At 68.3% G+C, this 54,528-nt stretch carries 57 protein-coding genes and 1 pseudogene (2 of these 58 cut by a window edge); 31 read left to right on the plus strand and 27 right to left on the minus strand.

The window, feature by feature from the left end; all coding sequences use genetic code 11:
- From DDE10_RS06255 to DDE10_RS06275, 6 genes are all read left to right on the plus strand, one after another.
- Window positions 1-618: the end of a spinster family MFS transporter gene (locus DDE10_RS06255; RefSeq protein WP_114951890.1), read on the plus strand. The gene continues 735 nt to the left of window position 1, outside the view; only the last 618 of its 1,353 coding nucleotides appear in the window; its start codon lies off the left edge, out of view; its stop codon occupies window positions 616-618.
- Window positions 619-762: 144 nt separating this feature from the next.
- Window positions 763-1,440, plus strand: a complete 678-nt coding sequence (locus DDE10_RS06260; RefSeq protein WP_284734476.1) for a TetR/AcrR family transcriptional regulator — start codon at window positions 763-765, stop codon at window positions 1,438-1,440.
- Between the two features lie 92 nt (window positions 1,441-1,532).
- Window positions 1,533-2,426, plus strand: coding sequence for an SDR family NAD(P)-dependent oxidoreductase (locus tag DDE10_RS06265; RefSeq protein ID WP_114951892.1), 894 nt, complete (start codon window positions 1,533-1,535; stop codon window positions 2,424-2,426).
- A gap of 183 nt (window positions 2,427-2,609) precedes the next feature.
- Complete coding sequence (locus DDE10_RS06270) at window positions 2,610-3,659, plus strand: DUF3616 domain-containing protein (RefSeq protein WP_114951893.1); 1,050 nt, start codon at window positions 2,610-2,612, stop codon at window positions 3,657-3,659.
- Between the two features lie 67 nt (window positions 3,660-3,726).
- Window positions 3,727-4,287: a DUF484 family protein gene (locus DDE10_RS23725; protein WP_284734477.1), complete on the plus strand. Its 561-nt coding sequence runs from the start codon at window positions 3,727-3,729 to the stop codon at window positions 4,285-4,287.
- A complete protein-coding gene (locus tag DDE10_RS06275) occupies window positions 4,272-5,195 on the plus strand; it encodes a tyrosine recombinase XerC (protein WP_284734478.1) in 924 nt (307 codons plus the stop codon). Before DDE10_RS23725 ends, DDE10_RS06275 begins: the two co-directional genes overlap by 16 nt.
- A 3-nt stretch (window positions 5,196-5,198) precedes the next feature.
- Here DDE10_RS06275 and DDE10_RS06280 read toward each other — a convergent pair whose 3' ends face one another.
- From DDE10_RS06280 to rsmI, 4 genes are all read right to left on the minus strand, one after another.
- Window positions 5,199-5,807: a DedA family protein gene (locus DDE10_RS06280; RefSeq protein ID WP_114951895.1), complete on the minus strand. Its 609-nt coding sequence runs from the start codon at window positions 5,805-5,807 to the stop codon at window positions 5,199-5,201.
- A 61-nt stretch (window positions 5,808-5,868) separates the two neighbouring features.
- Window positions 5,869-6,816, minus strand: a complete 948-nt coding sequence (gene gshB, locus DDE10_RS06285) for a glutathione synthase (RefSeq protein WP_114951896.1) — start codon at window positions 6,814-6,816, stop codon at window positions 5,869-5,871.
- Between the two features lie 202 nt (window positions 6,817-7,018).
- Window positions 7,019-7,372, minus strand: coding sequence for a YraN family protein (locus DDE10_RS06290; protein WP_114951897.1), 354 nt, complete (start codon window positions 7,370-7,372; stop codon window positions 7,019-7,021).
- On the minus strand, window positions 7,369-8,202 hold the full coding sequence (gene rsmI, locus DDE10_RS06295; protein ID WP_114951898.1) for a 16S rRNA (cytidine(1402)-2'-O)-methyltransferase: 834 nt from the start codon (window positions 8,200-8,202) through the stop codon (window positions 7,369-7,371). The genes DDE10_RS06290 and rsmI overlap by 4 nt, the downstream gene beginning before the upstream one ends.
- Window positions 8,203-8,272: 70 nt before the next feature.
- On the opposite strand from rsmI, the gene DDE10_RS06300 reads away from it, so the two are divergent.
- The gene (locus DDE10_RS06300; protein WP_114951899.1) at window positions 8,273-9,424 is read left to right on the plus strand and encodes a penicillin-binding protein activator; all 1,152 of its coding nucleotides are present in this window, start codon (window positions 8,273-8,275) and stop codon (window positions 9,422-9,424) included.
- 9 nt (window positions 9,425-9,433) lie between these two features.
- Here DDE10_RS06300 and hemW read toward each other — a convergent pair whose 3' ends face one another.
- From hemW to rph, 3 genes are all read right to left on the minus strand, one after another.
- Window positions 9,434-10,591 carry a radical SAM family heme chaperone HemW gene (gene hemW, locus DDE10_RS06305; RefSeq protein WP_284734479.1) on the minus strand — a complete coding sequence of 386 codons (1,158 nt, stop codon included), beginning with the start codon at window positions 10,589-10,591 and terminating at the stop codon, window positions 9,434-9,436.
- 89 nt (window positions 10,592-10,680) lie between these two features.
- Window positions 10,681-11,325: an RdgB/HAM1 family non-canonical purine NTP pyrophosphatase gene (gene rdgB, locus DDE10_RS06310; RefSeq protein ID WP_284734480.1), complete on the minus strand. Its 645-nt coding sequence runs from the start codon at window positions 11,323-11,325 to the stop codon at window positions 10,681-10,683.
- Complete coding sequence (rph, locus tag DDE10_RS06315; protein WP_114951902.1) at window positions 11,322-12,038, minus strand: ribonuclease PH; 717 nt, start codon at window positions 12,036-12,038, stop codon at window positions 11,322-11,324. The genes rdgB and rph overlap by 4 nt, the downstream gene beginning before the upstream one ends.
- Before the next feature lie 137 nt (window positions 12,039-12,175).
- On the opposite strand from rph, the gene DDE10_RS06320 reads away from it, so the two are divergent.
- The 4 genes from DDE10_RS06320 to DDE10_RS06335 all read left to right on the plus strand — a co-directional run bounded on the left by DDE10_RS06320 (window position 12,176) and on the right by DDE10_RS06335 (window position 15,634).
- The gene (locus DDE10_RS06320) at window positions 12,176-12,658 is read left to right on the plus strand and encodes a DUF6438 domain-containing protein (RefSeq protein ID WP_114951903.1); all 483 of its coding nucleotides are present in this window, start codon (window positions 12,176-12,178) and stop codon (window positions 12,656-12,658) included.
- A 96-nt stretch (window positions 12,659-12,754) separates the two neighbouring features.
- Window positions 12,755-13,795, plus strand: a complete 1,041-nt coding sequence (gene hrcA, locus DDE10_RS06325) for a heat-inducible transcriptional repressor HrcA (RefSeq protein WP_114951904.1) — start codon at window positions 12,755-12,757, stop codon at window positions 13,793-13,795.
- Entirely contained in the window at window positions 13,792-14,334 is a 543-nt protein-coding gene (grpE, locus tag DDE10_RS06330; protein WP_114951905.1) for a nucleotide exchange factor GrpE, read from the plus strand. Before hrcA ends, grpE begins: the two co-directional genes overlap by 4 nt.
- A gap of 103 nt (window positions 14,335-14,437) precedes the next feature.
- On the plus strand, window positions 14,438-15,634 hold the full coding sequence (locus DDE10_RS06335; protein ID WP_114951906.1) for a serine hydrolase domain-containing protein: 1,197 nt from the start codon (window positions 14,438-14,440) through the stop codon (window positions 15,632-15,634).
- A 3-nt stretch (window positions 15,635-15,637) separates the two neighbouring features.
- Here the strand turns inward: DDE10_RS06335 and DDE10_RS06340 are convergent, their stop codons facing one another.
- The 8 genes from DDE10_RS06340 to DDE10_RS06375 all read right to left on the minus strand — a co-directional run bounded on the left by DDE10_RS06340 (window position 15,638) and on the right by DDE10_RS06375 (window position 23,876).
- Window positions 15,638-18,658: a DUF2135 domain-containing protein gene (locus DDE10_RS06340; RefSeq protein ID WP_114951907.1), complete on the minus strand. Its 3,021-nt coding sequence runs from the start codon at window positions 18,656-18,658 to the stop codon at window positions 15,638-15,640.
- 86 nt (window positions 18,659-18,744) lie between these two features.
- Entirely contained in the window at window positions 18,745-19,245 is a 501-nt protein-coding gene (locus DDE10_RS06345; protein ID WP_114951908.1) for a PH domain-containing protein, read from the minus strand.
- 84 nt (window positions 19,246-19,329) lie between these two features.
- Window positions 19,330-20,073, minus strand: coding sequence for a molybdopterin-dependent oxidoreductase (locus DDE10_RS06350; RefSeq protein ID WP_114951909.1), 744 nt, complete (start codon window positions 20,071-20,073; stop codon window positions 19,330-19,332).
- Window positions 20,070-20,900 (minus strand): cytochrome b/b6 domain-containing protein, encoded by an 831-nt coding sequence (locus DDE10_RS06355; protein WP_284734481.1) that lies wholly within the window; start codon window positions 20,898-20,900, stop codon window positions 20,070-20,072. The genes DDE10_RS06350 and DDE10_RS06355 overlap by 4 nt, the downstream gene beginning before the upstream one ends.
- Window positions 20,901-21,078: 178 nt before the next feature.
- The gene (guaD, locus tag DDE10_RS06360; RefSeq protein ID WP_114951910.1) at window positions 21,079-22,380 is read right to left on the minus strand and encodes a guanine deaminase; all 1,302 of its coding nucleotides are present in this window, start codon (window positions 22,378-22,380) and stop codon (window positions 21,079-21,081) included.
- Window positions 22,381-22,406: 26 nt separating this feature from the next.
- Window positions 22,407-22,853, minus strand: a complete 447-nt coding sequence (locus DDE10_RS06365; RefSeq protein WP_114951911.1) for a DMT family transporter — start codon at window positions 22,851-22,853, stop codon at window positions 22,407-22,409.
- A gap of 68 nt (window positions 22,854-22,921) precedes the next feature.
- Window positions 22,922-23,386 (minus strand): vgr related protein, encoded by a 465-nt coding sequence (locus DDE10_RS06370; RefSeq protein ID WP_114952278.1) that lies wholly within the window; start codon window positions 23,384-23,386, stop codon window positions 22,922-22,924.
- A 40-nt stretch (window positions 23,387-23,426) separates the two neighbouring features.
- Entirely contained in the window at window positions 23,427-23,876 is a 450-nt protein-coding gene (locus DDE10_RS06375) for a copper chaperone PCu(A)C (protein WP_114951912.1), read from the minus strand.
- A 134-nt stretch (window positions 23,877-24,010) separates the two neighbouring features.
- Here DDE10_RS06375 and dnaK point away from each other — a divergent pair, with 134 nt between their 5' ends.
- From dnaK to DDE10_RS06390, 3 genes are all read left to right on the plus strand, one after another.
- Window positions 24,011-25,957, plus strand: coding sequence for a molecular chaperone DnaK (dnaK, locus tag DDE10_RS06380; protein ID WP_114951913.1), 1,947 nt, complete (start codon window positions 24,011-24,013; stop codon window positions 25,955-25,957).
- 144 nt (window positions 25,958-26,101) lie between these two features.
- On the plus strand, window positions 26,102-27,235 hold the full coding sequence (dnaJ, locus tag DDE10_RS06385; protein WP_114951914.1) for a molecular chaperone DnaJ: 1,134 nt from the start codon (window positions 26,102-26,104) through the stop codon (window positions 27,233-27,235).
- A gap of 48 nt (window positions 27,236-27,283) precedes the next feature.
- Entirely contained in the window at window positions 27,284-28,738 is a 1,455-nt protein-coding gene (locus tag DDE10_RS06390) for a pyridoxal phosphate-dependent decarboxylase family protein (RefSeq protein ID WP_114951915.1), read from the plus strand.
- Window positions 28,739-28,806: 68 nt separating this feature from the next.
- Here DDE10_RS06390 and DDE10_RS06395 read toward each other — a convergent pair whose 3' ends face one another.
- The 3 genes from DDE10_RS06395 to radC all read right to left on the minus strand — a co-directional run bounded on the left by DDE10_RS06395 (window position 28,807) and on the right by radC (window position 31,677).
- The gene (locus DDE10_RS06395; RefSeq protein ID WP_114951916.1) at window positions 28,807-29,508 is read right to left on the minus strand and encodes a glutathione S-transferase N-terminal domain-containing protein; all 702 of its coding nucleotides are present in this window, start codon (window positions 29,506-29,508) and stop codon (window positions 28,807-28,809) included.
- Between the two features lie 45 nt (window positions 29,509-29,553).
- Window positions 29,554-30,882: an adenylosuccinate lyase gene (gene purB / locus DDE10_RS06400; RefSeq protein ID WP_114951917.1), complete on the minus strand. Its 1,329-nt coding sequence runs from the start codon at window positions 30,880-30,882 to the stop codon at window positions 29,554-29,556.
- Window positions 30,883-30,957: 75 nt separating this feature from the next.
- Window positions 30,958-31,677, minus strand: a complete 720-nt coding sequence (gene radC / locus DDE10_RS23730; RefSeq protein ID WP_432653718.1) for a RadC family protein — start codon at window positions 31,675-31,677, stop codon at window positions 30,958-30,960.
- A 322-nt stretch (window positions 31,678-31,999) separates the two neighbouring features.
- Here radC and DDE10_RS06410 point away from each other — a divergent pair, with 322 nt between their 5' ends.
- Genes DDE10_RS06410 through DDE10_RS06420 form a run of 3 tightly spaced genes read left to right on the plus strand, consistent with a single transcriptional unit; the run spans window position 32,000 to window position 35,762 of the window.
- Window positions 32,000-35,140 (plus strand): intermembrane phospholipid transport protein YdbH family protein, encoded by a 3,141-nt coding sequence (locus DDE10_RS06410; RefSeq protein WP_284734482.1) that lies wholly within the window; start codon window positions 32,000-32,002, stop codon window positions 35,138-35,140.
- Window positions 35,137-35,370: a YnbE family lipoprotein gene (locus tag DDE10_RS06415; protein WP_114951920.1), complete on the plus strand. Its 234-nt coding sequence runs from the start codon at window positions 35,137-35,139 to the stop codon at window positions 35,368-35,370. Before DDE10_RS06410 ends, DDE10_RS06415 begins: the two co-directional genes overlap by 4 nt.
- The gene (locus DDE10_RS06420) at window positions 35,370-35,762 is read left to right on the plus strand and encodes a YdbL family probable chaperone protein (protein ID WP_114951921.1); all 393 of its coding nucleotides are present in this window, start codon (window positions 35,370-35,372) and stop codon (window positions 35,760-35,762) included. Before DDE10_RS06415 ends, DDE10_RS06420 begins: the two co-directional genes overlap by 1 nt.
- A gap of 25 nt (window positions 35,763-35,787) precedes the next feature.
- Here the strand turns inward: DDE10_RS06420 and DDE10_RS06425 are convergent, their stop codons facing one another.
- On the minus strand, window positions 35,788-36,525 hold the full coding sequence (locus tag DDE10_RS06425; RefSeq protein WP_114951922.1) for a DUF4163 domain-containing protein: 738 nt from the start codon (window positions 36,523-36,525) through the stop codon (window positions 35,788-35,790).
- A 173-nt stretch (window positions 36,526-36,698) separates the two neighbouring features.
- Here DDE10_RS06425 and DDE10_RS06430 point away from each other — a divergent pair, with 173 nt between their 5' ends.
- From DDE10_RS06430 to DDE10_RS06450, 5 genes are all read left to right on the plus strand, one after another.
- Window positions 36,699-37,019, plus strand: a complete 321-nt coding sequence (locus tag DDE10_RS06430) for an AtpZ/AtpI family protein (RefSeq protein WP_114951923.1) — start codon at window positions 36,699-36,701, stop codon at window positions 37,017-37,019.
- Between the two features lie 29 nt (window positions 37,020-37,048).
- Window positions 37,049-37,825 carry a F0F1 ATP synthase subunit A gene (locus DDE10_RS06435; protein ID WP_114951924.1) on the plus strand — a complete coding sequence of 259 codons (777 nt, stop codon included), beginning with the start codon at window positions 37,049-37,051 and terminating at the stop codon, window positions 37,823-37,825.
- A 37-nt stretch (window positions 37,826-37,862) separates the two neighbouring features.
- Complete coding sequence (locus DDE10_RS06440; RefSeq protein ID WP_114951925.1) at window positions 37,863-38,090, plus strand: F0F1 ATP synthase subunit C; 228 nt, start codon at window positions 37,863-37,865, stop codon at window positions 38,088-38,090.
- 101 nt (window positions 38,091-38,191) lie between these two features.
- Complete coding sequence (locus DDE10_RS06445) at window positions 38,192-38,686, plus strand: F0F1 ATP synthase subunit B family protein (protein ID WP_114951926.1); 495 nt, start codon at window positions 38,192-38,194, stop codon at window positions 38,684-38,686.
- Complete coding sequence (locus DDE10_RS06450; protein WP_432653710.1) at window positions 38,679-39,305, plus strand: F0F1 ATP synthase subunit B family protein; 627 nt, start codon at window positions 38,679-38,681, stop codon at window positions 39,303-39,305. The genes DDE10_RS06445 and DDE10_RS06450 overlap by 8 nt, the downstream gene beginning before the upstream one ends.
- A gap of 51 nt (window positions 39,306-39,356) precedes the next feature.
- Here the strand turns inward: DDE10_RS06450 and DDE10_RS06455 are convergent, their stop codons facing one another.
- Both DDE10_RS06455 and DDE10_RS06460 read right to left on the minus strand, forming a co-directional pair.
- Window positions 39,357-41,072 carry a hypothetical protein gene (locus tag DDE10_RS06455; protein WP_114951927.1) on the minus strand — a complete coding sequence of 572 codons (1,716 nt, stop codon included), beginning with the start codon at window positions 41,070-41,072 and terminating at the stop codon, window positions 39,357-39,359.
- 100 nt (window positions 41,073-41,172) lie between these two features.
- On the minus strand, window positions 41,173-41,892 hold the full coding sequence (locus DDE10_RS06460) for an SDR family oxidoreductase (protein ID WP_114951928.1): 720 nt from the start codon (window positions 41,890-41,892) through the stop codon (window positions 41,173-41,175).
- A 59-nt stretch (window positions 41,893-41,951) separates the two neighbouring features.
- Here DDE10_RS06460 and uvrC point away from each other — a divergent pair, with 59 nt between their 5' ends.
- From uvrC to apaG, 3 genes are all read left to right on the plus strand, one after another.
- Window positions 41,952-43,874: an excinuclease ABC subunit UvrC gene (uvrC, locus tag DDE10_RS06465; protein ID WP_114951929.1), complete on the plus strand. Its 1,923-nt coding sequence runs from the start codon at window positions 41,952-41,954 to the stop codon at window positions 43,872-43,874.
- A gap of 101 nt (window positions 43,875-43,975) precedes the next feature.
- Window positions 43,976-44,611, plus strand: a complete 636-nt coding sequence (recO, locus tag DDE10_RS06470; protein WP_114951930.1) for a DNA repair protein RecO — start codon at window positions 43,976-43,978, stop codon at window positions 44,609-44,611.
- A 31-nt stretch (window positions 44,612-44,642) separates the two neighbouring features.
- On the plus strand, window positions 44,643-45,041 hold the full coding sequence (gene apaG, locus DDE10_RS06475) for a Co2+/Mg2+ efflux protein ApaG (RefSeq protein WP_114951931.1): 399 nt from the start codon (window positions 44,643-44,645) through the stop codon (window positions 45,039-45,041).
- Here the strand turns inward: apaG and DDE10_RS06480 are convergent.
- Entirely contained in the window at window positions 45,038-45,481 is a 444-nt protein-coding gene (locus tag DDE10_RS06480; protein WP_114951932.1) for a TM2 domain-containing protein, read from the minus strand. The genes apaG and DDE10_RS06480 overlap by 4 nt on opposite strands.
- A 58-nt stretch (window positions 45,482-45,539) precedes the next feature.
- Window positions 45,540-46,823, minus strand: coding sequence for a serine hydrolase (locus DDE10_RS06485; RefSeq protein WP_162806383.1), 1,284 nt, complete (start codon window positions 46,821-46,823; stop codon window positions 45,540-45,542).
- 105 nt (window positions 46,824-46,928) lie between these two features.
- Between DDE10_RS06485 and DDE10_RS06490 the strand changes: the two genes are divergently transcribed.
- Entirely contained in the window at window positions 46,929-47,195 is a 267-nt protein-coding gene (locus DDE10_RS06490) for a hypothetical protein (RefSeq protein ID WP_114951934.1), read from the plus strand.
- Window positions 47,196-47,279: 84 nt separating this feature from the next.
- On the opposite strand, the gene DDE10_RS06495 is transcribed toward DDE10_RS06490, so the two are convergent.
- Together DDE10_RS06495 and parE are read right to left on the minus strand one after the other, a co-directional pair.
- Entirely contained in the window at window positions 47,280-47,645 is a 366-nt protein-coding gene (locus DDE10_RS06495) for a hypothetical protein (RefSeq protein ID WP_114951935.1), read from the minus strand.
- Window positions 47,642-49,618 carry a DNA topoisomerase IV subunit B gene (parE, locus tag DDE10_RS06500; protein WP_114952280.1) on the minus strand — a complete coding sequence of 659 codons (1,977 nt, stop codon included), beginning with the start codon at window positions 49,616-49,618 and terminating at the stop codon, window positions 47,642-47,644. Before parE ends, DDE10_RS06495 begins: the two co-directional genes overlap by 4 nt.
- A 219-nt stretch (window positions 49,619-49,837) precedes the next feature.
- Here parE and DDE10_RS06505 point away from each other — a divergent pair, with 219 nt between their 5' ends.
- Window positions 49,838-50,335: an Hsp20 family protein gene (locus DDE10_RS06505; RefSeq protein WP_114951936.1), complete on the plus strand. Its 498-nt coding sequence runs from the start codon at window positions 49,838-49,840 to the stop codon at window positions 50,333-50,335.
- Window positions 50,336-50,522: 187 nt separating this feature from the next.
- Window positions 50,523-50,708 (plus strand): annotated as a pseudogene (locus tag DDE10_RS24035) (Hsp20/alpha crystallin family protein); the annotation flags it as partial.
- A 94-nt stretch (window positions 50,709-50,802) separates the two neighbouring features.
- Here DDE10_RS24035 and DDE10_RS23355 read toward each other — a convergent pair.
- Together DDE10_RS23355 and DDE10_RS06515 are read right to left on the minus strand one after the other, a co-directional pair.
- Entirely contained in the window at window positions 50,803-50,976 is a 174-nt protein-coding gene (locus tag DDE10_RS23355) for a hypothetical protein (protein WP_162806344.1), read from the minus strand.
- Between the two features lie 418 nt (window positions 50,977-51,394).
- Window positions 51,395-52,054 carry a GcrA family cell cycle regulator gene (locus DDE10_RS06515; RefSeq protein ID WP_114951938.1) on the minus strand — a complete coding sequence of 220 codons (660 nt, stop codon included), beginning with the start codon at window positions 52,052-52,054 and terminating at the stop codon, window positions 51,395-51,397.
- Between the two features lie 67 nt (window positions 52,055-52,121).
- Between DDE10_RS06515 and DDE10_RS06520 the strand changes: the two genes are divergently transcribed.
- The 3 genes from DDE10_RS06520 to DDE10_RS06530 all read left to right on the plus strand — a co-directional run.
- Window positions 52,122-52,949, plus strand: coding sequence for an ABC transporter permease (locus DDE10_RS06520; protein WP_114951939.1), 828 nt, complete (start codon window positions 52,122-52,124; stop codon window positions 52,947-52,949).
- A gap of 231 nt (window positions 52,950-53,180) precedes the next feature.
- Window positions 53,181-53,546 carry a hypothetical protein gene (locus DDE10_RS06525; protein WP_114951940.1) on the plus strand — a complete coding sequence of 122 codons (366 nt, stop codon included), beginning with the start codon at window positions 53,181-53,183 and terminating at the stop codon, window positions 53,544-53,546.
- Window positions 53,547-53,667: 121 nt separating this feature from the next.
- Window positions 53,668-54,528: the 5' portion of an aspartate aminotransferase family protein gene (locus tag DDE10_RS06530; protein ID WP_114951941.1), read on the plus strand. The gene runs 327 nt beyond the window's last position; only the first 861 of its 1,188 coding nucleotides appear in the window; it begins with the start codon at window positions 53,668-53,670; its stop codon lies beyond the right edge, outside the window.

Below are 54,528 nucleotides of genomic sequence, written 5' to 3' on the forward strand. Positions count from 1 at the left end.
CCCGTGCTGCTGCTCGTGTCGCTCGCCTGCGGCGCCACCCAGTTCATCACATACGGGTCGCTCAATTTCACCACGCTCTTCCTGATGCGGGAGAAAGGGATGACCTTGAGCGAGATTGCGATCTGGTATGCCCTCCTGGTCGGGATCACCGTCAGCGCCGGCATGTACATCTCCGGCCGGCTGACCGACCGTTGGGTCCGCCACGACCGCCGCGGCTATGCCTATATCCCGGCGATCGGCCTCACTCTCGCGGTGCCCTTCTTCGTCGGATTCGTCTGGGCGCCGACCTGGCCGCTCGCGCTTCTTCTGCTCGCGCTGCCCACCGGCCTCAATTATTTCTACCTCTCGCCGGCGGTCGCCCTGGTGCAGGAAGCCGTGCGGCCCAACCAGCGCGTGCTCGCCGGCGCACTCCTGCTGCTGGTGATGAATCTCATCGGGCTCGGTCTCGGGCCGACATGGGTGGGGGCGGCGAGCGACGCGTTCCGGGACTCCTATCCCGATCACAGCCTGCAAATGGCCTTCTACACGCTCGTCCCCTTCTACTTCCTCGCCATCTTCCTCTTCCTGGCCTTGGCGCGCGCGCTCGGTCGCGAGGCAGAGGCCCGCCCGAGGGCCTGAATGGGCGAATTTCGCGGCGACGCCTGTCGGCCCGCCGGCCTGCCGACGGATTCCTTTGACCGACAGCGGTTGACCGCGGCGGCGTCCGCGACGATGGCAGAGCACCCGTCACCGTCGGCGAAAGGCCCCTACTTGCCTGCTGAAGTGAAAAAGCCTCGTCGTACCAAGGCCGAGCAACGTGCCGAGACGATGGAGCAGATCCTCGACGCCGCCGAATATCTGTTCTCCAGACACGGACTCTACGGCGTCACGCTCAAGGACGTCGCCAAGCGCGTCGGCGTCCACCACACGCTGCTCAATTACTATTTCGAGGACAAGAAAAAGCTTTTCGACGCGGTCTTCGCCCGCCGCGCCGTCGTCACCAGCGAACGGCGGATGAAGGCACTCGACGATTACGACGAAGCGACCGGCGGGCGGCCCACCGTCGAAGGCGCATTGCGGGCCTTCCTCGATACCGATCTGGATCTCTACATCGAGGGCGGGGAGGGCTGGCGCAATTATGCCGCGCTCGGCGCCCAGGTCGCCAATGCGCCGGAATGGGGCGCCGAGATGATGGATACCCATTTCGACCCGGTCGTGCTGAAGTTGATCGGATTGCTGAAGAAGGCGCTTCCCGGCTGTGCCGAGGAGGATATCTTCTGGGGCTATCATTTCGTCACCGGTGCGCTGATGCTGACCCTGGCTCGCACCGGCCGCATCGACCGGCTGTCCGGCGGCCTGTGCCGCTCGGACGATTTCGCCGCGGTGAAGGAACGGATGGCCACCTTCATGGCCGCCGGCCTCCTCGAGATCTGCGCGCCCGACGGACCCTCGCGCGACTGATCGCCGCGGCGGGGGCCGCTATATCCCTCTCGACGCAAAGACATTCACTCGCTAGCCAGTTAATCTTTGCAGACTTCGGGAAAGGCAGGTTCATGACCCTCGACGGACGTATCGCCATCGTCACCGGCGCTGGAAGCGGACTCGGTCGCTCCCACGCTCTCTACCTCGCGCGCAAGGGCGCCCATGTGGTCGTGAACGACCTGTCCAGCGAACCCGCCGAGCGGGTGGCCGAGGAAATCCGTTCGGCGGGCGGTGAGGCGATCGCCTTCGCCGCCTCGGTCACCGACGAGGACGGGGTGGCGTCGATGGCCGAGCGCACCCTGGACCGATGGGGCCGGATCGACATCCTGGTCAACAATGCCGGAATCCTTCGCGACCGGACCTTCGCCAAGATGAGCCTCGACGATTTCCGGCTGGTCGTGGAGGTCCATCTCATGGGCGCCGCCATCTGCACCAAGGCGGTCTGGGAGCAGATGCGCGCGCAGAATTACGGGCGGGTGGTGATGACCACCTCCTCGTCGGGCCTGTACGGCAATTTCGGCCAGTCCAATTACGGCGCCGCCAAGATGGCGCTGGTCGGACTGATGCAGACGCTGGCGCTCGAGGGCGAGAAATACGGCATCCGGGTCAACTGCCTTGCGCCGACGGCGGCGACCCAGATGACCCGGGGCGTGCTCTCCGATGAGAGCCTCGCCGCGCTCGATCCGGCCCTGGTGAGCCCGGCCTTGCTCGCCTTGGTCGGCGAGGAGGCGCCGACGCGGGCGATCCTGTGCGCCGGCGCCGGCCATTTCGCCCGCGCTTCGATCACCCTGTCGCCGGGGTGCCATATCGGCGCCGGCGCGGAGGCGGGCGAGGAATTGGTGCGCCGCTGGAAGGAGGTCTCCGACCGGGAAGGCGAGGTGGTGCCCGCTTACGGCTTCACCCAGGCCGAGCGCGAGCTGGCCAGCGCCGGCCTCTTCGATCCGGTGACTGCGGTTCAGCATTAGCGATGTCTAGTCGGATGGGATCGTCCGGCGGTTAGGAAATCGCGACATATCAAGCCCCTAGACCGGATGATCTGATGCCATCAGATCACCATCCGGTCTAGGATCCGGTCCTCGCTGGCTTTCCCCCGATCCGGCGAGGCGCAACATGCCGGAACTCCGCTCCGACCCGCCGGTTCGGCCGCCATGGCATCCCGCCCCGCCAAGCCCGTGTCGACCGTCGCGCTGCAATGCCGTGACGACGGGGAGGAGCCCCTGGCCAGCCTATCCGCCGCGACCCGGATCGGCGACACCCTGTTCCTCGCCGGCGACGAGTCGGCGAGGATCGAGCTGTTTCGAATCGTGGGCGAAAAGGCGGTGGACCATTCGTCCATCGCCCTGGGCAGCCTGCTCGACCTCGCCGATCCCGACGAGGAGGCGGACATCGAGGGCCTGGCCGTCGACGACGATCGCTTTCTCTGGCTGGTCGGAAGCCATGCCCGCACCCGCCGCAAGCCGGGGAAGCAGGAAGGCGAGCGCATCGACCTCGAGTTGCTGGCGGATCTTCGCGACACCCGGCCGCGCTGCCTGCTCGCGCGCCTGCCGCTGGTCACCACTCCGGCAGGATGGCGGCCGGTCCGATCGGACGGCGTCCGGCGGGCCGGAATGGTCCGGCAGGGGAGGAAGGGGAGCCGGCTGGCCAGGCGTCTGCACAAGGATCCGCTGCTCAAGCCATTCACGCGCCTCCCGGCCAAGGAAGGGGGCGTCGACATAGAGGGCATCGCCATTTGCGGGGACAGGATCGCGCTCGGAATGCGGGGGCCGGTCATCGCAAGCCATGCGCTCATGCTCGAGCTGCGCTTCCGCGTCGGCCGGTCCGGCCGCATCAAGCTGTGCGGCAAGCCGTTCAAGCGGCTCCTGGAACTGGCGGGATTGGGGATTCGCGATCTCAAGCGCCGCGGCGATGATCTCCTCATCCTGGCCGGCCCGACCACCGGACTCGACGGCCCCTGCGCCCTCTATCGCTGGCCAGGCTGGGCGCTGGATGAAGCCTGCAACGACACCGTGGTGCGTTTGCATCGCCCGCAACGCCTGCTCGATCTTCCTCATGGCGTCGGCGACGACCATCCCGAAGGCCTGGCGCTCTGGGACGAGGCAGGTCGGGAGCTGCTGGTCGTCTACGACAGTCCCTCGGCCACGAGGCGGGGGGCGGGCGGCTCGGCCGGCGACTGCGACGTCTTCGCCCTGCCCGGTTGATCAGGCCGCCCCCGCGCGAGGGAAAAGAGCATCGCTTCTTAACCATATCCGTATTAGGTTCCCGGTCATGGGACGGGTGATCAGCTTCGAGGATCGGGCCTTGGCGAATCTTCGCGCCAGGGTCGCGGCGGCGGAGGAGGCCAATCAGGACCTCATCGCCTTCGCCCGCGGTCATTCGGGCGCCGTCGCCTCCATCCACGAAGCGGTGCTCGCCGCCATCGAGGCGGAGGGGCTCGACCATCTCATTCATATCGTCACCCAGGAATGGCCGCAGATACTCGGCCTGGACGCCGTCGCCGTGGCCTTGTGGGCCGGCGAGACCGGGGTTCGCGCCGATGCCTCCGGTCTCCAGTTCGTCAATCCGCGGCTGATCGAGCGATCGGTGGCGGAGCTCGACGGCGTCCTGCTGCGCGGCGTCGAGCGCGGCCATCCGCTGTTCGGGCCGGCCTGCGAGCTGATCCGCGCCGAGGCCCTGATCCGGCTGGCGAGCGAGCCGCCTCTGCCCAACGGCGTCCTCGCGCTCGGCCAGCGCGGGGCGCAGCATTTCGATACCCGCCACGGCTCCGAGCTGCTCATCTTCCTCGGGCGCGTCCTCACCCGCTGCATGGGCCGGTGGCTGATACCCTGATTTCCCATCCTGCCGCAGCGCTCGCCCTGCGCTGGCACGAGCATCTCTCCCGCGAGCGCCGCCGGTCCGAACACACCGTGCGCGCTTATGTCGCGACCGCGCATCGGCTGATCGCCTTCCTGGGCGAGCATCTCGGCGAGGCCGTCGATGCGTCGACGCTGGTCGCGCTCAAGCCTTCGGATCTGCGGGCCTATCTGACCCGCCGCCGAGCCGCCGGCCTCGGCAACGCCTCGGCCGCGCGCGAACTTTCCGCCGTGCGCGGCTTCCTCGCCTTCGCCGCCGCCGAGCAGGGCCGCGAGGCGGCCGTGCCGCGCGTGAAGGGGCCGAAGAAGCCGCGCAGCGTTCCTCGGCCCGTCTCGCCCGACGAGGCGGTGGCGTTGGCCGAGGAAGCGGGAGAGGAGGCCTCGCAGCCGTGGATCGCGGCGCGTGACGAGGCGGTCCTGCTCCTTCTCTACGGCTCCGGCCTGCGGGTCGCGGAGGCGCTCGGCCTCGACGGAGCGGCGCTGCCGCTCGGCGACGCGCTCCGGGTGACCGGCAAGCGCGCCAAGACCCGGATCGTGCCACTGCTCGCTCCGGTCAGGGAGGCTATCGAGACCTATCTCGCTCTCTGTCCCTATGCCCCGTCCCCGGACCTGCCTCTGTTCCGCGGCGCTCGCGGCGGGCCGCTGCGCGGTGAGATCGTCCGGCGCGCGGTGCGGAAGGCGCGGCGCACGCTCGGCCTGTCGGAACGGGCGACTCCGCACGCGCTCCGCCACAGCTTCGCCACCCACCTGCTCGGCCGCGGCGCCGATCTGAGGACGCTGCAGGAACTGCTCGGCCATGCCAGCCTGTCCTCGACCCAGATCTACACGGCGGTCGACGCCGCCCACCTCATGGACGTCTACCGCCACGCACATCCGCGCGCCTGAGGGTCAGGCTTCCCGGTGGCGCCGGCTCCAGGTGATCTGGCGATAGATGTAGAGGATCACGATCAGGGTAACGATGCCGGAGGAGACCGGGCCCAGCACCTGGTCGATCTTGTCGAAGCGTTGGCCGAGCAGATAGCCGCCGAGCGCGAGCAGGCCGCTCCAGACGGCGGTGCCCAGGGTCGACCAGGCCAGGAACTTGACCAGCTGCATGTGGACGAGGCCGGCGGGGATCGACACGACCGATCGGATCGTCGGGATCAGCCGTCCGATCGCCACGACGACCGATCCGAAGCGCCCGAACAGCCGCTCGACCCGCTCGACGTCGTACCAGTCCATGGTCAGCCAGCGGCCGTGCTTCTCGATGAACGGGCAGAAGCGCTTGAGGCCGATCCAGCGCGCCACGAGATACCAGAAGATGTTGCCGGTCATGGCGCCGGCCGTGCCGGCGACGATGACACCCCAAAGCCCCATCGACCCGCTGGCCGCCCTTACCCCGGCCACCGGCATGATCACCTCGGACGGCACCGGCGGGAACACGGTCTCGAGCAGCATGAGCAGGAAGATGCCGACATAGCCGGTCGCGTCGATCAGCCGGATGACCCAGTCGCCCATGATGGCTATCCGGCCACGGGGCAGGCGTGACCCTGCACCGGCCGATGCCCGCGCGCCGCGTTCAAGCCAGCTTCCGCTCGATCGCGTCCCAGATCATGGCCGGCGTGTCGGTACCGTTGAACCGGTCGATGGCGACGATGCCGGTCGGCGAGGTGACGTTGATCTCGGTAAGCCATTGCCCGCCGATAACGTCGATCCCGACGAAAAGGAGCCCGCGCGCCTTCATCTCCGGTCCGAGCCGGTCGCAGATTTCCCTCTCCCGATCGGTGAGATCGGTCTTCGCGGCCTTGCCGCCGACGGCGAGGTTGGATCGGATCTCGCCTTCGCCCGGGATGCGGTTGACCGCGCCGGCCACCTCGCCGTCGACGAAGACGATCCGCTTGTCGCCCTTCTCGATCTGGGGGAGGAAGGCCTGGACGACATGCGGCTCGCGATAGGCAGCGTTGAACACCTCGATCAGCGACGACAGGTTCTCGCCGCCGCGGCCGACCTTGAACACCGCCTTGCCGCCATTGCCGTGGAGCGGCTTCACCACGATTTCCCCATGTTCGGCGAGGAACTCGCGCGCCAGCGCGAGAGATCGGGTGACCAGCGTCGGCGGCATATATTCGGCGAAGTCGAGCACCCACACCTTTTCCGGTGCGTTCCGCACGCTGGCGGGATCGTTGACCACCAGCGTCTCGTCCTGGATGCGCTCGAGCAGGTGGGTGGCGGTGATATAGCCGAGGTCGAACGGCGGATCCTGCCGCATCAGCACGACGTCGACGTCACGGCCCAGGTCCAGGAGTACGCGCTCGCCGAGACGATGATGGTCGCCGGCCTGCCGCTGCACGGTCACCGGATGGGCGTGGGCCCAAAGCCGACCGCCCGACCAGCTCAGATCCCCGGCCAGATAATGGTAGAGCACATGGCCGCGCGCCTGCGCGCCCAGCATGATCGCGAAGGTCGAATCGCCTTCGATGTTGATCTGATCGAGCGGGTCCATCTGGACGGCGACGCGAAGAGACATGGGTGAGCGACTCCTGTTCGGCGATTGCGGTCCTTCGATACGCCGGTTCGACGGGCTCACCGGCTACTCAGGATGAGCGGCACATAATAGGCCCCGCTCATCCTGAGTAGGGCCGAGCCTGTCGAGATGAACAGGCGCGGCTTTCCCCGGAAGCCGCGGCCACGTCCGGGGGACGTGGCGACCTGATCATCGTATCGAAGGATCATCCTCGCCAGACATTCTCGACATGCCGCGGCCAGCGGCCCGGGACGATGTAGAGCGCATCGATCCGGATGGTGTCGGCGCTTCCCGCGTAGCGCGGCGCCAGCGCCTCGGCGGCGCGGGCGACGCGGCGCAGGCGCCAGTCGTCCAGGGCGAGATCGGCGTCGATATCGGTGGCGCGGGCCTTCACCTCGATGAAGGCGAGGACGCGGCCGCGGCGGGCCACCAGGTCGATCTCGCCGACGGGAGTCCGCGCCCGCATCGCGAGGATGCGCCAGCCCTTGAGCCGTAGCCACCACGCCGCCAGCCGCTCGGCCCTCCGGCCGCTGCGTTCGGCGGCTTGGCGCCGGTTCATTTAAGCTGCTGCGCCCGCTCGTAGACGGCGCGCTTCGGCACGCCCAGTCGTTCCGCCACCTCGGCGGCGGCGCGCGACGGGGACAGCCGCGTCAGCGCTTCCTCGATGGCGGCGTCGATATCGGCCTGGCCCGCGGCCGGCTTCTCACCGGGCGGGCCGACGACGATGACGATCTCCCCCTTCGGCGCGGGCGCCTCGGCATAGCGGGCCGCGAGCGCGTCGAGCGTGCCGGTCACCGTTTCCTCGAAGGTCTTGCTGATCTCGCGAACGACGGCCGCGTCGCGTGGCCCCAGACCTTCGTCGAGCGCCGTCAGCGCGGCGGCAAGGCGCGGGCCGCTCTCGTAGAAGACCAGGCTGCCGTCGAACCTTTCGGCGCGCTCGATCGCCGCGGCGCGAGCAGCAGCCTTGGCCGGGAGGAATCCGAAGAAGGCGAAGCGGTCGGTGGGGAGCCCGGCCAGAGTCAGCGCGGCGATGACGGCGCTTGGGCCGGGAATCGTGGTTACCCTGATGCCGGCGGCACGGGCTTCGCGGACGAGCTTGTAGCCGGGGTCCGAGATGAGCGGCGTGCCCGCGTCGGACACGAGGGCGACCGCCTTGTCGCGCATCTGCTCGACAAGTCCCGGGCGGACCCGATCCGCATTATGGTCGTGATAGGGGGTCATCGGCCGTTTCACCCCGATGTGGCGCAGCAGCTTGGCCGTCACCCGGCTGTCCTCGACGGCGATCAGGTCCGCCGCCGCCAGCACCGCCGCCGCCCTGGGCGACAAGTCGGAAAGATTGCCGATCGGCGTCGCGACGATATAGAGGCCGGGATCCAGTGTTTCGATCATGGAGAGCCGTCTCATGGCATTGCTGTCGCCGCGCCTGCAACCATGTCCTGAGTTAGGAGAGAGGCGGGGAATGACGCTCTTCCGGCTGGCCGGCCTGGCATTGCTCTCGATCGGGCTCGCCGGCTGTATTCCGCGGTCGCGTCCCGAGGCGCCGCCGCCGGTCGAGCCGGACCGGCAGCCGGAGCGCCCGGATGGGCCGTCGCGGCTCCCGCCGGACGAGACCCGGAACCGGGTCGCCGTGCTCGTTCCGCTGAGCGGAACCAATGCGGCGATGGGCCAGTCGATCCTGAACGCCGCCAACCTCGCTCTGTTCGATACCGGCGGCCAGCGAATCCGAATCACCGCCTACGACACCAGCCGCGGCGCGGCCGAGGCCGCCAACGAGGCGCTCGCCGACGGCAATGGCCTTTTCCTGGGCCCGCTGCTGGCCGAGGACGTGCGCGCAGTAGCGCCGATCGCCGGCCGCAATGAGGTTCCGGTCGTCACCTTTTCGAACGACGTCACCGTCGCCGGCGACGGCGTCTATGTGATGGGCTTCAATCCGGGGCAATCGGTCGACCGCGTCGTCGCTTATGCCCGCTCCCGCGGCGCGACCCGCTTCGGCGCGCTGATGCCGCCCGGAATCTATGGTCAGCGCGGCGGCCAGGCGCTTACGGCCGCTGTCGAAGCGCATGGCGGCCAGCTGGTCGGGATGGAGGGCTATGAACGCACCACCGCCGCCATCCGCGCCGCGGCGACTCGGCTGAATGCTCGGGGGCGGCTCGATGCCGTGCTCATCGCCGACGGTCCCCAGAATGCCGTGCAGGCGGTCCCGGTCGTCCGCCAGTCCTCGCCGCAGCCGCGGATCCTCGGGACCGAATTGTGGGGCGCGGAGACCAATCTCGGGACGAATGTCGGGCTCCGCGGCGCCTGGTTCGCGGCGCCGTCGGATTCGAACTTCGGGCCGTTCCGGACGCGCTACCGGGCGCGCTACAATCGCGATCCCTTCCGCCTCGCCAGCCTCGGCTATGATGCGGTGCTGCTCGCGGTGCGGATTGCCGGCGACTGGCCGGTCGGTCGGCGATTTCCCGAGCGGGCGCTGCGCGATCCGACCGGCTTCGTCGGGGTGGACGGCGCCTTCCGTTTCGGCCGCGACGGCGTCGCCGAGCGTGCGCTCGAGGTGCGCGAAGTGGGAGCGAGCGGCACCAGCATCGTCTCGCCGGCACCGCGCGGGTTCAACTAGCGTCGGACGTTAGACCCGGACGATCTCGGCGAGGATGGAGTCGAGAACCAGCAGGCCGGCCGGGGTGGCGGACAGCCGCTCGCCGCGCAGGACCAGCAGGCCCTGTTCGGTGAGGCGGCGGACCGACTCGCGGTCGACCGCCTCGCGGCCGGCCATCCCGCGGATCCGGTCGAGAGCCACGCCTTCGCGCAGGCGCAGCCCCATCAGCAGCGCCTCGACGCCCTTTTCCTCCGCCGCAATCGCCTTTTCCTCGACGATGCCGTGGCCGTTGCGGGCGAGCGCGGAGAGCCAGTTTTCCGGCTTGCGGTGGCGCTGCGTGAAGCGGCCGCCGCGGCGGCCATGGGCACCGGGCCCGACCCCGGCATAATCGCCGTATCGCCAGTATGCGAGGTTGTGGCGACTCTCCTGGCCGGGGCGGGCATGGTTGGAGATCTCGTAGGCCGGAAGGCTCGCGTCCGTCGTCACCTGTCCGGTGAGCTCGTACAGCGCGGCGCCTTCGTCGGGATCGCGGGGCGCCAGCTCGCCCCGGGCCGCCATGGCGGCGAAGCGGGTGCCGGGCTCGATCGTCAGCTGGTAGAGCGAAAGATGGTCGGTGCCGAAGGCGAGGGCGCGCTCAAGCTCCGCGGCCCAGTCGTCGGGGGTCTGATCGGGCAAGGCGTAGATCAGGTCGAAGCTCACCCGGGCAAAAACCGATTGCGCCGTGCCGAGCGCCATCAGCCCTTCCTGGACGTCATGGGCGCGGCCGAGGAAACCCAGCCGCCCATCGTCGAGCGACTGGATGCCGAGCGACACTCGGTTGACCCCGGCGGCGGCAAGATCGGCGAAGCGTGCGGCCTCGACCGAGGACGGATTGGCTTCGAGGGTGATCTCGACGTCCGGCGCAAGGACCCAATGGTCTGCCGCCGCCTCGATCAATGCCGCCACCGTCGCCGGCGGCATCAGCGACGGCGTGCCGCCGCCGAAGAAGATCGACGTCAGCCGTCGGCCGGGGAGGAGGCGCGCCTCATGAGCGAGGTCGGCGCGCAGCGCCTCGCGCCACGCCTCCTGGTCGATCGCGGCGCGGACGTGGCTGTTGAAGTCGCAATAGGGGCATTTGGAGACGCAGAACGGCCAGTGAATGTAGAGAGCGAGGTCGGTGGCGCTCCCGGTCGGACCTCGCGTCTTCACGGCGAAGGCTGTGATCTCGCTGTCTTGGCTGCGCCCGTTCGAAGAGGAAGGGAGATCCCAGCATTCGCTGGAATGACGACCTTCGGCTGTCACAGCAGAGCCGCCACCAATTTCCTGAATGCGTCGGCGCGGTGGCTGATGGCATGTTTCTCGGCCGGGTCCATCTCGCCGAAGGTCAGGTCCCGGCCGGCGGGCACGAAGATGGGGTCGTAGCCGAAGCCCTTGTCGCCGCGCGGCGGCCAGACCAGGGTGCCGTCAACCCGCCCTTCGAACCATTCGCTATGGCCATCGGGCCAGCACAAGGCGAGGGCGCAGACGAAATGGGCGTTGCGGCTTGCCTCCGGCCCCAGGGCCTCGAGCTCCTCCCGGACGCGGCGCATGGCGCGGTTGAAGTCCCGCTCGCCGCTGATCTCGCCCGGCCCCGCCTCGGCGGGGACCTGGGACTGGGCATAGGCCCAGCGGGCCGAGAAGATACCGGGGCGGTCGCCGAGCGCCTCGACGCAAAGGCCGCTGTCGTCGGCAAGTGCCGGCAGGCCCGACAGGTCGGCAGCCGCACGCGCCTTCAAATCGGCATTGTCGATGAAGGTGGTGCCGATCTCGTCCGGCTCGGGCAGGTCGAGCTCGGCCGCCGAGACCGGATCCACGCCGTGCGGACCGAGCAGCTCGGCGATCTCGCGCACCTTGCCTTCATTGTGGCTGGCGATGACGAGCCGGCCGGGCTGGAGCTTCCTCACCTCCCGGTCGCCCGATCCTGGGCTGCGAAGATCTCCGCGCAACCGATCCGGGCAAGCCTCAGCAGCCGCAGCAATCCTTCCTCGTCGAAGCATTCGCCTTCCGCCGTGATCTGCGCCTCGACCAGCTTGCCGTCGTCGGTCAGCACGAAATTGCCGTCGCAGCCGGCCGAGCTGTCCTCGACATAATCGAGATCGAGCACCGCGGTTCCGCCATGGATGCCGCAGCTGACCGCAGCGACCTTGCGCTGGATCGGGTCGCGCTCGATCAGCTTCTGCTCGAGCAGCCGGTCGACGGCGATCCGTAGCGCCACCCAGGCGCCCGATATGGCCGCGGTGCGGGTGCCGCCGTCGGCCTGGACAACGTCGCAGTCGAGCGTGATCTGGCGCTCGCCCAGCGCTTCGAGATCGACCACGGCGCGCAGGCTCCGGCCGATCAGGCGCTGTATCTCTTGGGTGCGGCCGCTCTGCTTGCCGCTCGCGGCTTCGCGCCGGCCGCGGGTGTGGGTGGCGCGGGGCAGCATGCCATATTCGGCGGTGACCCAGCCGCGTCCCTTGCCGCGAAGCCAGGAGGGCAGGCTGGTCTCAATCGAGGCGGTGCACAGCACCCGCGTGTCGCCGAAGCCGATCAGGCAGCTGCCTTCGGCATGGCGGGTGAAGCCGGGCTCCATGGTGATGGCACGCATCTGGTCGGGCGCGCGGCCGGAGGGTCGCATGGTGTTTCTCCTTGGATCGCGCGCCTCGTAACAGCATGAGCCGCCGTGGCAACCTTCCGGGCCGAGCGCGGCGAGGCTGCCGCCGATCATTCCCCGTTCAGCCTGAACCGGCGAGGGGAACGGCCGGGAGACTGAAGATGCGCCCTGCCTTGCCGATGATGTTCCTTCTGCTGGCCGCCTGCGCCACGACGCCGCTAGCCGAAGTCGGCGCGGCCGGACCCGACACGATCAGCCTCGAAACCGGCCCCTGCTTCGGCACTTGTCCGGTCTATCGGGTGACGGTGAGCGCCGACGGCAGCGGCAGCTTCGAAGGCCGCCGCTTCACCGCTGTCACCGGCACGCGGCGCTTCGAGGTAACCCCGGATCAATATCGCGCCTTCGCACGCCATCTGGCCCCGCTGCGTCCGACCTCGGCCGAGCGCCGCTACTCCGGTGAGGCCTGCACGATGATGGCGACCGACCTGCCATCGACCGAGGTGAGTTGGGCCGAGGGAGGCACTTCCCGCACGCTCTATTTCTACCACGGCTGCGACATGGAGAAGAATTGGGCCATCGCCGAAAGGCTGAACGCCGCGCCCGCGCTGCTGCCGATCGGGGATCTGGTCAGGCCGCCCGATTGATGAAAGCGCCGTCGTCGCCAGTCGAGGCGGGTCTCGAGAAGTTGGGCAGCCGCGAGAGCGGTTGAGGGCCACCCTCCGTCCGCCTACATCAGGGGCATGAGCGCCACGATCAGCGAGATGGGCGACCGCGCCAGGGACATCTTCCGGCTGGTCGTCGAGGCCTATCTCGACACCGGTCATCCGGTCGGCTCGCGCACCATTTCCCGCACTTCGACCCTCAACCTGTCTCCCGCATCGATCCGCAACGTCATGCAGGACCTGGAGGAATCCGGGCTTCTGGCGGCGCCGCACACCTCGGCGGGAAGGATCCCGACCGAATCGGGGCTGCGGCTGTTCGTCGATGCGATCATGCAGGTAGCCGAGCCGCGGCCCGAGGACCGCGCCGCGATCGAGGCGCTGCTCGATCGGGGCGGCCCGATCGAGGAAGCGATCAGCAACGCCACCGCCGCCTTGTCCGGCCTCTCGGCCTGCGCCGGCATCGTCCTCGTCCCGAAGGAGGAACCGGTGCTGAAGCAGCTCGCCTTCGTCCCGCTCTCCCCGCGTCAGGCGGTCGCGGTGGTCGTCGGCAGCGACGGCAGCGTCGAGAATCGGGTGGTCGAGCTGCCGCCTGGCGTCACGTCGTCCATGCTGAGCGAGGTTGGCAATTATGTGAGCGCGCGCCTCTCGGGGCTGACGCTCCGCGACGCCAAGCTCAAGCTCGATTCGGAGATTTCGGCGGGCCGGGCGGCGCTCGACCGGGCGGCGAGCGAACTGGTCGCCCGCGGCCTGGCCGTCTGGTCCGAGGACAGCGCGCGTCGGCCGGTCCTCATCGTCCGCGGCCAGGCCAATCTGATCGACGAGACCACGGCGGCCGATCTCGAGCGGGTGCGCCAGCTGCTCGAGGAGCTCGAGGGCAAGGAAGAGATCGCCCGGCTGCTCGATCGAGCCCGCGCCGGAGAGGCGATGAAGATCTTCATCGGATCCGAGAATGAGCTGTTCGCGTTGTCGGGCTCATCGGTTATTGCAGCCCCCTATCGCGGCCATGACGGCAAGGTCGTCGGCGTGGTCGGGGTGATTGGCCCCACGAGGTTGAACTATGCGCGGGTGGTTCCCATGGTGGACTTCACCGCAAAGGCTTTGTCGAGATTGATGGCATGAACGAAGACGCGAACACCGAAGCACGGGACGAGAATGAGGCGGCCGAATCCGCCGAGGGCGGCGAGCTCAACCTCGATCGCCTGTCCGAGCTCGAGAAGGAGCTGGAGGAGGTGCGCCAGCACGTCCTCTACGCGCAGGCGGAGACCCAGAATGTCCGTCGGCGGCTCGAGCAGGAAAAGGTCAACGCCGCCAATTACGCCTCCACCGGCTTCGCAAGGGACATGCTGTCGGTGAAGGACAATCTCGAGCGGGCCTTGTCCGCCATCCCCGACGATCTGCGCGAGGACGAGCGGATGAAGGGCCTCGTCACCGGCATCGAGGCGACGGGCCGCGAGCTGGAGTCCGTCTTCCAGCGCCACGGCATCGCTCGCATCGAGGCGATGGGTAGGAAGCTCGACCCGCATCTCCACCAGGCGATGATCGAGGTGCCCGACGACAAATCGGAGCCCGGGACCATCATTCAGGAGATGCAGGCCGGCTATCAGATCAAGGACCGGCTGCTCCGTCCGGCGCTGGTCGGGGTCTCCCGCAAGCCCTAGGCGCCTCCCGGCCTACCCGCGAAGGCGGGAACCCGGCTGCCTTGCGGCGTAGGCTTGAGAAGAAAAAGCTGGATTCCCGCTGTCGCGCGCATGACGATGGGGAATGAGACTGCTTCCGCTTTTCGTCGTCGCTGCCGCGCTTTCCGCCTGCGCCACGTCATCCCAGCCTTCCGTGCCGAACGTACCTTATGCCTGGGCGACGTTCGACCGCACCGGGATCACCGCTTCCGGCGCGTCCGGTCTGGCCGATCGGACGGCGGGGCGGCCGCTCACCATCGACGATCCGGTCAGGATCGCCTCCATCTCCAAGCTCGTCGTCGCGCTCGGCGTGATGCGTCTGGTCGAGCAGGGCCGGCTCGACCTCGACCAGGACGTCTCCGATACGCTGGGGTGGCCGCTGCGCAACCCGGCCTTCCCCGACCGCCCGATCACCCTGCGGCGACTGCTGTCGCACACGTCGTCGCTGCGCGACGACGTCGACTATGTGGTCCCGCTCGGCACCGACCTGCGCGACGTGCTGGGCGACGCGCGCGCCTTCGATCCCGATCATCCGCCGGGAGAGTTCTTCCGCTATTCCAATCTCAATTTCCCCGTGGTCGCCTCGGTCATGGAGCGGAAGACGGGCGAGCGGTTCGATCGGCTGATGGCGCGGCTGGTGCTGGAGCCGCTGGGGATCGACGCCTGCTTCAACTGGACGACCTGCAGCGATGCCGCGGTCGCACGCGCGGTGGTCCTCTACGCTCCCGACGGAAGCGTCGTTCGCGACGATCTCGGCGGGCGCATGCCGGATTGTCCGGTCTTCGCGCCGGACGGGGTCCCGTGCGACCTTTCGGGTTATCCATCGGGCAGCAACGGCGCGCTCTTCTCGCCCCAGGGCGGCCTGCGCATCTCGGTCCGTGACCTTGCCGTCGTCGGCTCGCTGCTGCTCGAGCGCGGCCGGCACGACGGCCGCCCTTTCCTTCGGCCGGAGAGCATCGAGGCCATCTTGCAGCCGCATTGGCGCTACGATCCGCGGGCGCGCAACGGTGAGACCGATGGCGGCTTCTATTGCGCCTATGGCCTCGCCGTGCAGCTTCTGCCCACGCCCGAAGAGGGGTGCCGGGACGATTTGTTCGGCGATCCGACGCCGAGGCTCGGCCATGCCGGCGATGCCTATGGGCTCCGCTCGGGCCTGTGGATCGATCCCGCTTCCGGTCGGGGCATCGCCTTCTTCGCGACCGGCAATGGCGCCGATCCGCCGCGCGGAAGGTCCGCCTATCGCGCGGTCGAGGAATGGCTCGCGGCGCGCGCCGCGCCCTGAGGCTCACGGCTCGACGATGATCCGCCCCACCCGCCGCTCGCGGGTCTGGTCGTTCGGCAACAGTTCGATGTCGACGACCTCGGAGCGCTGCGACGAACGGCCGAAGTCGCGGATGATCGTCGCGGTGACTCGCTGCGCCCCGTTCGGGTTCAGCCGGTCCGACGAGAACACGTTGGCCCGCACCTCGTACGTACCGGCGGGCGTGCGGCGGAGGAGATATTCTTCCGGTCCGTAACCCTGGGTCATGTCGTTCGACAGCCGGCCGCCGATCGCGGTCCGGGGATTGTGATAGATGGCGCGCTCGCCGCTCGGCTCGTCGACCCAGAGGTCGATGTCGGTCGCCTCGCTGTTCCACTCGATCACCACCCGGAGGTCGACGTCGAGCAAGGCGACGAGCCGCGGGTCGAGCGTCAGCGCGTCGCCGCCCAGCGCCCGGTAGCGGGGTATGAGCACGTTCGCTTCCATCAGCGAGATCATCTCGATGCCGTCATAGGCGCCGGCCCAGGGCGTCATCACCACCTCGGTCAGCAGCGACAGCGCTCGCGCCAGATCAGACCGCGCTTGCTCCGGCGATGCGGCCTCGGCCCGCTTCGCCAGCGTCAGCGCCAGAGTCCGCCGCGGCTGCGGGCGATCGCTCTCCGCGGCCAGCAGACGCTCGTAGAGCCAGATCGCGCGATCGATCTCGCCGTAGCGGACGAGCCGGTCGGCGACGATGGACAAGGTCTCGCTGTTGCGGGTGGGGAGTTCGAGCGCCGACAGGACGAACCGGACGGCCTCCTCGCGCCGGCCCTTCCGGAATGCCCAGTCGGCGACGTCGAGCCAGAAGGCGGGGAGGGCGCCATGGAGGCGCACTTGCTCCGCAAGCACCCGCTCGACCTCGGTGGGCGCGGCCGCATCCAGCGCGGCGAGATAGGGACGATCGGCGGCCCACGGCTCGATCGCAATGGTGGCGCGGCTCGCAGAACCCGCCTGCTCGCCGCCGATCGCGGCGTCGGTCCGGCTCCCCGTGACGACGACGCTGCCGTCGGCCGGTCCGGCACCGGTGAAGGGTGCGGTGGGCGCCGGCGATTGCTGGGTAACCTGTCCGGGAGCGGTTACCGGAGGGGGCGGAGGTGGTGGTGGTGGCGGCGGCGGCGGCGGGGGAGGGGGCGCCATTGGCGGGGGCAGCGAGGTTTCGTTCTCCATTTCCGGCCTGACATCCTCTTCCTCGGGTTTCGGACGGCTGCCCGGGTCGAACCGGGTCGCCCACCAGGTCCGCATCTCCTGCCATTGCGCCAGGACTGCCTCCAGTCGGCGGCCGCGCTGGGCCGTTTCCTGTTCCTTCAACTGCTCGCGAAGGCGCCTATAATCGTCGCGCCATTCGGCCGGCGCCGAAGCAGGCGGCTCGATCCGAGAATCGGCGTAGTCGCGCCCCGTCTCGAGAACCACGAAGGACACGTCCGGACTGGCGACGCTGTAGCTGCGGGAAAAGGCGACCAGCGCCTCCCGATCGAGATCGTCTCCGGCGGCGCGGATTGCGACACGATCCGCCGCCCACAGGGCGCCGGCGCCGTCCATCGCCACCGGCTCGCCCTGCGGCGAATAGAGGCGTTCGACCGTTTCGGGACCGATGCCGGCGAGCCGGACGATGACGTCGCCCGTCGCCGGCAGGGGAGCCACCACGCGCCAGCCATATTCGCCGCCGTCCAGCACCGAGAAGTCGACGCGTCCGCCGCCGGTGGAGCGGACGTCGATGACGCGCGGCACGCGCCTTGTCATCCGGGTCAGCACCTCGCCGGCCTCGCGGACGACGAGGTCGAAGCTCTCGCCGCCCGCGCCGCGCGCGAGCGAGGCGAGATAGGGTCGGTCGGCGTCGGGCGCGCTCGACACGGCGAAGAGCGGGCAGTCCGGGCGGAATTCCTCCCGCCGGTCGATCGTCACCAGTCCGTCGCTGAACAGGAGGCAGGCGTCCGCGCCGGTCAGGCTCTCCCCCGCCAGCACGGCGAGGCTGGTCGCGCCGCGGTATCGGACCGCGCCGAGACGCGCGATCAGGTCGCCGGCATCGCGGACCCGGATGCGCTCGACCCCGCCGCTGTCGAACAGGACCAGCTCGATTTCCGATGGCCGGACGCTGTCGAGATATTGCCGGATGATCGCCTGCTCCTCGGCCAGGTCGTCGTCGGCGCGGGAGAGCGAGCGGTCCCACAGGATGGCGACGCGCCGCACCGGCGCCGCCTGGGCGGACCGTGCGGGAACGGCGTCGGCGATCTGGAAGAAGCGCTCGCCGTTCGAGTGGCGGCTGAGCAGCATGGCTCCGGCCGGCGGCGTCGGATCGATGACCAGGTCGCCGGCGAGGCGCGCCTCGCGCCGCTCCGCCGCGTAGCGATGGACGCCGCCCCCCGAGGTCCAGCGCGAGAGGCTTTGCTCGCCGAGCCGGAGTCGGGGCGGCCCCGCCAGTCCCGCCGCCTCGATGTCGAGGCTGAAGGCGCCGATCCGGTCGGTATCGCGCAGGGGCAGGACATAGCCCCGGCCGGGATCGATCGGCGAGGTGAAGCGCAGCCGGATAGTCCGTCCGGAGCCCGGCAGGATCGGGAAGATGCGGGTGCGGAAGACGCTGTCGCGACCGACCTCGGCAAGCCCGGGATCGATCCGCTGGCGCACCCGCGCCTCATAGGCCATGCGCGCCTGGCGCTGGTCGACCAGGACGCCGTCGACCAGTCGGCCGTTGACGTCGAGCGCATAGCCGGTGACGACCGATCCGGCCGGCATGGGCAAGGTGAATTCGCCCTCGAGATTCTGGCTGCCGGCATTGCCGAAGCGGGCGGTCACGACCGTCTCGGCCACCGTGCCGTGGATGCGGACCCTTATGTCGAGCGAGTCGATGACCAGCTTCCGGCTCTGCATCTCCTCGCTGTTGATTCCGGCGACGCGGGCGACGAGGGCGGGTCCGCTCTCCTGGGCAGCGGCCGGCGTGTGCAGCATCGTGGCCGCAAGCATCGCCGCGAGCAGCGATCGTCGTGCGGTTGAACGGATCAAGCTGGTCATTCGGACCCCCCTCCAGGCTCTAATACGAGAAGACTAAGCCCGAGAGAGATGAACGCAAGCTTGTTGTTATACTATATCATGAGCTTTCAGGGATGGTCGTGCGCCATGTCGAGCTCGCGCACCCCCCGCCTCTGACGGGCGCTGTCGACGAGGCGGCGAAACTGCTCTCTCCGATCCCGGGCCCGCTCGATGTGACGAAGGACGAGATCGCCCTGACGCGTCGTCTCGTCCGAGGAGCTCACGCAGATCGTGCCGATGTCCGCCCATTGGTTGATCAGGGTGAAGTCGATGCGGATATCCTTGACCCGGTAGAGCTCGATTTCGTCGACGCTCTTGAAGATGATGCCGCGGTGGATGATCAGCCGTTCCTCGGTCACCTCGTAGGTGGCGGCAAGGTTCTGCACCCATTTCACCAGCAGGACGAGGAGAGCGATACCGGGCGCGACAAGGGGCCAGGCGCCCCAGGGGCCGAGAAGGGCGGCCGCGATCCCGGCGAGCGCGAGGAGGATGGTCCCCCAGCCGGCGAGCGTGCCTCGAAGCCAGCCCAGCGTCGAGGAACGAAACATGTCGACCGCATCTTCGCGCATGGGACCCCTCCGGCTTTGCAGGCACCCTACTGGCGTTGGCCGGCGAGGCCAAGGATGGGCAGCGCCGCCGCCGCCCGATGCCGGTCAGATGCCGGCATACCATTCGTAGTCGTTGCTATCCTCCCAATAGCCGCCGCGCCCGCCATGCACGCCTTCCAGGCTGGCCACGGCCTCGATCCGCTCGAGATATTTGGCATGCTTGTAGCCGAGCTGGCGCTCGACCCGCAGCCGCAGGGGAGCGCCGTTGGCGATGGGCAGCCGCCGGCCGTTGAGGCCGAAAGCGAGGATGGTCTGCGGATGGAAGGCATCGATCAGGTCGATGCTCTCATAATAAGGAAGCGCCCCGAACCGGTCCATGCAGTGGAAGACGATGAAGCGGGCGCTCTCGCGAAGGCCGGCCAGGTCGAGCAGCCGCGCGAGCGGGACGCCGGTCCACCGCCCGATCGCGGACCAGCCCTCGACGCAGTCGTGACGCGTGGTCTGGGTCCGCCGCGGCATCGACGCGATCTGGGCCAGCGACAGCGACAGCGACCGCTCGACCAGGCCGTCGACCCGCAGCCGCCAGTCGGCGAAACCGCCTTCCGCCAGGCGAGCATAATCAGGGGATTGCGGCATGACGTTGCCGTTGGGGCGAAAGACCGGCGAGATGTCTTCCGGGCCATATTCCCGCGCGAGCGCATGGCGGTCGGTGACCAGCCGCTGCGCCGCCATGGTCAGCCGCTCGGCGGCGCGCAGCCCCTCCTTGAACGTGTCGTTGCGGTCGAGCCGGTCGCATCCGGGCAGGAGCAGCCCGGCCCCGCCGATCAGGAAATGACGGCGGCTGATCATGGCTTCCTCGCCGGCGGTATCCGGTACCAGCCGGTGATCATCGATCGGATCTCGTTGATCGGCCCTGCGAGCACCACCATCGCCAGGTGGACGAGGATGAAGGCGGCGATCAGCATCGCGCAGATGAAATGGATCGACCGGGCCGACTGCCGGCCGCCGAACAGATCGAGCATCCACGGCCAGGCGGCGTTGAGGGCGGGCGACATGGTGAGTCCGGTCAGGATGACGAGCGGCAGCAGGACGCCGATCACACCGAAATAGCTCAGCTTCTGCAGACTGTTGTAGCGAAAAGCGGCCTCGCCGGCGGGGAAGCGCAGGCGCGCATGCTGCTTGATCTCGTGCCAGATCGATGCCGGGCGCAGCTCGTGCCGCCGGGGCAGCAGGTCGCGCTGTATGTGGCGGTTGAACAGGCTGGTGATCAGGAAGGCGATCAGCCCGAGGGCGAGCAGCCAGGCAAAGGCGAGATGCCAGCGCCGTCCGGCGGCGAGGCTGTAGCTCGAGGGGATGGTCGCCCAGGAGGGAAAGGCGCGGCGGCGGACGATACCGTGCTCGTCCTCCCACAGTCCGAGCACGCCCGTCGTCTCGATCGTCGCCGAGCCGATCGTCAGGAAGCCTCGGTCCGCCGTGGCGCTGACCTGGAGCCACGCCGGATCGGCATTGGCGCCATACTCGCCCCAATAGAGTCTGGGATGGGCGTTGAAGATCATCAGGCCGCTCATCAGCATGACGATCACGGTGACGGCATTGACCCAGTGCCAAAGCCGGGTCGGCAGCCGGTGGCGCTTCACCCGCTCCGGCACTTCGCTCACTGCCTCGGCCCGATCCAAGGGCGCCCTCCTCCTCGTCTTCCGATTGCCGTTTCGATCCGCTCCGGGCGGAGGTTACGGAAGGCGGCATCGGAATAAGATAATCGTTTCTATCCGGCCAGGGGTTCGCCACGGGTCGAGCAAGCGGGTCCTCGAACCCCCGCGCAATTCCCCGGGGCGCGACATTGAATCGAATATTTTATTCGATCGCGCCGCCATCCCTTCGGTGGGCCGGACGCCCCGCGACATAGGTTGCGGCGACGGCGCGGTCGTCACCCAGCACCTGGAGCGCGAACAGCCGGTCGAAGAGAGACGCGCCGCGCGTTCGCCGGGCGAGCAGCGGCGTCGCCTCGGAATCGAGCAGGACGAAATCGGCTTCCTGTCCCGGCTCGAGGCTCCCGACCTTGTCGCCGATGCGGAGGGCGCGCGCGCCCCCGGCGGTGGCGAGGTGGAGGGCGCGGAACGGATCGAGGCTGGCGCCGCGCATCTGGCAGACCTTGTAGGCCTCGCCCAGGGTCGCCAGCAGCGAAAAGCTGGTGCCGGCGCCGACGTCGGTGCCGATGCCGACCGGAATCCCGTGGCGGTCGGCGAGCGCCAGATCGAACAGGCCTGAGCCGAGGAAGAGGTTGGAGGTCGGGCAGAAGGCGATGGCGCAGCCGCATCCGGCCAGGCGGCCCATCTCGCCGTCGTTCAGGTGGATCGAATGGGCGAAGACCGATCTGGGGCCGGCGAGGCCATAGCGCTCGTAGACCGAGAGATAATCCTCGGCGTCCGGAAAGCGCTCGGCGACGGCGGCGAGCTCGCCGAGATTCTCCGACAAATGGGTGTGGAGCAGCACGTCCGGATGCTCGCGAAGCATCCCGCCGGCGTCCGCCAGCTGCGCGTCCGACGAGGTGAGGGCGAAACGGGGAGTCACCGCATAGCCGAGCCGGCCTCGGCCCCGCCATCGTCCGATCAGCCGTTCGGTCGCCGCGCGGCCTTCCTCGATGCTGTCGCGCAGGTCGGGCGGACCCAGGTCCATGAGCACCTTGCCGGAAATGATCCGCATGTCCCGGGCGAGCGCGGCTTCGAACAGCGCTTCGACCGATCCTTCATGGACGGTCGGGAAGACGAGGGCGCTGGTCGTGCCGTTGCGCAGCAGCTCGCCCAGGAAGAATCCGGCCACGGAGTCGCTATGGTCGCGGTCGGCAAAGGCCGCCTCGGCGGGGAAGATGTGGCGCTCGAGCCATTCGAGCAGCTGCGCCCCATGCGAGGCGATCCGCTCCGTCTGGGGAAAATGGATGTGCGCGTCGACGAAGCCGGGGACGATCAGCCCGGCGAGCCTTTCCACCGCCAAACCGGGGAAGCGCGCGGCCATCGTCTCGAACGGGCCGCGCGCGACGACCAGCCCGTCCTCGACCACGAGCAGTCCGTCGCTCTCGTGCCGCACCGCCTCGGGGCCGGCGAGCGCCGGGTCCTCGGGAACGGTGAGGATCTCTGCCCTGAAGCCCTTGCGCGTCAATCGTTCCTCCGGGCATCCGGGCGCGGTCAGCTGCGGCGAACCAGCACCACGCCTCCCAGCACGAGCAGCAGCCCGGCGACACGCTGCAGATTGATCGGATTCCTGTCCAGCCCGAGCAGGCCGTAATGGTCGAGTAGGACGGCCATGCCGAGCTGGCCGGCGACCACCGCGGTCAGCAGCACGCCGACGCCGACCTTGGGCGCGCCGAAGGCGGCCATCGCGACGAAGAAGGCGCCGTAGAGGCCGCCGAGCCAGACATACCAGGGCAGGGCTCGCACGCCCGCCGCGTCGGGACGCGACGGCAGCAGCCAGGCCAGCAGGCCGAGCGCGACGGTGCCGACGAGGAAGGACAGAAAGGCTGCGGTGATGGGCGAATCGAGCGGTCGGCTGAGCATGGCGTTGGTCGGCGCCTGGATCGCCATGAGCGCGCCGGCGATGACGGCGAGGAGGATGGTGAGGGTGGCGGCGTTCATCTTTCACGTCCTCCGTTGTCGGCCCCGTCGCCGGCAGAAGGCGGCAACGCGTGACGACCGGACATGGCTCAGGCGGCGGCGAAGGGCAAAGCCGCCTCGAGCGCGGCCAGCGGCGCGACGCCCTCCAGCCTCACCCCTTGGCGGAGAAGGTAGACATGGCGGACGATCTCCGCCTGCTGTTCCAGGCCGTATCGTTCGAGCGGCCAGCCGGGACGCCAGCGATAGGCATAGCGGCAGAAGGGATGACGCATCAGCACCAGGTACCAGCGTCCGCGCGACTGCGCCTGCCATACATGGGTGAGCTCGTGCACGAACAGACCCTGCAGGTTGAGCGGAGCCTCGGAATAGTCGTCGCGCCACAAGGCGCTGCCGGGATGGACCCAGATGTCGCCGTCGGGCGCCATCACCGCGCTCTTCGGGTGGAACGGGAACCACTTGCGACGATGGATACGCACCCGGTCGATGGCGATCGTGCCGCCGAACACGGAGCGCGCGATGTCGCGTTCGCCGCGCGTCAGCGGGCGTGAGGTCACGATCGGCGGCACGACACGGACGGCCGGGCCACGAGGCGGCTCAATGGCCCATATGGGCCTGGCCCGGTCCGCGCACCTCGGCCTCGACCTTCATCGAAGGTGCCGGATCGAGGGCGAAGGTGAGGCTCAGCCGGTCGCCGGGACGGAGCGCCGGATCGACCTCGAACAGCATGGCATGGCTTCCTCCCGGCTCGAAGACGAGCGGACTGTCGGGGGAGAAGCTCGCCTCGCCGATCGGCCGCATGGTGGCGACGCCATTTTGCTCCACCGTCTCGTGCAGCTCGATCCGGCCGACGCGCGGGCTCGTGATCCCGGTGAGCCGAGTCGGGCCGTGGTTCGTGCTTACGGTGAAATAAGCGGCTCCCGAGCGGCCGGCGACGGCGGGTAGGGTGACCACCGCATCCTCGACCGTCGCCTGGGGGCTGTGCGGAGCGCCGCCGCAGGCGGCGGCGAGGAGCAGGACGGCCAGCAATGGAACGGCTTTGCGCATGCCGCCCGCATAGACGCCATGCCCTTCTTGTCGCAACCGAAAGGCCCCCTATATCGCCTCCGAAACACCTGCGCGTCGCCTGATCGGGACAAGCGGGTGGGAGAGTTTTTGTCAGGGGCATAAGAGGTTCAGACATGGCAAGAGTGATCGGAATCGATCTCGGCACCACCAATAGCGCCGTCGCAGTGATGGAGGGCGGCAAGCCGAAGGTGATCGAGAATAGCGAAGGCGCGCGTACGACGCCTTCCGTCGTCGCTTTCACCAAGGACGGCGAACGCCTGATTGGACAGCCGGCGAAGCGCCAGGCGGTCACCAATCCCGACAATACAATCTTCGCGGTGAAGCGCCTGATCGGCCGCCGCTTCGACGATCCGGTGACCAAGAAGGACACCGAGCTCGTTCCCTACAAGATCACCCGCGGCCCCAATGGCGACGCCTGGGTCGAAGCGGGCGGCAAGGATTATTCGCCGTCGCAGATCTCGGCCTTCACGCTCCAGAAGATGAAGGAGACGGCGGAGGCCTATCTCGGCGAGCCGGTCACCCAGGCGGTGATCACTGTTCCCGCCTACTTCAACGACGCGCAGCGCCAGGCGACCAAGGATGCCGGCCAGATCGCCGGGCTCGAGGTGCTTCGCATCATCAACGAGCCGACGGCGGCGGCCCTCGCTTACGGTCTCGAGAAGCAGGACGGCAAGACGATCGCCGTCTACGACTTGGGCGGCGGCACGTTCGACATCTCGATCCTCGAGATCGGCGACGGCGTCTTCGAGGTGAAGTCGACGAACGGCGACACCTTCCTCGGCGGCGAGGACTTCGACTCCAAGCTGGTCGATTATCTCGCCGACAAGTTCAAGGCGAAGGAGAATATCGATCTGCGCAGCGACCGGCTGGCGCTGCAGCGGCTCAAGGAAGCCGCCGAGAAGGCGAAGATCGAATTGTCGTCGGCGCAGACGACCGAGGTCAATCTGCCGTTCATCACCGCCCGCATGGAAGGCGGCAGCTCGACCCCGCTTCATCTCGTCGAGCCGATCAGCCGCGCCGACCTCGAGCGGATCGTCGGTGAGCTGGTCAAGCGCACGCTCGATCCCTGCCGCAAGGCGCTGGCCGATGCCGGCGTCAAGGCGGAGGATATCGACGAGGTCGTCCTGGTCGGCGGCATGACCCGCATGCCCCGGGTCCGCGAGACGGTGAAGGAGTTCTTCGGCAAGGAGCCGCATACCGGCGTCAATCCGGACGAGGTCGTCGCCATGGGCGCCGCCATCCAGGCCGGCGTGCTCCAGGGCGAGGTCAAGGACGTCCTGCTGCTCGACGTCACGCCGCTGTCGCTGGGCATCGAGACGCTGGGCGGCGTGTTCACCCGCATGATCGACCGCAACACGACGATCCCGACGAAGAAGACCCAGACCTTCTCGACCGCCGAGGACAATCAGAATGCGGTGACGATCCGCGTCTTCCAGGGCGAGCGCGAGATGGCGGCGGATAACAAGATGCTCGGCCAGTTCGACCTGGTCGGAATCCCGCCGGCGCCCCGCGGCATGCCGCAGATCGAGGTCACCTTCGACATCGACGCGAACGGCATCGTCAACGTGTCGGCGAAGGACAAGGGCACCGGCAAGGAGCAGCAGATCCGCATCCAGGCGTCCGGCGGCCTCAGCGACAACGACATCGAAAAGATGGTCCAGGAAGCGGAACAGTTCGCCGAGGAGGACAAGAAGCGCCGCGAGTCGGCCGAAGCCAGGAACAATGCCGAGAGCTTGATCCATTCCACCGAGCGCCAGCTCGAGGAGCATGGCGACAAGGTCGACGCGTCGCTGAAGGCGGAGATCCAGGGTGCGGTCGACGACGCCAAGAAGGCGGTCGAAGGCGACGATACCGCGGAGATCCAGGCGAAGGCGCAGACGCTTGCTCAGGTCGCGATGAAGCTCGGCCAGGCGATCTACGAGAAGGAGCAGGCCTCGTCGGCAGCCGGCGCCGGCGCGGAAGGCGCTGACGCAGGCGCTTCGCAGGGCGCCGAGGCCGGCGCCGGCGAGGAAGTCGTCGACGCCGAATTCTCGGAAGTCGACGAAGAGAATAAGGGCTGAGTTCTTCCCTCCCTCTCCCCCCATGGGGAGAGGGTCGGGGGAGAGGGGGAGATTGTCCGGATGCGGAGCGAGGATCGGATTGAGATGCGGCCGCGTCGCGACCCCGGCCCTCTTCCCTCTCCCCGGATGGGTCGAGTGAGTTAGATGGTCGAGACCGATTATTACGAGCTGCTGCAGGTCGACCGCACGGCCGACGACAAGACGATCAAGTCGGCCTACCGCCGTCTCGCGATGGAGTGCCACCCCGACCGCAATGGCGGCTGCACCGATGCCGAGGCGCGATTCAAGGCTATCAGCGAAGCTTATGACTGCCTGAAGGATCCGCAGAAGCGCGCCGCTTATGACCGCTTCGGGCATGCCGCCTTCCGCAATGGCGGTTTCGGCGGCAACGGCAACGGCGCACAGGATTTCGGTTCGTTCGCCGACATCTTCGACAACATTTTCGGCGAGTTCATGAATGCCGGTCATGGCGACCGGCGGCGCAATGTCCTGCGCGGTTCGGACCTTCGCTACGATCTCGAGGTGCGGCTCGAGGACGCTTATTCCGGCCGGGAGGTCGAACTCCAGGTCGATACCACCGCGCCCTGCGAGCCCTGCGGCGCCACCGGCGCCAAGGTCGGCACCTCGGCCTCGACCTGCCGGATGTGCGGCGGCCGCGGTCAGGTTCGCGCCCGCCAGGGCTTCTTCGTCGTCGAGCAGACCTGTCCGAGCTGCCGCGGCGTCGGCGAGAAGATCGCCGATCCCTGCCCGTCCTGCCGCGGCGAAGGCCGGGTCGAGAAGCGCAAGTCGCTGACCGTCAAGATTCCGGCCGGAGTCGACGAAGGGACCCGGATCCGGCTGGCCGGCGAGGGTGAGGCCGGGATTCGCGGCGGACCGCCGGGCGACCTCTACATCTTCATTCATCTCGCCCGCCACGCCATCTTTTCGCGCGAAGGGACGACCTTGTTCGCCCGCTGTCCGGTCAGCTTCACCACCGCCGCGCTGGGCGGCTGCGTGCAGGTGCCGGGCCTCGACAAGCAGATGCACGAGATCAAGATCCCGGTCGGGATCCAGTCGGGCAAGCAATTGCGCCAGCGCGGCGCCGGCATGCCGGTGATCAACGGCCGCGGCCATGGCGACATGGTGATCGAGATCCAGGTCGAGACGCCGACCGGGCTCAGCGCGAGGCAGCGCGAGCTGCTCGAGCAGTTCCGCGAGACCGAGACCGGCGACGAATGCCCGGCCTCCCGCGGCTTCTTCCAGAAATTGAAGTCCGTCTGGGAAGAGCTGACCGAGTAAGGGGCCCTTGCTCTTTCGTCCGATGGTCATCTGTGGAAATGGTCGCGGATGACGGCGGAAGCACTCAGGAACAGGATCGAGACACTCCGCGCGGCGATGCGGCCGCTCGAGCCTGACGGCGAGGCGCGGGCCGAGCTCGGGGAACGCGCGCTGCGCCACGCGCTCGACTATCTCGCCGGCGTGCCGGACGCTCCGGCGAACCGGCCATGGGCCGAGGTGTTCGCGCAGCGGCTCGATCCCGAATTTCCGGAGACGGGACGCGACGCGGAGTCGGTGCTCGATTATTTCGCGGCCTGCGTCGAACGGCCGGGCTTCGCCACCACCTCCCCGCGGTTCATGGCCTATGTCCCGGGCGGCGGGCTGTTCCATTCGGCGCTTGGCGATCTCCTCGCGGCGGTGTCGAACAAATATTCGGGCTTCGCCTCGGCCAGCCCCGGCGCCGTGCGGCTCGAGAATGCCGCCACCGCCTGGCTGGCGGAGGTCGTCGGCTATCCCGAAGGCGCCGCCGGCACGCTTACCTCGGGCGGCAGCCTCGCCAATCTCACGGCGATCGTGGCGGCGCGCGATGCCGCCGATGCCGAAGGCGGAGGGGCCGTCTATGCGACCCGCTTCGCCCATCACTGCCTCGACAAGGCGCTGCACATTGCCGGGCGGCGGGACGCACCGCTGCGCCGGATCGCCACCGATTCGCGCTGCCGGATGTCGGTCGAGGCCCTGGCGGCGGCGCTGGAGGCGGATGCGTCCGCCGGGATCCGCCCCTGGCTGGTGGTCGCCTCGGCTGGGACCGTCGATACCGGCGCCGTCGATCCGCTGGCGGAGATCGCCGCCTTGTGCCGGCGCTACGGCGCCTGGTTTCACGTCGACGGCGCCTATGGCGGACTGTTCGCGCTCTGTCCGGAGGGCCGGGAGAAGCTGAACGGCATCGAGCTTTCCGACAGCATCGCCCTCGATCCGCACAAGACCTTGTTCCTCCCCTACGGTACCGGCGCGGTGCTGGTCCGCGACGGCCGCCATCTGCTCGCCTCGTTCAGCGCGAGCGCCGATTACATCCGGCCGCTCGGCGAGAGCGAGGTCGGGCCTTCTCCGGCGGACCTGTCGCCGGAGCTGACCCGTCATTTCCGCGCGTTGCGGCTGTGGCTGCCGCTCCAGCTCGCCGGGGTGGCTGCCTTCCGCGCCGCCCAGGCCGAGAAGCTGGCGCTGGCGCGCTACCTGCACGCGCGCCTGTCGGAGATCCAGGGCTTCGATCCCGGTCCGCTGCCGGACCTGTCGATCGTCGCCTTCCGCTATCGTCCCCAGAGCGGCGATCCGGACGCCTTCAACGAGCGACTGCTTCGCCACGTGCAGGAAGAGGGGAGGGTGATGCTGAGCGGCACCCGCATCGACGGGCGCTTCACCCTGCGCTGCGCGATCCTGAGCTTCCGTACCCATATCGAGCATGTCGACGAGGTGATCGAGGCGCTGTTGCGCGGCATCGCGGCGCTGCAAGGCGGGGCCGACGCCTGAAGAATTTCAACGGCATGCTTTCCTTCGCCGAGACGCTCTTACGGAGTTTGTGCCGCCCGGGCTGAGCGTCACGCCTTGCCGGGGATGACCAGCCCGCGCTGCACGGCCGGACGGGCAAGGCCGCGCTCAAGCCAGGCTGAGACCCGCTCGTAGCCGTCGAATCCGACCAGCTCGCGGGCTTCGTAGAAGGTGATGAGGTTGCGGACCCAGCCGATCAGCGCGATGTCGGCGATCGTATAATCGCCCATCAGCCAGTCGCGCCCGTCGAGGCGTCCCTCGATCACGCCGAGAAGCCGTCGCGCCTCGGCCACGTAGCGCTCCAGCGGTCGCTTGTCCTCGATCTCACGGCCGGCGAACTTGTTGAAATAGCCGAGCTGGCCGAACATCGGGCCGACGCCGCCCATCTGGAACATGAGCCACTGGATCGTCTCCCAGCGCGCGCCGGCGTGACTGGGTATCAGCCGCCCGGTCTTCTCGGCGAGATAGAGCAGGATCGCGCCCGATTCGAACAGAGCGAGCGGCCGGCCCTCGGGACCGTCCGGGTCGATGATCGCCGGGATCTTGCCGTTGGGGTTGAGCGAGAGGAATTCGGGCGTCTTCTGATCGTCTTTCCCGAAGTCGACCAGATGCGCCTCGTAGGGAAGGCCCAGCTCCTCCAGCATGATCGAGACCTTCACGCCGTTGGGCGTGTTCAGCGAATAAAGCTGCAGGCGCTCTGGATGCCGTGCCGGCCACCGGCGCGTGATCGGGAAGGACGACAGCTCGATCATGCTCACTCTCCGCGGCTATCGCCCCCGAACGCCTCTCGGGGCCAGTTAGGCGGCCTTTGGCGGCCGACCGAACACGCGCTCGAAGATCGAATCGACGTGCTTGAGGTGATAATCGAGGTCGAAGCGCTCCTCGATTTCGCTCGTCTGGAGAAGCGCGGTCACGTCGGTATCGCCCTTGAGCAGGTCGAGCAGCGACAGCGCGCCGTCAGATTCCCAGACCTTCATCGCGTTGCGCTGAACCAGCCGATAGGCGTCCTCGCGGCTGGCGCCCGCCTGGGTGAGGGCGAGCAGCACGCGCTGCGAATGGACGAGTCCGCCCATCCGATCGAGGTTGCGGGCCATCCGCTCGGGGTAGACGAGCAATTTGTCGATGACGCCGGTCAGGCGCGCCAGGGCGAAGTCGAGCGTGATGGTCGCGTCGGGGCCGATATAGCGCTCGACCGAGGAATGGCTGATGTCGCGCTCGTGCCAGAGGGCGACATTCTCGAGCGCCGGCACGGCATAGGCACGCACCATCCGGGCCAGCCCGGTCAGATTCTCGGTGAGTACCGGATTGCGCTTGTGCGGCATGGCCGAGCTGCCCTTCTGGCCGGGCGAGAAATATTCCTCGGCCTCCAGTACCTCCGTGCGCTGGAGATGCCGGACTTCGGTCGCGAGCCGTTCGATGGACGAGGCGACGACCGCGAGCGTGGTGAAGAAATGGGCATGTCGATCGCGCGGGATCACCTGGGTCGAGATCGGCTCGACGGCGAGGCCGAGCTTCTCCGCGACATGGGCCTCAACCCGGGGGTCGATATTGGCGAAGGTGCCGACGGCTCCCGAAATCGCGCAGGTGGCGACATCGTCCAGCGCGCGCGCCAGCCGCTCCCGGTTCCGCTCGAACTCGGCATAAGCGAAAGCGAGCTTGAGGCCGAAGGTGACCGGCTCGGCATGGATGCCGTGGCTGCGGCCGATGGTCGGCGTCAGCTTGTGCTCGCGCGCGCGCCGTTCGATCACCACCAGCAGCGCGTCCAGGTCCTCGAGCAGGATCTCGGCCGCCTGCTTGAGCTGGACCGCGAGACACGTGTCGAGGACGTCCGAACTGGTCATGCCCTGGTGGAGGAAGCGCGCCTCCGGTCCCACCTGATCCGCAACCCAGGTCAGGAAGGCAATGACGTCGTGCTTCACCACTGCCTCGATCTCGTCGATGCGGGCGACGTCGATCGTCGGACCCGTCGACCACCAGTCCCACACCTTGCGCGCGGCATCCTTCGGCACGGTGCCGAGCTCTGCCATCGCGTCGAGCGCGTGCGCCTCGATCTCGAACCAGATGCGATATTTGTTTTCGGGCTCCCAGATGGCGGTCATCCGGGGACGGGCATAACGCGGGATCATGGCGGGAATTTATGGACGAGGAGCGGGCCGCGCAACCACACTTCCTCGCAGCCGCCGGTCGGGAAAGGAGGAAAATCACATCAGTCCCATCGCCCTCAGGCTGGAATGACCGTTGGCGCCGATGATGACATGGTCGTGGACGGCGATCCGCAGGTGCCGGCACGCTTCGACGAGGTCGCGGGTGAGGCGGATATCCTGCTGGCTCGGTGAAGGGTCGCCGCTGGGATGATTGTGGACGATGATGAGTGCGGTGGCCTGGCAGTCGAGCGCGCGCTTGACGACCTCGCGGATATGAACGGCCGATTCGTCGACCGACCCCTCCCACATCGCCTCGTCGCGGATGAGCATGTTCTTCGAGTTGAGGAACAGCACGCGCACCCGCTCGATCGGCTGGTGCGCCATGTCGGCGCGGAGATAGTCGAGCAGCGCCTGCCAGGAACCGAGCACCGGCCGATCCTTGAGCGGCGCCTTGAGCAGCCTCAGCGCAGAGGCCTGCGCCAGCTTCACCGCGGCGACGCTGGCATCGCCGAGGCCGGCCCGGCTCAGCGCGCTCGCTTCCGCGCAGAGGAGACGGCCGTAGCCGCCAAATTCCCGGATGAGCCGCTTGGCCAGCGGCTTGGTATCCTTGCGCGGGATCGCGAGGGCCAGCAGGGCCTCGACCAGCTCGTGATCGAGCAGCGCCTCGCTATCGCCGTCGATCAGGCGCTGGCGCAGCCGCTCCCGATGACCCTTGCCGTCTTCGGCCCGGCGCGCGGCCGGCTCGGCCGAAGCCGGTGCCGGCTCGACGAGGCGCAGATGAGGCACCCGGCGCCGGGACACGCCCGGATCAGCCTGATCCGCCTCGTCAGTGACGAGGAGGCTGCCGCGCAGGGCCTCGCGAAGCCCCAGCCCGTTTTGTTCCAGGTCGGCATCTGTCACGAACAGAGCAAGAACATATTTCGAGCCTCTTTTCAAGTCCGTTTGTTCCCACGGATGGCCGGCTTCCACCGGGCGCCGCCAGCGGCTAGGCCGGCAGGGTCGTGACGGCGGCGGAACGCCTCCGGCGGGAGCGGTTGCGCGGTGGTGTTCGTTGGGCTGAGGCGTGGAAGAGCAGGAACACGAGTCGATTGAGCCAAGGATGAGGCGTCGCCGCTGGAGGCTTGTGCTTGCCATCCTCCTGCTCCTGCTCCTCGCCGGCCTCCTCCTGCTGTGGTCGATGCGAGTGCGGCTCGCGTCCGGCTATATCGACCGCGAGCTGGCGCGACGCGGTGTCCAGGCGGCCTATGAGGTCAGACGCATCGGCTTCGGCACCCAGGTCCTCGAAAATCTCGTCATCGGCGATCCCCGCAATCCCGATGCGACCGCCCGCCGGGTCGAGGTGCAACTGGTCGTCGGTTTCACCGGGCCCGAGATCGGGCTGATCACGGCGCGGGGCGTCCGGATGAGGGGCCGGGTCGTCGATGGGCGCGTCAGCTTCGGCCAGATCGACCGGCTGCTTCCCCCGCCGAGCGGGCTTCCCTTCCGTCTCCCCGACCAGAGGGTCGACGTCGCCGACGCCGCGATCGCGCTCGACACACCGGCCGGAGCGGTGGCGCTGGGCCTCGAGGGACAGGGTAATCTCGCCGACGGCTTTCGCGGCCGCCTCGCCTTGGTTTCGCGCCGCCTCCAGCTCGGCAGCTGCCGTCTCGATGCACCGCGCGCCCACGTCGCCGTCGCCGTCGACGATCTTCGCCCCCGCTTCCGGGGTCCCGCCGCGCTGCAGGCGCTGGACTGCGGTACCGCCCTGCAGGTTGCGCGGCCGGTGCTCGCCCTAGACGCCACCTTCGCGCCGGCACTCGATTCCTGGCGGGGTGAGACCGCGTTGCGCGCATTGCGTCTCGACGCGGGTGGCCAGAGCCTTTCATCCCTCCAGGGCCGGGTCGGCTTTGCGGGCGACAGCGGAAGAACCCGCGGCACCCTCAGCCTGACGAGCGGCCGGGCTGAAATGGCGTCGTTCGGAGCGAACCAGGCGCGGCTCGAAGGCCGGTACGCGCTGTCGCTCGACCGCGGCGATCTCGCCCTCGCGGGCGACCTCCGCGCGGCCGGGCTCAGGGTCGCTGGAGGCGCGCTCTCCGGCGTTTCCGCCGCCTTGCGCGGGACGGAAGGCACCCCGGTCGCGCCGATCGGCGCGGCGCTCGCGGCGGCCGTCGACCGTGCCGGCCGCGGCGGCGCCGAGACCTCGGCGCGGCTCACCCTGGTCAACGGCCGCGGCTTCGGCGCGGTCCGGGTCGAGGATATGCGACTGGCAACGCGCAGCGGCGCCGCGCTGCGCACCATCGGAGGGCGCGGCCTGACCTATTACTGGCCAAGCGGTGCTATGCGGCTCGATGGCGAATTCGCCCTCTCCGGCGGCGGCTTTCCGGATGCCCGTTTCAGCCTTCGCCAGTCCGCCGCCGGCGCCCCTCTGGAAGGAATCGGCCGGATCGCTCCGATGCGGGCCGGCGATGCCCGGCTGGCGCTGGACGAGATCCGGTTCGCCGCGATGCCGGACGGGACCAGCCGCTTCGTCACTGCCCTGCAGCTCGACGGGCCGGTGGCGGGCGGGCGGGTGAGCGGCTTGACGGTGCCGCTGCGCGGCCGCTTCGGCCGTGGCGGTCTGGCGATCGGCGAAGGATGCGTCGCCGCCGGGTTCCGAACGCTCGAGATCGGCGCCCTCCGCCTCGGGCCGACCCGACTGCCGCTTTGCGCGACCGGTCCGGCCTTGCTCTGGCAGGACCGCGGCGGCGCTCTGCGCGGCGGCGCCGAATGGCGGACGGCGCGGCTGACGGGCCGGCTGGGCGAATCGCGGCTGGGCATTGCGGCCGATCGGCTGCGCATCGACCTTGACGGCTTCACGACCGGCACGCTCGCCATCCGCCTGGGGGAGGGCGAGGCGCAGAGCCGCCTCGATATCGGGCGCCTCGACGGCCGTTTCGCCAACGGCGGCGTCGGCGGCGCCTTTGCCGATCTTTCGGGGCAGATCGCCAACGTGCCGCTGCTGGTGGGGGAGGGCGCCGGCCGCTGGACCTTCGTCGCCGGCGATCTCGCGGTCGACGGGCGCCTGCAGGTCAAAGATGCGCAGGATCCGGCCCGATTCCACCCGCTCGTCGCCGAGGATTTCCGGCTAAGCCTCGCCGACAACCGCATCCATGCCTCGGGAGGCTTGCAGCATCCCGCCAGCGGCACCGGCGTCGCTTTGGCCACGATCGACCATGATCTGGGCAGCGGCGCCGGGACGGCTCTGCTCGACGTGCCCGGCCTCACCTTCACGCCATCATTCCAGCCCGAAGCGCTGACGCCGCTTACGATCGGCGTCGTCGCCCTCGTCGACGGGACCGTCACTGGCCAGGGACGGATCGAGTGGGATGCGCAGGCAAGCCGCTCGTCCGGCACCTTCTCGACGGCCGGGATGAACCTCGCCGCGCCCTTCGGTCCGGTAGAGGGGCTGACGACGTCGATCGCCTTCACCGATCTGCTCGGCCTGACCAGCGCGCCCGGACAGATTGCCGAGATGGATCGGATCCAGGCCGGAATCGACGTCTATGACGGCCGCGTCGCCTTCCAGCTCCTTCCCAATTACCACGTCCAGGTCGAGCAGGGACGCTGGCCGTTCGCCGGCGGCGAGCTGTTCCTCGATCCGACGCTGCTCGATTTCAGCCAGCCCTCGACCAAATATCTCACCTTCAGGGTGGACGGCATGGACGCCGCGATCTTCGTCCAGCAGATGGAGTTCAGCAATATTTCGGCGACCGGGACCTTCGACGGCGTCGTGCCGATGCGTTTCGACATACGCGGTGGGGAGATCGTCGACGGCCGCCTCGCGGCGCGGCCGGAGGGCGGAACGCTTTCCTATGTCGGCGAGCTCACCGACCGCGATCTTGGCGCCTATGGCGTGCTGGCCTTCAATGCGCTCAAGTCGCTTCGGTACAACCGCTTCGACATCCGTCTGAACGGTGCCCTGGACGGCGAGTTCATCACGATCATCGACCTGGACGGGATCGCCCGCGATCCAGAGCTCACCAGCTTGCCCTCGGGGGGCGGCATCCCGCAGCTCGTGGCCGGACGGGTCATCAACCAGCTTTCGCGGGTTCCCTTCGAATTCAATATCCGGATCGAGGGACAGTTCCGTTCCCTCATCGCCACCGCCCGCTCGTTCAGCGATCCGACGCCGCTGATCCAGCAGGTGCTGCCCGGTGCGCTTCGCGAGGGCGCGACGAGTGTTTCCGACGTTCAGGATGAAGAAAGCGAGCCTGTGCAATGACCGAGCCGAACTTGACGAGAGATGCCCGCAATGCGAGCCGGAGGTTGGGATGGATCGGAAAGACGCTGGCCTCGGCAGCGGCAGTGCCGTCGCTTGTGGGCTGCGTCCAGGTGACCGCCCCGGAACGGCCGATCGAGATCAATCTCAACATCAACATCCGTCAGGAGGTCGTCGTGCGGCTCCAGGAGGATGTTCGAGAGTTGATACAGCAAAATCCAGGAGTGTTCTGATGTCGCGCCGTATGAAACTGATGATCGCCGCCGGACTTGCCGTATCGGCTCTCGCCGGCGGCACTGCTTACGCCTACGTCATGCAGGACGCCGCGGCGCAGTTGCGCGCCGGCGGCCTCGTCGGCGAGCAGGCGGACGGCTATATGGGGCTGGTCGGCTCGGCCTCCGCCGACGTCCGCGCGCAGATGGATTCCGTCAATATCCAGCGCCGCGCCGCCTACACGCAGCTTGCCTCGCAGCGGGGCGCCACCATCGAGGAGGTCGCCGCCGCCACCGCCTGCCAGATCTTTCGCCAGCGCGTCGGCGCCGGCCAATATTATCGCCTGACCGACGGCGTCTGGCGCCGCCGCAACGGCAGCGAGCCCGTGCCGCTTCCCAGCCATTGCGGCTAATCTGCGCGAGCCCAGGCCGGCCCGCCTAGCCGCGTTCCCCGGCCAGGTGCGCCGCCGGCTCGAACGAGGGCCGAAACGCCGCTTCCATGGCGTCGAGATGCGTCATCTCGAGCGGGACCTCGACGACGTAGCTGCCTTCCACCCAGGGGCCGGCGACATAAGGCGCGAGCAGGATCTGCAGCGTCTCGAATCGGCCGTTGCGATCCTTGTCCGCGGGCGCGATCACCTGCTCCGCCAGCGGCGGGCAGGTGGTGAAGCCGTCCGAGGGATCCCGCCGCACCGGCTCGCCTCTCTTCTCCGACCGCAGGGCGTCGAGCGCCGCGCAATAAAGCGGCTCGATCCGCTCCATCGCCAAATCTCCGAGGAGGCCAGCCGGCTGCACGGCCACGCCACGAGGGCGGTCCCACAGGATAGCCGCCGTCTCGACGCTGCCGTGCGCGCCGCCGGTATAGGCGCTGGACTCGGTCACCAGGCTGAGTAGACGGGGCGTGAGACCGGCCAGTTCCCAGCGGCGTTCGTAGCTATGGGCGTTGAAGGGCAACTCGCTGCCTTGCCGGGCGCCTCGATCCTCCGCGGCCGAATCCCGAGCCTGGCGCAGAGCCGACTCCATTTCGGCGGCGAGCCGGCCGCGCAGCACCGGCTCCTGCTCGGCCGCGGCCGGCCAGCCGTAGGAAAAAGAGAGCAGGTCGCTTTCGTCGGTGCGGACGAAGTCCTGCGGACCGGCCAGGGCAGCCACTAGGGCGATGGTGGCGAGTGCGTGCATTCGAAGGAGAATAGCGTCCCGCTCGCTTATGCCAAGGCGAGCCGATGCTGCACTGCGGCAGCGTGTTGACTTGGCAGAGGCCCCTTCCTAAAGGAACCGCGCCTTGGCGGGATCGTTCGCCGGTATGTCCCCCCTGATGTGCGCCTCATCGGCTTGTTCCTCGGGAGAACGGCATGGCGGAGAACGAGCCCTGGCAGGACCCTCGGCTTCCGGAAGATGCGCGGCTGACATCGCTCGAAAAGCGATTGAAGCAGGCGCAACTCGAGGACGCGGCGCGGTCGGGAAGGAACGACAAGGCATCCCACAAGGGCCGGTCCCAGGGGATGCGCATCCTCTCCGATCTCGTCGGCATTCCGTTCGGCAGCGCCCTCATCGGCTGGCTGATCGACGGATGGCTGGGGACCCGGCCCTGGGTGATGCTGGCTTTGCTGTTCCTCGGGTTCGGCATTGCCGTCAGGAATGTGCTTTGGATTGCAAGACAGCGTCCTGAATAGGCGCTGCCAGACGACGAGGTTCTTCACGCGTGGCCGCAGAATCCACCATCGATCCGATGCACCAGTTCCAGATCGATTCCCTTGCGGGCGAGCTGGCTGGCAATCCGTTCGCCTTCACCAACAGCGCCTTGTGGATGCTGATCGTGCTCGGCTCGATCTACCTGTTCATGCTGGGCGGAATGAAGCGCGAGCTCGTTCCCGGCCGCTGGCAGGTCATGGTCGAGGGGCTTACCGGCTTCGTCACCTCGATGATCGACTCCAGCATCGGTCCGGAGGGGCGGAAATACCTGCCCTGGGTGTTCACGATCTTCATCTTCATCCTGTTCGCCAACCTCATGGGTCTGATGCCGTTCGGAGTCATTCCCGGCGTCCATCCCTTCACCGTGACGAGCCAGTTCACCATCACCGGCGTGATGGCGATCATCAGCTTCTCGATCGTCCTGATCGTCGGCTTCTGGCGCCACGGCTTCCACTTTTTCTCCCTGTTCGTCCCGCACGGCACGCCGAAGCTGCTGCTGCCTCTCATCTTCCTGATCGAGCTGCTCTCCTTCCTGGTGCGTCCGTTCAGCCTCGCGCTGCGGCTGTTCGTGGCGATGATCGCGGGCCACATCCTGATGAAGGTGTTCGCGAGCTTCATCGTCAGCGGGCTCAACGCCGAGGGCGCGACCGGCCCCGCCGTCGCCTTGCTCAGCTTCCTGTTCATCGCCGGGGTGAGCGCGCTCGAGCTGCTCGTCGCCGCGATCCAGGCCTATGTCTTCGCGCTGCTGACCTCGCTCTACATAAACGACGCGGTCAACCTGCACTGATCTTCGCAACCATCTGAATTTTCAAAAGGAGCATATCATGGACTTCGCATCTGCTCAGGTCATCGGCGCCGGCCTTGCCGCCATCGGTGTGGGCGCCGCCGCCGCCGGCGTCGGCAACGTCTTCGGCTCGTTCCTCCAGGGCGCGCTGCGCAACCCGGCCGCGGCCGACAGCCAGCAGGGTCGCCTGTTCATCGGCTTCGCGGCCGCCGAGTTGCTCGGCCTGATCGCGTTCGCCGTCGCGATGATCATCCTCTACGCCCGTTAAGAGCCGCCGGCGGGCTTCGGCCCGCCGACCGGGCATGAGCGAAGCTCCGGTTGCCGGCGCTTCGCACCGGTGATGCGGCAACAAAGGCTGGAAGGCCCGAAATGCCTCAGATCAATCAGCTCTCGGACGTCCTCTATTCGCAGCTCTTCTGGCTGCTGCTGACGCTTGCCATCATCTATTTCGGCATAGCCAAGGCGATGGTCCCGAAGATCCAGTCGACGGTCGACGCCCGGTCCGCCCGGATCACCGATGATCTCGCCGCGGCCGAGGCGGCCCGGCGCGGCGCGGACGCGACCGAGGAAGCCTATCGGGCGCGGATGGCGGAGAGCCGGACCGAGGCGCTGAAGGTGACCGGCGCGGCCAAGCAGGAGAGTGCCCGCGCCACGGAGGCGCGGGTCGCCGAGGCCGATTCCGTCACCCGCGAGAAGGTCGAGGCGGCGGAGGCGCGGCTGCGCGCCGCCACCGTGGCTGCGCTGGCCGATATCGAGAATGTCGCCGCCGAGGCGGCGCAGGAAATGGTCGCCAAGCTGGCCGGCGTGAATGTCGGCCGCGACGAAGCGGCCGGTGCAGTGAAGGCGGCAATGGCCGATGACTGAAGCCCATCCCCCCGTCAGCGACGCCGTGCCCCTGAACGGCGCGACTACCGATACCGAGGAGGGCCATGCCGCGCCCGGCCATGCCGAGATGATCGGCGCGACCGAGGATCATGGCGGCGGTCATGTCGAGCCGACCGCCTTCGGCTTCGACGCGAGCGGCTGGGTGTCGCTGGCGATGGTCGCCGTCTTCCTGCTGATGATCTGGAAGAAGGTGCCGGCCGCGATCGGCCGCGCCCTCGACAGGAAGATCGCCGGCATCCGGCAGCAGCTCGACGAGGCTGCCCAGCTTCGCGCGGAGGCCGAGGCGCTGCGTGCCGAATATGAAGCGAAGGCGGCGCAGGCCGACGCCGAGACCGCGACCATGATCGAGCGTGCGCGCGCCGAGGCCGAGGGCATCGTCCGCCAGGCCGAGAGCGATGCCGCCGCCCTGGTCGAGCGGCGCACCCGCATTGCCGAGGACAAGATCGCTGCCGCCGAGCGCACCGCGGTCGACGAGATCCGGGCGAAAGCCGCTGCGGCCGCGGCCGCCGCGGCCGAGCGGCTCATCCTTGAGCGCGTCGACGCCGCCGCCGACAAGGCGCTCGTCGATGCGACCATCGCCGAGCTGGGCCGCCGCTGATCCCGAGAAGAGCGGAACCGCCCGAAGCGGCTCCGCTCATCAGGCCGGCGTTCAGGCGTGCAGCCAGAAGGCGCTTTCGGCGAAGCGGGCGTCCTTCCACCAGTCGGGCGTGCTGCGTCCGTAGCGGAAGTTGACGGTGCCGGCCTGGCTTTGCAGCGGCATCGTCACCTTGCCGGCCCCATCCCGCTTGGCGGTCTCGGTCGCGGTCTCGGGCACCACCGCGACGATGTGGCCGGATCGGCCATCTTGCTTGCGCCGCGCCACGATCAGGCCGACACCGCCGCGATTGGCGTGATCCTGCAGCTCGCTCGGTGAGGCGGCGCGCCTCCATCCGAAATTCTGGCCGAAATCCCGCAGCCACCGGAACAGGTCGTTGGCGCGGACCTCGTCGACGGTGTTGCCGAGGCGGGCCGTGAGGCTTTCGCCGGCCGCGATCTTCAGCAGGGCCGGCTGGGTCCACCACACGCGCGGCAGGTAAGCGCCGGCCAACATGCAATAATCATGTGCGTAGATGTTGCAGAAGGTGAGACCGTCGCGCGGACGGTAGCGCTTGTGCGCGGGATTGTCCGTGGCCAGGAAAGCGATGATCTTCGCCAGCTCGTCGCGAAGGCCGGCCGGATCGACGGACGTGCGGCGCGGCATCGCCGGCTCGTTCAGCGCGTGCGCTCCCGCGATCGCGCTGCGTTTGGTGACCAGGCCGGCTGGATGAGCGAGGCTCGCTTCGGGGATCGTCGCTGCAGCGGCCGCCCTTGCGGCGATGCCCTCCAGCCTTGCGCCTTGCGCGCCCGAGATCGCCTTGAGGAATTTGGCCGAGGCGAAGCCGCGGAACCTCTTGCCGCCGAGCAGCGCCTCCACTTCGATGAATCCGTTGACGGGGGTGCCGGTGACGGACCGCACCATCAGGCCGTCCGGAAGCTCGGCCACCACATTCGCCTCGGGCGGCGTGCTGATCCTGGCGGCCGAGCGCAGCCGGAGCGCGTTGACGAGCGTGTCGACCTGGAAGAGGGGCCCGGTCGCCTGGAAGTCTTCCTGCGGCGGGACGTCGGTCCGGCCCGGCGTCGCCGGGACCGTGGCGGGGGCCCCCGGGGCCGCAACCGTCCTCGAAAGCGCCAGGAAATCGCGGATGAACTCGCCGTAGAACTTGCCGTTGTCCGAATGCCCCTGCTTGAGCCCGCGGCTGGGATCGAAGCGCCCGGTATTGTAGCAGATCGCCACCTTGCAGAATTCGAGGTCGGTGATCGCCGTCCGGTTCTGGAGGCCGAGCGTCTTCAGGCCGGTGCGCAGCTCGCCCAGCGCCCGCGCGAGCGACTTGTCGAAATCCTCATAGTCCCGGTTGAGGAAATAGGCCGGATTGGTGAGGAAGAACTGCAGGTCGTACTGGAAGACGCCGAAGCCGTGGGCGAACTTCCGCTTGTTGGTCTTCGCGAAGGCGTAGGCGGGCACGTGCTCCGCCATGGCGAGCAACGCCGCCCGTGCGATCTCGAACATCCGCTGGCCGTCCCGGACCGTCGGCGCGACCAGATCGTCCTTGGTTCGCGGAAAGGCGCGGCGGCCCTTGTCGGCATCGAGCGTGTCGCCGCAGCACAAGGCCGCGATCCGGTCCGGAGTCAGGTTCGGTTTGCGCCGCATCGTCCCCCAGAGCTCGCCCGTCTCCTGGCAGGCAATGGCGGTCAGCCTGTCGACGTCGAAGACGGTCCCCTGGACGGCCTGGGCGATGCGCGGGCCGAAATGGGTCTTGAACCAGAGGATATCGGCTGAATTGGCCATGGCAGATCGCTCCTCCGATGGGCGAATGCTGACCTGAGAATATATTGGATTCGAGAATTCCCCAAGGCGAGATATCGTACGCGACTTCGGCTTCTCTGCGTCAATAGCTCAGCATGACTCGCCGTGCGAGCGCCGGCGACAGGCTGTAAACCCTCCGCAGCCATTTCGTCGCGCCGACATTGGCCTCGTTGCAGTCCGCCTCGATCGCGGTGACGATCTCGCGCGCGCATTCGACGACGGGCATCTTGCGGTGAGAATTGCCCGCCGTCATCCGGGTCTCGACGACGGGCGGCAGCACTTCGAGGACGCGGACCCTCGATCCCGAGAGCTGCTTGCGCAGCGCCAGCGTGAAGCTGCGCAGCCCCGCCTTGGTCGCGCAATAGACCGGGCTGCCGGCACGTGGCGCGATGGCGAGGCCGGAGGTCACGTTGACGATCATCGCCTCGGGACGCGACCTGAGCATCGGCAGCAGTCGCGTCGTCAGATGGATGGGCGCGTTGAGGTTCAGGAAGAGGCAGCGGTCGACGGCGGCGAGATCGATCGGCGCCGAGACATCATAAGCCGCACCGGCTCCGGCGTTGTTGACGAGCAGGTCGATCGGCCGCTGGCCGATGGACTCGACGACGGCATCGACGCCCTCCAATGTCGCGAGATCGGCCGTCACGGCGTCGAGACCCTGCGTACCCGCCTCGGCGATCCGGGCCGGGTCGCGGCCCGCGACGATGACTTGCGCCCCCTTCTCCTTGAACCGGAGCGCGAGCGCCTTGCCGATGCCGTCGGTCCCGCCGGTGACGAGCGCAGTCTTGCCTTCGAGCTTCATGGCTGGCCCCTTCGACGACCCTAGTGGACTGAGCCAAGCGAATGCCTAAATCAATCCCGATGTCCGATCCCAACTCCCCCAGCCGCTTCAACGAGGACAAGGCGACCTATACGGTTCGCGGCGCCGATGCGCCCGATCTCGACGCCGGCATTGCCGCGATCCGCGCAGTGGTGAAGACCCTGCCGGTGAGGCCGGGCGTCTACCGCATGCTCGATAGCCGCGGCGATGTCCTCTATGTCGGCAAGGCGCGTGCGCTGAAGAACCGCGTCACTGCCTATACCCAGGTCCCCCGCCTGACCAAGCGGCTGCAGCGCATGGTGTCGCAGACCCGCGCGATGCAGATCGTCACGACCAACAGCGAGGCGGAGGCGCTGCTGCTCGAGGCGCAGCTGATCAAGCGTTACCGGCCGCCCTACAATGTCCTGCTGCGCGACGACAAAAGCTTCCCCTTCATCCTCTTGCGCGAGGACCATGATTTCCCTCGCGTCCAGCTCCACCGCGGCGCGCGGCGCTACAAGGGTCAATATTACGGCCCCTTCGCCAGCGCGGGCTCGGTTCGCGAGACTCTGAACGCGCTCCAGAAGCTGTTCCTGCTGAGGAGCTGCACCGACAGCTTCTTCTCGAACCGCTCGCGCCCCTGCCTGCTCTACCAGATCCGGCGCTGCTCGGCGCCCTGCGTCGGCCGGATCGACGAGGCGGGCTATGAGGAGCTGGTCCAGGACGCGAAGGACTTTCTCGGCGGGCGCTCGACCAAGGTCCAGCAGAAGCTCGGCCGTCAGATGAGCCAAGCGGCCGAAGCGATGGATTTCGAGCTGGCGGCGGTCTACCGCGACCGGCTGCGGGCGCTCACCTTCATCCAGGGAAGCCAGGCGATCCATGCCGAGAAGCTGGGAGACGCCGATCTATTCGCGCTCGCCTGCAAGGGCGGGACGATGTGCATCCAGGCCTTCTTCATCCGGGGCGGCCAGAATTGGGGCCATCGCAGCTTCTTTCCCGCCCATACCGCCGAGGTTCCGGAAGAGGAGGTGCTCGCCAGCTTCCTCGCCCAATTCTACGAGGAGGTGCCGCCGCCGCGGCTGGTGCTCCTCGACCGGAGGCTCGGCGAGGCGGCGCTTCTCGAGGAGGCCCTGTCCGAAAAGGCCGGCCGCCGGGTCGGGCTGAAGGCGCCGCAGCGGGGCGACCAGGCCCGCATGATCCGGCAGGCGAAGCGCAATGCCGAGGAGGAGCTCGATCGTCGTCTCGCCGAGACGTCGACCCAGGCGCGCAACCTGCGCGAGGTGGCCGAATTGTTCGAGCTGGCCGAGCCGCCGCAGCGGATCGAGGTCTATGACAACAGCCACGTCATGGGCACCAACGCGGTCGGCGCGATGATCGTCGCTGGTCCCGAGGGCTTTCGCAAGAACGCCTATCGCAAGTTCAACATCAGGCGGCCGGAGACGGCGCCAGGCGACGATTTCGCGATGATGCGCGAAGTGCTGAGCCGCCGCTTCGCCCGTCTCGAGAAGGAGGACCCCGACCGCAGCCGCGGCGAGTGGCCGGACCTGCTGCTCATCGACGGCGGCAAGGGACAGCTTTCGTCGGTCTGCGAGGTGCTCGAGGATGCCGGCGTCCACGACGTGCCGGTGGTCGGTGTCGCCAAGGGCCCGGATCGCAATGCCGGCCGCGAGATCTTCCATCTCCCGGGAGGGCGGGAGATCACGCTGTCGCCCAATGCGCCGGTGCTCTTCTATCTCCAGCGTCTCCGCGACGAGGCGCATCGCTTCGCGATCGGCGCCCATCGCCAGAAGAGGGCGAAGAGCATGGCGACGAGCTCGCTCGACGAGGTGCCCGGCATCGGCCCCGGGCGCAAGCGCGCCTTGCTGATGCATTTCGGCACGGCGCGGTCGGTGAAGGCGGCGGCGCTGGAAGATCTCGAGAAGGTGCCCGGAATCTCCCGCGCGACGGCACGCCAGGTCTATGACTTCTACCATCCGGCCGGGTGAAAGGTGCGGGAGCTCGTCTTGAGGCCGGATGCAGATGTCGCGTTCCAGCCTGATCCTCTCCTTGCCGGCGAGGTTTCGAGCGGCGACTACGCAGGCCTGCCATGCAACTGACCACCCGCGCCATCGTCCTCGCCGTGCGCGCGCATGGCGAGCATGGCGCGATCGTGCGGGCGCTGACGCCGGGAGAGGGGGTCCAGCCCGGTTACGTCCGCGGCGGTCGTTCGCGGCGACTCAAGCCGATCCTCGTCCCCGGCAATGAGGTGCAGGCCGACTACCGCGCCCGCACCGAGGATCAGCTCGCCCATTTGTCCGTCGAGCTGGTTCACAGCCGCGCGTTCCTCTTTTCCGAACCGCTGGCGGCGGCGGGGCTCGAATGGGCCTGCGCGCTGACCGCTGCCGCCCTGCCGGAAGGCCAGCCCTACCCGCATGTCCATGAGGGGCTCGACGGGCTGCTCGCCGCCATCGAGGCGGCGCCGAGCGCCCGCGGCTGGAGCGTCGCCCTGATCCGCTACGAGCTGGTGGTGCTCGCCGAGCTGGGCTTCGGCCTCGGACCGGAACGGCTGGCGACGCTGCCTCGGACGCTGACCGCGGGCGGAACGTCGGACTGGGCCGCCATCCATACCGGCCTCGGCGTCACCGGCAACCTGCTCGCGCGCGACCTGCTCACCGACCGGCGCGGCGAGGTGCTGGCAGCGCGCGAGCGGCTGGTCGAGCGCCTCAAGCGCGTCGGCGGTTGACCCGGCCGCCGGCGCGGCACAGGAAGCCCCTGTGAAAGAATTCTTCCCCCACAGCGCGACCACCGGCGACATCATCGTCCGGGTCTCGGTCAGCTACCTCCCTGAGCAATCGGAACCCGGCAAGGGCCGCTGGTTCTGGGCCTACCACATCCGCATCGAGAATGAGGGCGCGAAGCCGGTCCAGCTGGTCAGCCGCGAGTGGGTCATCAGCGACGGCCGCGGCGCCCGCCACGAGGTGCGCGGCGAGGGGGTGGTCGGGGAGCAGCCGGTGCTCGATCCGGGCGGCTCCTTCGACTACGTCTCCGGCTGCCCGCTGACGACGCCGACCGGTTCGATGGAGGGGCGCTATTTCATGGTCGGAGCGGACGGCGCCCGTTTCGAGGTCGCGATTCCGCGCTTCCCGCTCATCGCGCCGGCGGTGGCGACCTAGGCGAAGGCCTCGGCGACGTCCGCGCGCCGGATGCGCTCGTTCGCCCGTCGCGTGAGGTCCGGGATGAGGAACGCATCGGCGATCACCCAGATCGTGGCGGCGGCGACCGGCAGCAGGCCGACGAAAAAGGTGCCGGCGACGAGCAGCCAACCGACGAACCAGAGGCTCGCCTGGACGATGGCGGTCTGGGCGTAGCCGAGATAGAAGCGATGGGCGCCGAGCGTTCCCAGGCCGAACCAGAAGAGATAGGCCATCGCCGTCGATTTCTCGCGAACAGGCGCGGCATGACGGATGGGCGGAGCGCGGCCTGACGCCGCCGCGAAGGCCGCTTCGCGGCCCGCTTCCGCCTTGCGGGCGCGTTCGCAGGCGAGAAAGTCCTCGACGCGGCGGGCCATCTCGTCGTCGCCGCCGACCTTGCGTCCAAAGGTTCGAACCGTCATCGGCGTCTCCCGCAGATGACGCCCATCCTATCCCGGCGTGGCGAACAATCGGTAAATGTCAGCGCACCAGCTGCACCGCGCGGCGCATCAGCTCGGCGAAGCGGCCTTCGGCGAGCGCGCTCGCCGGATCGTTCCAGCTGCCGGTGACCACGTGCCATTGCCCGGAGCGGTTGCGGACGAGCCAGGTCAGGTTGAGCACGCCCGGTTCCGAACCGCCCTTGTAGCCGACATAAGCAAGCTCGGCTGCCAATGGCGGTGGCAGGCCGGAGCTGATCGCGAGGATGGCCAGGGTCGTCTCGTCGCCGTTGCGACGCAGCCAGTCCATCGTCCGGACGAGATCGGCAGCGGAGGCGAACCATTCGACCTCGATCCGGTTGGGAGCCGTGCCGAACCGGCCGGGCGCGAGACCCGCCGGATTGGTCGCTTCATAGTCCGCCGCGAGCAGGCGTCGACGCTCCTCCTCGTCGGCGGCACGCCACGCCGCATAAGCGGCATCCGACGCCGCCTTCAGCGAAAAGGCCTCCAAGGTGGACAGGAAGGGACGGTTGCGGGCCGCTTCGGCGACGCCGATCGTTGACATTATCCGCTCGACATTGCCGCGCCCGGCGAGCCCGTGCAGAATGTCGGTGGCGGTGTTGTCGCTGATCGAGATCATCAAAGCGGCGAGCGTATGAATCGTCACCGGCGATCCCGGGGGCCAATCCTGGAGCTGGCCGGAAGGCAGGCTGCGGCGGTCCAGCGTCACCACGTCGGTCCAGCGCCGTTCGCCGGCACTGACCTGCCGGCTGATCTCGGCGAGGATCCACAGCTTGAAGGTCGAGCCGATCGCCAGCGTCTCCTCGGCGCGATGGCCGACCAGCCTTTCGCCGGCGCCGTCGCCCAGCCGGACCACAGCGAACGCGGTCTCGCCGGGCAAGGCGGCGATTTCCGAGGCGATCGCAGCGAGGCTGTCGCCGCGAACCTCGGCTCCGGCGACCAACAGGCCCTGGATCAGATGCGGCGCCTGCGGCTGGATGGCGAGGTTCAGGCGGATCGTCGCGCGCTCGGCGTCGATGAGGACGGTGGCGGTCGTCGGCGAGGTGGCGTCGATCCGCGCGAGCGCGCGCGCCGGGCCATATTGAGTCCGGAGCGCTTCACCGACGGCGCGCACCTGCGGCGCCGGCACCTGCGCCAGGAAATCGGCGCTGAACATCGTCTCTATCTCGGCCTCGCCGTTGATCAGGGCGACGAGCTGTTCCGCCCGACCCTGCAAGGCGGGATCCGGCGCCTGTGCGCTGGCGGGGGATCCCGCAGCCGACGCCAGCAGCGAGGCCGCAAGCCATACGAGGAGGCGCTGGACCATCATTCCCTCCGGGTGTGCCTGTGCGGCCGTGCCGCATTTGCCGGCTTAGGCGAAACCCGCGGCCGGCTCCACCGTTACAGGCACGAAAGCATCGGGAGACGCAGCATGCCGGTTTCGAACACTAGCCTCATTGAGAGGATCGCCCGGGTCATTGCCGGACGCGTGGTCAGCATCAATGCGGGCGGCCAGGACCCCTCGGCGGGAGATCGCGTCGACGCGATCTGGCGCGACTATCGTGACGACGCGCTGTCGGTGATCCGTACCTTGCGCGAACCCGACGAGGCCATGGCGCAGGCCGGCGATGTCGCGACCTGGGAGCGGATGATCGAGGCAGCCCTTGCCGAGACGGGCGAGGAGACGACGGCCCGATAGCTGGCCGTGGAGCGTGGCTCCAAGGAACGGCGACCAGTTTGCACTGTAGACCCTAGGACGCGGTCTGCACAGAAGCCCGGTTTGTTATGAAAACCGCGCGACGAGATCGTCCCAGACCTGCGACAGCGCGTAGAGCGACGGCAGCAGGAGGATCAGGCCAGTGCCGAGGTCGAAGCCGCGGATCGGGCGCATCCGCCCGCTGGTGCCGCGGGCGCGCATGTCGAAGGCGGTGATCCAGAGGATCGAGGCGCCGCAGGTCGCGGTGACGACCAGCAGCGCCGCATAGACGAAGATCAGCGGCTCGCCGGTCGGATCGAACAGGCCGGCGACGAGGATCGAGAGAAGTCCGCTGACGGCGCCGACTCCGGTCGCCCGCGAGATCGTCCAGGCTTGAAGAAGCGACGGCGGCTGGGCGCGCCGTGCCTGGCGCCGTTTCGTCCTCAGGCTCACGCGTCGATCTCTTCCTCGTCCAGCTCGGCGGCGTGGCTCTGGATGAACTGGAAACGGTGCTCGGGATTGCGGCCCATCAGCCGGTCGACGAGGTCGCGCACCGCGGCGCGTTCCTCATAATCCTGGGGAAGCGTGATCCGGATCATGCCCCGGCTCTTCGGATCCATCGTCGTCTCCTTGAGCTGCTGCGGGTTCATCTCGCCGAGGCCCTTGAACCGCGACACCTCGACCTTCTTGCCCTTGAACAAGGTGCGCTGGAGCTCGGCGCGATGGGCGTCGTCCCGCGCATAGGCGATCGTGCCCCCGGCGGCGAGGCGATAGAGCGGCGGCTGGGCGAGGAAGAGGTGCCCGCGTTTCACAAGCTCCGGCATCTCCTGGAAGAAGAACGTCATCAGCAAGGTCGCGATATGGGCGCCGTCGACATCGGCGTCGGTCATGATGACGACCCGCTCGTAGCGAAGATCGTCCGGGTTGCAGCGGTCGCGCGTTCCGCAGCCCAGTGCCTGGACGAGATCGGCAATCTCCTGGTTGGCGCGGATCTTGTCGGCCGTCGCCGAGGCGACGTTCAGGATCTTGCCGCGGATCGGCAGGATCGCCTGCGTCTTGCGGTTGCGCGCCTGCTTGGCCGAGCCGCCGGCGGAATCGCCTTCGACGATGAACAATTCGGTCCCGGCCGGATCGTCATTGGCGCAATCGGTGAGCTTGCCGGGAAGGCGCACCTTGCGGTGCGAGGTCGCCGTCTTGCGCTTGACCTCGCGCTCGGCGCGCCGGCGCAGCCGCTCGTCCATCCGGTCGAGGACGAACCCGAGCAGGGAGCGGCCCCGATCCATATGATCGGCGAGGAAATGGTCGAAATGATCCCGCACCGCCGACTCGACCAATCGCGCCGCGTCGGGCGAGGTCAGCCGGTCCTTGGTCTGGCTCTGGAATTGCGGATCGGGGATGAAGACGGAAAGCATGATCTCGGCTCCGGCGAGTGCGTCCTCGGCCTGGATGTCCTTGGCCTTCTTGAGGCCGACCAGCTCGCCAAAGGCGCGCAGGCCCCGGGTCAGCGCGTTGCGCAGGCCCTGCTCATGGGTGCCGCCGTCCGGCGTCGGGATGGTGTTGCAGTAATAAGAGGCATTGCCGTCGCCCCAGACGGGCCAGGCCACCGCCCATTCGACCTTGCCCTGTCCGCCCGGCAATTCGTGGCTGCCGACGAAGGGGGCGCTGGTCGCCGTCTCCTTGTCGCCGACCTGCTCGCGCAGATGGTCGGCAAGGCCGCCGGGGAACTGGAAGACGGCTTCGGCGGGAACGTCGTCGGAGGCGAGCGCGGGATCGCAGCGCCACCGTATCTCGACGCCGGCGTAGAGATAGGCTTTGGACCGTGCCAGGCGGTAGAGGCGGGCCGGCCGGAACCTGGCATCCTCGCCGAAAATCTCGGTGTCGGGGACGAAGCTGACTTTCGTCCCGCGGCGGTTCGGCGCTGGTCCCAGCGGCGTCAACGGGGAGGTGGTGAGGCCGCGGGCGAAGGTCTGGCGATAGAGCTCCCGATTGCGGGCCACCTCGACGATCGTCTCGGTCGACAGCGCGTTGACGACGCTGACGCCGACGCCGTGCAGGCCGCCGCTGGTCGCATAGGCCTTGTTGGAGAATTTTCCGCCCGAGTGAAGGAAGGTCAGGATGACCTCGAGCGCGGACTTGCCGGGGTAACGCGGATGCTCGTCGATCGGCATGCCGCGGCCATTGTCGATGATGGTGAGGCGGTTGCCCTCCTCGAGGATGACCTCGATGCGGCTCGCATGGCCCGCGACGGCCTCGTCCATGCTGTTGTCGAGCACCTCGGCGGCGAGATGGTGGAGGGCCCGTTCGTCGGTGCCGCCGATATACATTCCGGGCCGCCGCCGGACCGGTTCCAGCCCCTCCAGGACCTCGATCGAATGGGCATCATATTCGGCGCCGGAGCGCGCGCTGGAAGCGAACAGGTCTGACATGCGCAAGCTATAGAAGGGCACCCGCCCCGATGCCAGCGCGGAGGATCATTTCGGGAACCTGCCGACCCGACCTTCCCCAGGATTTAGCCTTCATGTCTTGAAACTGGCATATGTGGGAACCATATAGGCTCGTGCCGAGAGCCTCCAGGTCTCGGCGAGAGGCGGCGCCCGCTCTCTCGGGCGTACCTCATCATCCTGTTGCTCAAAGGAGGACATGACATGAGGACCAGTATCGATCTCACCCCGTTCCGCCATGCCACGGTCGGATTCGACCGGCTGTTCGACCTGCTCGAGGCCGGCCTTCCGAGCCAGGTGGCCGACAACTACCCGCCCTTCGATCTCGTCCAGGAAGGCGAGGACCGCTACCGCATCACCCTCGCGGTCGCCGGCTTCAGGCCCGACGAGATCGAGGTGACGACCCAGCAGAACTTGCTCATCGTCTCCGGCCGCCGCGGCGAGGATGGTCAGGCGCGCTACATCCATCGCGGCATCGCCGCCCGCGCGTTCGAGCGCCGCTTCGCATTGGCCGACCATGTCCAGGTGCGGAGCGCCGATCTGCGCGACGGCATCCTCTCCATCGACCTCGAGCGCGAGATTCCCGAAGCGATGAAGCCGCGCCGGATCGAGATTTCCGGCAGCGACACCGCGCCGCGCCTCGATGCAGCGGGCACGGCTGAAGCCGGCAACGAGAATGTGAAGGCGCTCGAGGCGGTCTGATCGCCGAGCGCGTCCGGCGCCCGCGCCCGAGGGCGCCGGCTCCAGAAAGACCGGAAGCCAAGCAGGATGATCATGGCGATACGCGACTTGATCCCCTGGGCCGGCAGGAGAATCGGATGCCGGCCATGTGGCGCGAGGATGAGACCGGTCCCTTTGCTGCGACTGAGGCGGGGGCGAGCCCGAGGACCGCCAGTGGGGCTGGTCGGAGCGCTATGACGTGCGCTTCGAACGTCGGATTGCCCTTCCGGACAGGGCGGACGAGGAGCGTGTCGGAGCGACGTTCCGCGACGGCGTGCTCACGGTGACCGTGCCGCGCTTGGCCGGAACATCACGCGGCCGGCGCAATCCTATCGCTGGCGGGCCCCGTCATTGAAGTGCCGCCCGGTTTCGGGCGTCAAGCCTGCCGCAGGATAGGAAGGATCGCGACACGAAGAGAGGCCCCGGGAGGGGCCTCTCGCCGATTCGATTCAGCTCTCGAGCGGGTTCGGGCCGACCCGGGGATCCTCCCCGTACATCCGGTCCAGATAGGCATTGGCCATCTGGAAATGGGCCTGGGCGACGCGCACATGGGTCGCTTGCTGCGCCATCGCAATTTCCGCTTCCGCCCTCTGCTCCAAATACTCCATGTCGTCGGCGGCCATCGGAACATCATTCTCCTTTTTTCGGGAAGAGGCTTTCGCCTCCGAAACCGTTGGAACAACGCGAGGCGGGCGGGGCCCGTTCCCGAAAAAAATGGCTTAGCCTGTATAAATAAGCTGCTGGATTCGCTGCCTTTGTAGTTCCGGTATCGGCTCAGTCGCGACGCCGCAGCCAGGCCAGCGCGCCCGGTTCCATCCCCTTGAACTTCGGAGCCTTGGCAAGCGGCGCCACCAGCAAGGCGGTACCGCGCGGCAAGGCCCATTTGATACGGTGGTAGAGCCGCGAGCGGGTCTCGTCGCTGTCGACGAGGAATAGCCCGGGGCGCAGCTCGGTCCGTTCGAGCGACGCAGTAAGCTCGGGCTCGATCTCGCGCTCCGCCTCGTGCCAGACCAGGAAGAGCGACAGGACCGAATCCCCAGCCTAGCGGACGCGCGGGCCGCCGAAGGGCAGAGGCGGCGGCGGCTTGCGGTCGCGGCGCGGCAGCTGCGCCTGATAGGCGACGCCGCAATGTTCGACGCAATAAGGGAAGCCGGGATTGGACTGATTGCCGCAGAAATGGAAATCGGGTTCGCCGGGATGACCGATCGGCCATTTGCAGATCTTCTCGTTGAGGTCGAGCAGGCTGGTCTTGTCGGCGATTTCCGGGCTGGGCTTGGCCGGAACCAAGCGCCGCGGCGGCGCCGGCGGGATCGGCGCCTGCTGATCGCTGGGTCCCTGCCGGATGAAGCCGCCCGGACCGATCGAGCGGACCTGCGGCGAAGGCGGCGGCGGCGGCGCGGACGCCGCGGCGGCCGGTGCCGGCTGCGGCCGCGGTTCCGGTTTCGGTTGAGGCGCCGGCGCTTCCGCGGGCGTGTCTGCTCGAGCGGCCGGCGGTGCCTTGGCGGCGGGCGGATCGGCCGTCGAACCTTCGGCTTCGCTGGCCTTCACCGGCGACGGACGCGACTGCAGACCGAGCCGGTGCGCCTTGCCGATCACCGCATTTCGCGAGACGCCGCCGAGCTCATCGGCGATCTGGCTCGCCGTCACGCCCTGGCTCCAGAGCGTCTTCAGGCGTTCGATACGTTCGTCGGTCCAGGACATCGTCTTCACCATCCTCAACAGCTTCACGGCTTGCGGGTCCCGGCGTCAGCGACTAGCGACGGCGCCTGTGAACGACCAGCCTTCGAATTGGGTTCGAACCGCCCCCGGCGTCCCCGTCATCCGGAACGTCAATTGGGGCGGTCTATGGACCCTCTATGTGAAGGAGGTGCGCCGTTTCTTCAAGGTCCAGCTTCAGACGATCTGGGCGCCTGCGGTCACCACCATGCTTTTCCTGGTCATCTTCACCGTCGCGCTGGGGCGCGAGGGGCGGACGATCATGGGCGCATCCTTTGCGGATTTCGTCGCGCCCGGGCTGATCGTCATGGGCATGATCCAGAATGCCTTCGCCAATTCCAGCTTCTCGCTGCTGGTGGGCAAGATCCAGGGCACGATCGTCGACTATCTGATGCCGCCGCTCTCGGTGGGAGAGCTCATCACCGGCTTCATCGGCGCCGCCGTGACCCGCGCGGTCTTCGTCGGCCTCGCGGTATGGCTGGCGATGCTCGCCTGGCCGGGCGTGCATGTCGCTCCCGTCCATGTCTGGGCGGTGGCCTGGTTCGGACTGATGGGAAGCGCGATGCTGGCCTTTTTCGGCCTGATCACGTCCGTCTGGGCGGAGAAGTTCGACCATGCCGCCGCGGTGACCAACTTCGTCGTCGCGCCGCTCTCGCTCCTTTCCGGCACCTTCTATTCGATCGACGCGCTCTCGCCTGTCTTCCGCGGCATCAGCCACGCCAATCCCTTCTTCTACGTCATCTCCGGCTTCCGATACGGCTTCCTTGGCGAAACCGATTCGCCGGTCCTTTTCGGAGCGCTGCTCCTGCTGGTCATCAACATCGGGCTGTGGGCGCTGTGCTACGGCCTGCTGCGCAGCGGCTGGAAGATAAAGAGCTGATCTCCCGGCGGGTTGGCCGGGCAAACCGCAAGCCCCGGTTGGTCGGATGACCCGCTTTCGCGATCACCGGCGGGTCTCCCGCACACGCCCATCCTCCGCCCGCAGCCTCTGTTGTTCACGTTCATAAAACTACCGTGATTCCTGAACGGTGGCTTTCGGACGCGTTCAGCGCGGCCACATCGCCGGCGGCCTAGACGAGCTCCTGCATTCGAGCAGCAAGGAGTCGTCGATATGCGTAAGTTGATCATCTCCGCCGCCCTGGCGGCCGCCACCCTGTCCGCCGTCCCGGCTGCCGCCCAGTATCACGACCGTGGCGGCTGGGAGCAGCGCGGACCCGACCGACGGGCCGTCGGGCAGCTCCAGCGCGAGCTCGACCAGGTCCAGACCCGCATCGATCGTTCGGCCCGCCGCGGCATCATCTCGCCGCGCGAAGCCTTCAGCCTGCGCCGCGAGGCGAACCAGATCCGAAACCGCCTGTATCGTACCGGCCGCAACGGCCTTTCCGGGCGGGAATTCGCTTCGCTGCGGGTCCAGGTGAACCGCCTGGAGCAGCGGGTCCGTCACGAGCGCCGGGATCGCGACGGCCGCCGCGGCTGAGCGCCGGCGGGCTGCGGGGGCGCCGCGCGTTGACGCGGCGCCCCCGGCCTCCCTATAGCGGAGGGGAAGGGCGGCCTTGGAGGGTCGCCTTTTGCCTTTGTCCCGTCTCCAGGAGGTCCCGATGGCGATCACGCCGCTCATGCCCGTCTATCCGCGATCGCCAGTGCGGCCGGTGCGAGGGGAGGGGGTCTATCTCTACGGCGAGAAAGGCGAGAAGTATCTCGATTTCGCCAGCGGCATTGCCGTGAACCTGCTCGGCCATGGCCACCCGCATCTCACCAAGGCGATCCAGGACCAGGCGGCGACCCTGATCCACGTCTCCAATCTCTACGGCTCCCCCCAGGGCGAAGCCTTCGCCAAGCGGCTGGTCGACCTCACCTTCGCCGACACCGTCTTCCTCACCAATAGCGGCGCCGAGGCGGTCGAGTGCTCGATCAAGACGGCGCGGCGCTACCACCATCATCACGGCCGCCCCGAAAAGCACGAGCTGATCACCTTCACCAGCGCCTTTCATGGCCGCACTCTGGGGACGATCAGCGCGACCAACCAGGAGAAGCTGCGCGACGGGTTCGCACCGCTGCTGCCCGGGTTCACCGTCGTCGAGTTCGACAATCTGAGCGCCGTCGAGGCGGCGATGGGACCGCATACGGCGGGCTTCCTGGTCGAGCCCATCCAGGGCGAAGGCGGCATCCGCCCGGCCAGTCCCGAGTTCATCAAGGGCCTGCGCCGGCTCGCCGACGAGAACGACCTGATGCTCGTCTTCGACGAGGTCCAGTGCGGCTATGCCCGCACCGGCCGGCTGTTCGCCTACGAGCATTACGGCGTCGAGCCCGACATCATGGCCGCGGCGAAGGGGATCGGCGGCGGTTTCCCGCTCGGCGCCTGCCTCGCCACAGAGAAAGCCGCGGCCGGGATGGTGATCGGCACCCATGGCTCGACCTATGGCGGCAATCCGCTCGCCTGCGCTGCCGGCGAGGCGGTG

Origin of the sequence: Sphingosinicella terrae, assembly GCF_003347635.1 — a bacterium.
In the GTDB taxonomy this organism is placed as follows: domain Bacteria; phylum Pseudomonadota; class Alphaproteobacteria; order Sphingomonadales; family Sphingomonadaceae; genus Allosphingosinicella; species Allosphingosinicella terrae.

What these genes read in the sequence shown, in the direction of transcription:
- DDE10_RS06485 (WP_162806383.1), bottom strand. Translation starts at nt 46,823, where the DNA reads ATGGTCCAGCGCCTCCTCGTATGGCTTGCGGCCTCGCTGCTGGCGTCG.
- dnaK (WP_114951913.1), top strand. Translation starts at nt 24,011, where the DNA reads ATGGCAAGAGTGATCGGAATCGATCTCGGCACCACCAATAGCGCCGTC.
- DDE10_RS06490 (WP_114951934.1), top strand. Translation starts at nt 46,929, where the DNA reads ATGCCGGTTTCGAACACTAGCCTCATTGAGAGGATCGCCCGGGTCATT.
- DDE10_RS06460 (WP_114951928.1), bottom strand. Translation starts at nt 41,892, where the DNA reads ATGAAGCTCGAAGGCAAGACTGCGCTCGTCACCGGCGGGACCGACGGC.
- DDE10_RS06515 (WP_114951938.1), bottom strand. Translation starts at nt 52,054, where the DNA reads ATGTCCTGGACCGACGAACGTATCGAACGCCTGAAGACGCTCTGGAGC.
- DDE10_RS06375 (WP_114951912.1), bottom strand. Translation starts at nt 23,876, where the DNA reads ATGCGCAAAGCCGTTCCATTGCTGGCCGTCCTGCTCCTCGCCGCCGCC.
- DDE10_RS06395 (WP_114951916.1), bottom strand. Translation starts at nt 29,508, where the DNA reads ATGATCGAGCTGTCGTCCTTCCCGATCACGCGCCGGTGGCCGGCACGG.
- DDE10_RS06505 (WP_114951936.1), top strand. Translation starts at nt 49,838, where the DNA reads ATGAGGACCAGTATCGATCTCACCCCGTTCCGCCATGCCACGGTCGGA.
- DDE10_RS06340 (WP_114951907.1), bottom strand. Translation starts at nt 18,658, where the DNA reads ATGACCAGCTTGATCCGTTCAACCGCACGACGATCGCTGCTCGCGGCG.
- DDE10_RS06525 (WP_114951940.1), top strand. Translation starts at nt 53,181, where the DNA reads ATGCGTAAGTTGATCATCTCCGCCGCCCTGGCGGCCGCCACCCTGTCC.
- DDE10_RS06445 (WP_114951926.1), top strand. Translation starts at nt 38,192, where the DNA reads ATGCCTCAGATCAATCAGCTCTCGGACGTCCTCTATTCGCAGCTCTTC.
- purB (WP_114951917.1), bottom strand. Translation starts at nt 30,882, where the DNA reads ATGATCCCGCGTTATGCCCGTCCCCGGATGACCGCCATCTGGGAGCCC.
- grpE (WP_114951905.1), top strand. Translation starts at nt 13,792, where the DNA reads ATGAACGAAGACGCGAACACCGAAGCACGGGACGAGAATGAGGCGGCC.
- DDE10_RS06265 (WP_114951892.1), top strand. Translation starts at nt 1,533, where the DNA reads ATGACCCTCGACGGACGTATCGCCATCGTCACCGGCGCTGGAAGCGGA.
- DDE10_RS06350 (WP_114951909.1), bottom strand. Translation starts at nt 20,073, where the DNA reads ATGATCAGCCGCCGTCATTTCCTGATCGGCGGGGCCGGGCTGCTCCTG.
- DDE10_RS06425 (WP_114951922.1), bottom strand. Translation starts at nt 36,525, where the DNA reads ATGCACGCACTCGCCACCATCGCCCTAGTGGCTGCCCTGGCCGGTCCG.
- rph (WP_114951902.1), bottom strand. Translation starts at nt 12,038, where the DNA reads ATGCGACCCTCCGGCCGCGCGCCCGACCAGATGCGTGCCATCACCATG.
- DDE10_RS06390 (WP_114951915.1), top strand. Translation starts at nt 27,284, where the DNA reads ATGACGGCGGAAGCACTCAGGAACAGGATCGAGACACTCCGCGCGGCG.
- DDE10_RS06410 (WP_284734482.1), top strand. Translation starts at nt 32,000, where the DNA reads ATGAGGCGTCGCCGCTGGAGGCTTGTGCTTGCCATCCTCCTGCTCCTG.
- DDE10_RS23355 (WP_162806344.1), bottom strand. Translation starts at nt 50,976, where the DNA reads ATGGCCGCCGACGACATGGAGTATTTGGAGCAGAGGGCGGAAGCGGAA.
- DDE10_RS06300 (WP_114951899.1), top strand. Translation starts at nt 8,273, where the DNA reads ATGACGCTCTTCCGGCTGGCCGGCCTGGCATTGCTCTCGATCGGGCTC.
- parE (WP_114952280.1), bottom strand. Translation starts at nt 49,618, where the DNA reads ATGTCAGACCTGTTCGCTTCCAGCGCGCGCTCCGGCGCCGAATATGAT.
- DDE10_RS23725 (WP_284734477.1), top strand. Translation starts at nt 3,727, where the DNA reads ATGGGACGGGTGATCAGCTTCGAGGATCGGGCCTTGGCGAATCTTCGC.
- DDE10_RS06270 (WP_114951893.1), top strand. Translation starts at nt 2,610, where the DNA reads ATGGCATCCCGCCCCGCCAAGCCCGTGTCGACCGTCGCGCTGCAATGC.
- DDE10_RS06450 (WP_432653710.1), top strand. Translation starts at nt 38,679, where the DNA reads ATGACTGAAGCCCATCCCCCCGTCAGCGACGCCGTGCCCCTGAACGGC.
- DDE10_RS06480 (WP_114951932.1), bottom strand. Translation starts at nt 45,481, where the DNA reads ATGACGGTTCGAACCTTTGGACGCAAGGTCGGCGGCGACGACGAGATG.
- DDE10_RS06280 (WP_114951895.1), bottom strand. Translation starts at nt 5,807, where the DNA reads ATGGGCGACTGGGTCATCCGGCTGATCGACGCGACCGGCTATGTCGGC.
- DDE10_RS06365 (WP_114951911.1), bottom strand. Translation starts at nt 22,853, where the DNA reads ATGAACGCCGCCACCCTCACCATCCTCCTCGCCGTCATCGCCGGCGCG.
- DDE10_RS06415 (WP_114951920.1), top strand. Translation starts at nt 35,137, where the DNA reads ATGACCGAGCCGAACTTGACGAGAGATGCCCGCAATGCGAGCCGGAGG.
- DDE10_RS06430 (WP_114951923.1), top strand. Translation starts at nt 36,699, where the DNA reads ATGGCGGAGAACGAGCCCTGGCAGGACCCTCGGCTTCCGGAAGATGCG.
- DDE10_RS06290 (WP_114951897.1), bottom strand. Translation starts at nt 7,372, where the DNA reads ATGAACCGGCGCCAAGCCGCCGAACGCAGCGGCCGGAGGGCCGAGCGG.
- DDE10_RS06420 (WP_114951921.1), top strand. Translation starts at nt 35,370, where the DNA reads ATGTCGCGCCGTATGAAACTGATGATCGCCGCCGGACTTGCCGTATCG.
- DDE10_RS06345 (WP_114951908.1), bottom strand. Translation starts at nt 19,245, where the DNA reads ATGCGCGAAGATGCGGTCGACATGTTTCGTTCCTCGACGCTGGGCTGG.
- hrcA (WP_114951904.1), top strand. Translation starts at nt 12,755, where the DNA reads ATGAGCGCCACGATCAGCGAGATGGGCGACCGCGCCAGGGACATCTTC.
- uvrC (WP_114951929.1), top strand. Translation starts at nt 41,952, where the DNA reads ATGTCCGATCCCAACTCCCCCAGCCGCTTCAACGAGGACAAGGCGACC.
- rsmI (WP_114951898.1), bottom strand. Translation starts at nt 8,202, where the DNA reads ATGATCGAAACACTGGATCCCGGCCTCTATATCGTCGCGACGCCGATC.
- gshB (WP_114951896.1), bottom strand. Translation starts at nt 6,816, where the DNA reads ATGTCTCTTCGCGTCGCCGTCCAGATGGACCCGCTCGATCAGATCAAC.
- DDE10_RS06455 (WP_114951927.1), bottom strand. Translation starts at nt 41,072, where the DNA reads ATGGCCAATTCAGCCGATATCCTCTGGTTCAAGACCCATTTCGGCCCG.
- dnaJ (WP_114951914.1), top strand. Translation starts at nt 26,102, where the DNA reads ATGGTCGAGACCGATTATTACGAGCTGCTGCAGGTCGACCGCACGGCC.
- DDE10_RS06440 (WP_114951925.1), top strand. Translation starts at nt 37,863, where the DNA reads ATGGACTTCGCATCTGCTCAGGTCATCGGCGCCGGCCTTGCCGCCATC.
- DDE10_RS06335 (WP_114951906.1), top strand. Translation starts at nt 14,438, where the DNA reads ATGAGACTGCTTCCGCTTTTCGTCGTCGCTGCCGCGCTTTCCGCCTGC.
- DDE10_RS06320 (WP_114951903.1), top strand. Translation starts at nt 12,176, where the DNA reads ATGCGCCCTGCCTTGCCGATGATGTTCCTTCTGCTGGCCGCCTGCGCC.
- recO (WP_114951930.1), top strand. Translation starts at nt 43,976, where the DNA reads ATGCAACTGACCACCCGCGCCATCGTCCTCGCCGTGCGCGCGCATGGC.